Here is a 42,745-nt window from a genome sequence, read left to right as displayed (position 1 = left end):
CCCTCCCCCGTGTTCGTCCACACCCCCCCGGGGGGGGGGTGTGGGGGCGCCCCCCCGCCCCGCCCCCCCCCACCCCCCCCCGCGTCGGCCCGCCCCCCCCCCCCCCCCCCCCCCGAGGGGGGTGCTTCGCGCATCCGCCGGTGCTTAGCCGATGCACTTCGGACCTCACCTGCTCCTCGCCGCCCTCGAAGGCCTCGTTACCTCCGCCGTGCTGGCGCTGACGGCGCTTGGGTTGTCGCTGGTGTTCGGCGTCATGCGCGTCGTCAATGTCGCGCATGGCGAGTTCTTCATGCTGGGCGCGGTGCTTGCCTGGGCGATCTCTACGGCGATATCCGGCCATCCGGCGCTCGGCTTCCTGGCCGCCCTGGTGCTGGCGCCATTGATCGTCGGCCTGATCGCGCTGGCCGCCGAACGGCTGGTGCTGCGCCGGCTCAACTACAATCCGGAAGCCACCATCGTCGCCACCATCGGCATGCTCTACATCATCCAGCAATTGGCGCTGACCTTCTACGGCCCGGAGGCGCGGCCGGTCGAGCCGCCGTTCAGCTACCGCATCCTCCTGCCATGGTTCGGCTATTCCGGCTACAAGCTGTCGATCATCGCCGCGTCGGCGCTGCTGCTGATCGCGACCTGGCTGGTGCTGACGCGCACGAAAATCGGCCTCGTCATGCGCGCTACGCAATATGACAGCGAGACGGCGCAGGCCTTCGGCATCCCGGTGACCAGAGTCTATGCCGGCGTTTTCGCGCTCGGCGCCATGCTGGCGGCTGTGGCCGCCGTGCTGATCGTGCCGATCAGCCAGGCGCATTATCTGATGGGGCAGGACCCGCTGCTGCTCTCGTTCATCGTCGTCATCATCGGCGGCCTCGGCTCGTTGCGCGGCACGGTACTCGCCGCGGTGCTTATCGGCCTGTCCGACGGCATTATCTCGGTGTTCTTCTCGCCGACGCTGGCCAAGATCATAGCCACCTTGCTTGTCGCCATGGTGCTGGTGTTCCGGCCGCAGGGCCTGTTCGGGACAGCATCGCGATGAAGGATGCTTCGCCGGCAAAGCCATATGCGCTGCACCTCGGCGTCATCGCCCTGCTTTTCGGGCTTAGTTTTGTCCTGCCGGAATATCATCACGGCCTGCTCGCCCGCATTATGGTGCTGGCGGTCTTCGCCATGGGCTACAATCTGCTGTTCGGCTATGTCGGGCTGCTCAGCCTCGGCCATGCCATGTTCTTTTCAGCTGGGCTCTACGGCGCCGGCCTTGCCGTCATCCATCTCGGCTGGAGCGTGCCGGCCGCCTTCGCAGCCGGGCTTGCCTGCGGCGCCCTGCTTGCGCTGGTGATCGGGCTGCTGGCGCTGCGCACCTCCGGCGTCGCCTTCATGATCGTCACCATGATGTTCGCTCAGGTATTTTATCTCCTCATTCTTTATTTCGCCGCCTGGACCGGCGGCGACCAGGGCTTGGTGGTGCCGCAGCCGATGCGGGTCCTTGTCTTGGGCAGCACGTCATTCGACCTCACCAACCCGACCGTGCGCTATATGAGTGCGCTGGCACTGTTCTCGATCGTGCTGCTCATAATCCTGGCGATAGTCCGCTCCGGCTATGGCCGTGTGCTGGTCGCCATCCGCGAGAACGAGGAGCGGACCAAGATGCTCGGCTACGACACGTTCTCCAGCAAGCTTGCCGCCGTCGTCATCTCCGGCAGCATCTGCGCGGCTTCCGGCGCCGCCTATGCGCTGCTGTTCGGCTATGTCGGCTCGAGCTTCGCTTCGGTGCAGTATTCCATCCTGCCGCTGCTCTGGGTGCTGCTAGGCGGTGCCGCCACCACGCTCGGTCCGCTGATCGGCACGCTGTTCATGTATTATGTCATCGACATCGCCAGCGGCTACACCTCGGCCTATCTGCTGATCGTCGGCATAGCGCTCATCCTGCTGGTGCTGTTCTTCCCGAGAGGCATTCTCGGCAGCATCCGCCAGCGCTGGCTCGGGTGGTTGCCATGATGCCGCTGCTTACCACCAAAGGCTTGTCGCGCAGTTTCGGCGGCTTGCGCGCCGTCGACGGCGTCGACTTCGCGCTGATGCCGGGCGAGATCCGCGCCATCATCGGCCCCAACGGTGCCGGCAAGACCACCTTCGTCAGCTTGGTCAGCGGCCGCATCCAGCCCTCGTCGGGCATGATCGTCTTCGACGGCGCCGACATCACCAGCCTGCCTGCTTACGCCAGGGTTCGCCTTGGCATCGCCTACACGTTCCAGATCACCAGCGTCTTTGCCAATCTCAGCGCCTACGACAATGTTGCCCTGCCGGTGCAGCGCACGCTGACCGACGGCCGCTCGAAGGGCGCGGTTCACACCGGCGTCATGGCGGCTCTCGAGCGCACCGGCCTTGCCGACCGGGCGCAAATGCCGGCCGGGCAATTGTCCTACGGTCACCAGCGGCTGCTGGAAGTGGCAATGGGACTGGCACTGAAGCCGCGGCTGCTGATCCTCGACGAACCGACGCAAGGGTTGGCCGATAGCGAGATCGACAATTTCATCGAGCTGGTGCGCGAGATCGCCGATAGTGCCACCGTGCTTTTGATCGAGCACAACATGCCGGTGGTCATGCAACTCGCCGACCGCATCACCGTCTTCAACGCCGGCCGGATCTTGGCTGAAGGCACGCCCGAGGAGATCCGCGCCAATGCCGCGGTGCAGGACGCCTATCTGGGGACCACCCATGGCTGAGGTCCAGTCCAAGGCTCAGTCCAAGGCCCAGTCCAAGGCGTTGGCCATATCCGGGCTCGATTGCTTCTATGGCGAAGTCCAGGTGCTCTATGGCTTGGATCTTGTGTTGAACGAGGGCGAGGTGCTCTGCCTGTTCGGCCGCAACGGCGCCGGCAAGACGACGACGCTGAAGGCGATCATGGGCCTGGTGCCGGCAAGCGCCGGCTCGATCCGGCTCGAAGGCCGGGAATTGACCGGTCTGCCGGCACATGAGGTGCCCAAGGCTGGCGTCGCCTACGTGCCGCAGGGCCGGCGGCTGTTCGCCGAGATGACCGTGGCGGAAAACATCGAGATCGGCCTGATGGCCCGCAACAAGGGCAAGGCGACGCGCGAGAACGTGCTCGATCTTTTCCCGCTGCTGCGCCAACGCCTCAGGCAGCGTTCCGGCACGCTGTCCGGCGGCGAGCAGCAGATGCTGGCCATGGCCCGCGCCCTGTGTCTGGAACCGCAGGTGCTCCTGCTCGATGAACCGACCGAAGGGCTGATGCCGTCGATGATCGCCAAGATCCGTGAAACCGTGTCGAAACTGCGAGCGCTCGGCGTGTCGACAATTCTTGTCGAGCAGCGCGTCGATGCCGTGCTCTCGGTCGCAGACCGCGTTTGCTTCATCGAAAACGGCCGCAACCGCGAGACGGTCGATGTCGAGGAACTGCGTGCCGATCCCTCGGCGGTCCGTCGCTATGTCGGCGTCGGCTGATCAGGCAAAAAACAGCAGGCCGGCGAGCAGGAAAGTCGGGATCAGCACGGCGCCCGACCACGCCATATAGCCAAAGAAGCTCGGCATCTTGATGCCGCGATGCCTGGCAATGGCGTAGACCATGAAATTCGGCGCGTTGCCGACGTAGGTGTTGGCGCCCATGAACACCGCGCCTGCCGAGATCGCCGCCAGCGTCGAGGCGAGCTCGGTCATCAGATGCTGCGCATCGCCGCCGGCCAGTTCGAAGAACACCAGATAGGTCGGCGCATTGTCGAGGAAGGATGACAGCGCCCCGGTCAGCCAGAAATACGCGAGATTGTCGGGCGCGCCGGTCGGCGAACTGACCAGCAGCACCAACGGCGCCAGCGCGCCATCGAGGCCGGCCCGCAATATGGCGACGACCGGAACGATGCAGATGAAGATGCTGGCGAACAGCTTCGCCACCTCGGCGATCGGCCCCCAGCTGAAGGCGTTTGCGCCGCGAAACTCCTTCGGCGAGACGACAAGCGACATGAAGGCCAGTATCAGGATGACGGCGTCGCGCACCAGATTCTGCAGCTCGAGGCTGACGCCCTGAAAAGCGAAACTCACTCCCGGCTTCCAGGCAGCAGAAATCAGGATCGCGGCGATTACACCGGCCAGCAGCGGGATGTTGGCCAGGCCGCGGATGCGCACCTTGCTGTCGGGCGTCGGATCCTTGATCTTCGGCGCGCCTTCCTCCCGATGATGCATGATGATGTCGATCGCCAGGAAAACCACCAGCACCACGCCGGCGACGAACAGCGTCTCGGGCAACAGGTGAACTGTCGTCCAGAAGAAATCGACGCCGCGCAGAAAGCCGACGAACAGCGGCGGATCGCCGAGCGGCGTCAGCGAGCCGCCGATGTTGGACACCAGGAAGATGAAGAAGATGACGACATGGGCGTTGAAGCGCCGGTTATCGTTGGCGCGGATGAGCGGCCGGATCAGGATCATCGAGGCGCCGGTTGTGCCGATGATCGAGGCAAGCACCGCCCCGCCCAGCAACAGCCCGGCATTGACCAGCGGCGTGCCGTGTATGTTGCCGGCAACGAAGATGCCGCCCGAAATGGTGAACAGCGCAAACAACAGGATGATGAACGACATGTATTCGGTGAGCAGCGCATGCAGCACCGCCTGCGTGGCCGACGGGATGCCGAAGGCGATTGCCAGCGGCCCGGTCACCAATGCCGCCCAGAAGGCAGCGATCTTGCCGTAATGGTGCTCCCAGGCATGATGGAACAGCAGCGGGCCGGTCGCGATGCAAAGCAACAGCCCGGCAAACGGCAACACCCACCACAGCGACATGGCGGCGCCCGGCAATTCGTGCGCTTCGGCCGCGAGAACCGCTCCTGGAGAAAGGATTGCGGCAGTAAGTGCAGCACTTGCCGTCAACGCCGCAAACCGCATGAAGCCCCTCAAAAGTCCGTCAGGTTCGGCTGGATGACGTTCAAATCAGTGCCACGCCGGCATCGCGCATCCGGCCCAGCATCGTCTCCATGGAGCCGTTGAGATCGATGCCGCGGCAGGCGTCGAGCCGCACTGATGTCGCAAAGCCGAGCTTGACCGCGTCGAGTGCCGAAAAGGCGACGCAGAAATCCGTCGCCAGGCCGACCAGGGTCAGCGTATCGATATTTCGCTCCCGGAGATAGCCGACAAGGCCGGTCGGCGTCGTCCGGTCGTTCTCGAAGAATGCCGAATAGCTGTCGATTGCAGGACGGAACCCCTTGCGGATCACCAGCTCGGCCTTGCTCCAGGCCAAGCCGGAATGGAAGTCCGAACCAAGGCTGCCCTGGATGCAGTGATCAGGCCACAGCGTCTGCTCGCCATAAGGCATGTCGATCGTTTCGAACGGTCGCTTGCCGGGGTGGCTGGAGGCAAAGCTCGAATGGCCGGCAGGGTGCCAGTCCTGCGTCAGCAGGACGTGCTCGGTCCGCCGGATCAGATCATTGACCAACGGCACGATTTCGTCGCCACCGGCCACTTCCAGGGCGCCACCTGGGCAGAAATCGTTCTGCAGGTCGATAATGACAAGCGCTTCGTCGGCCATGGAGCCTCCTTATTTTCTTCGTCCTGAGCTTAGGCTCCAATGAAAACGCGACCGGACGCAGAAACTTGACCAGATGGCCGGCTGCGTCAACCTCTCACGGCATAACAAATGCGTTCCGGGCGCACCGGTGCCAACAGCCGTGCAAACTCTGGCTTTGACAATTCCTGCCGGCTTGATATCATTTGCATACGAATGAATTTCCTGCCTTGAATGCTCGGGAAAGTCTTTCGGCAGGATCCCCTCTCGGGAAGCCCATTCTGGGAAGGCAAAGCGTGATCCGTTACGCAAAACCCACCACGGTCGACGACGCCCTCGCGTTGCTGGGCGAAGGGCAATGGCGCATCCTTGCCGGTGGTACCGATTTCTATCCGGCTCAAGGCAGCAAGCCTTTCCGCGACAATATCCTCGACATCAATGGCTTGGCGGCATTGCGCGGCATTGCCGAAGCCGAGAACCATTGGCTCATTGGCGCCCGCACCGCCTGGACCGATCTCATCCGCCATCCGCTGCCGGCGGCCTTCGATGCGCTGAAGCAGGCGGCGCGGGAAGTCGGCTCGGTGCAGATCCAGAACGTTGCCTCGATTGCCGGCAATCTCTGCAATGCCTCGCCGGCCGCCGACGGTGTGCCGGCGCTGCTGGTGCTCGATGCCGAAGTCGAACTGCGTTCCTCGGTCGCGACCCGGCATCTGCCCCTTGCAAAGTTCATCCTCGGCAATCGTCGCACGGCTCTGCAGTCCGGCGAAATGGTGACGGCAATCCGTATTCCCAAACCTGCGACCGCCGGCGGCTCCGCCTTCGTGAAACTCGGCGCGCGGCGTTATCTCGTCATCTCCATCGCCATGGCCGCCGCACGCCTGGCCGTCGAAGATGGTATCGTCAGGAACGCGGCCGTCGCCGTCGGGTCCTGCTCGGTCGTCGCCAGGCGCCTGGCGAGTGTCGAGGCGGCACTGCGCGGCCTGCCCGTCGGCCCCGCGCTGGCCAGTGCGATCCAATCCGCGCCGATGGACGAGCTGTCGCCGATCGGCGACGTGCGCGGCAGCGCCGAATATCGGCTGGATGCGGCGCGCGAGATCGTTGCCCGTGCTGTGCTTGGTGCGGTGGGCGCAGTCCCTGGGGAAAGGGCGGCGGCCTGATGGGGATGGAGCGCGCCGACATCGCCTTCGAGGTCAACGGCGCCGCCGTTAGCGTTTGCGTGCCGCCGGTGCGGCGGCTGTCCGCGGTGTTGCGCGACGAGCTGCGGCTGACCGGCACCAAGATCGGTTGTGATGCCGGCGATTGCGGCGCCTGCACGGTGCTGGTCGACGGCGAGCCGGTCTGCGCCTGCCTGATGCCCGCGGCTTCCGCCTCGGGCACCGTGGTGACGACCGTCGAAGGTCTCGGCAATGGCAGGCTGTCGGCACTGCAGGCCTCGTTCCTCAGCCATGGCGCAGCACAGTGCGGCGCCTGCACGCCCGGCCTGCTGGTCGCCGCAACGGCACTCCTGGACAGGACGCCTTACCCGAGCGAGGCTGAAACGCAGGATGCGCTCGGCGGTGTACTCTGCCGCTGCACCGGCTACCGCAAGATCGTCGCGGCGGTGATGGATGCCTGGCGCCACGACGGCGGTCTCGATCAGCGCATGCCATCCTCTGGCCATGCCGTCGGCTCCTCCCCGATCCGCCTCGATGGCGTGCCGAAAGTCACTGGCGGCGAAAAATTCGGCGGCGATTCCTTCCCCGCCGATGCGCTGTCCGTGCTGGTGGTCCGCTCACCGCACTATCATGCCGCCTTCAGCTTCGGCGATCTCGGCAGCTGGGTGAAATCCCGTCCCGGCATTGCCGGCGTCTTCACCGCCGCCGACATTCCGGGAAAGAATTGTTTCGGCGTCATCGCGCCCTTCGCCGACCAGCCGGCGCTGGCCGAAGGGGTTTCGCGCTTTCGCGGCGAGGCGGTGGCGCTGGTTGCCGGCGAACGCGAGGCTATCCTCGATCTCGACCTAGCCGATTTCCCTGTCAGTTGGACCGAGTTGCCGCATTTTCTGGAAACTGGCGAAGCGCAGGCCGGCGGCGCGTCGCTGGTCCATGAAAACCGGCCCGCGAACCTGCTCACCTCCGGCTTTGTCGAGCGTGGCGACCCCGAAGCCGCGCTTGCCGGTGCGGCTTTCGTCGTTTCTGGCGCCATCGACACCTCCTATGTCGAGCACGCCTATATCGAACCGGAAGCCGGCTATGCCTTCATGGACGGCGACACGCTGGTCGTCGTCGCCTGCACGCAGGCGCCCTATATGGACCGTGACGACACGGCAAAAGTGCTCGGCCTTACCCCGGAAAAGGTGCGCATCGTGCCGACCGCGACCGGCGGCGGCTTCGGCTCGAAGCTCGACGTCTCGCTGCAACCGCTCATCGGCCTCGTCGCCATGAAAACCGGCCGACCGGCGGCGCTCGCCTACAGCCGCACCGAATCGATGATCTCGACCACCAAGCGCCATCCAGCCCTGATGAGAGCGAGCATCGGCGCCAATGCCGACGGCCGTGTCACCGGCATGGTCTTCGCCGGCGATTTCAACACCGGCGCCTATGCCAGCTGGGGGCCGACGGTCGCCAGCCGCGTGCCGGTGCACGCCTCCGGCCCCTATGCTACGCCGAACTATCGCGCCGAAGGCCGTGCCATCCACACCAACGGCCCGATTGCCGGCGCCTTTCGCGGTTTCGGCGTGCCGCAGGCGACGATCATGCAGGAGACCCTTTATGACGAGCTGGCCGACAAGCTCGGCATGGATCGGCTCGACTTTCGCCTGAAGAACTGCCTTCGGAACGGATCCGAAACAGTTACCGGGCAGCGGCTTGAGTCGGGCGTCGGCATCGCCGACTGCCTGGAGGCCCTCCGTTCACATTGGCAGCGTGCCGTTCGCGATGCCGAAGCGTTCAATGCCGGTAGCGGCATCAAAAAACGCGGCGTCGGCATCGCTTCTTGCTGGTACGGCTGCGGCAACACCTCGCTGCCCAATCCGTCGACGATCAAGGTCGGCATCTCGATATCGGGCGAAGTCGTCCTGCATCAGGGGGCGGTCGATATCGGGCAAGGCTCCAACACCGTCATCGCGCAGATCTGCGCCGACGCGTTGGGTCTGCCATTGGAGATGTTGCGGCTGAAAGGCGCCGATACGGCGATCACCCCCGATGCCGGCAAGACCTCGGCCTCGCGCCAGACTTTCGTCACCGGCAAGGCCGCCGAAAAGGCCGGCCGCGCCTTGCGCGAGGAGATCTTGCGTTTCGCCAATGTCTCGCAAAAGGCGGCGATTGCGCTGGACGGCACAAGCCTGAGCATCAGGGAAGGCGAAGCGACGCGCCGCATCGATCTTTCCTCGCTGAAGGCAGACGCCGAAGGTTTTGTCTTCCGGGCCGAGGAAAGCTACGACCCGCCGACGCAGCCGCTCGATGCAAAAGGTCAGGGCAAGCCTTACGCCGTCTATGGTTATGGCGCTCAGATCGCCGAACTGGAGGTCGACCTCAAGCTCGGCACCGTGAAGCTGGTAAAAATCACCGCCGCCCACGATGTCGGCAAGGCCATCAATCCCTTGCTTGCCGAGGGCCAGATTGAGGGTGGCATCGCCCAGGGCATCGGCATGGCGCTGATGGAAGAGTATATCCCCGGCCGCACCGAAAACCTGCACGACTATCTGATCCCGACGATCGGCGACGTGCCGCCGATCGAGACCATCCTGATAGAAGTTCCGGATCCGGAAGGACCGTTCGGAGCCAAGGGCTTGGGCGAGCATGTGCTGATCCCGACGGCGCCGGCGATCCTCAACGCCATCCGCCATGCAACAGGTGTGCTGGTCACCAAAATTCCGGCGACGCCGACCCGCATCCGCGCCGCCATCCTCGACAAGGAGGCGCGCCGATGAGCGAGCTTGCCGAACGTTTCGAGACACATGATCCCGGCGAGAAGCTGGTGGCCGAGAAGATCCGCTGCGATGCCTGTCCGGTCATGTGCTACATCGCCGATGGCCGCACCGGCGCCTGCGATCGCTACGGCAATGTTGGCGGCAGGATCGTGCGGATGGATCCGCTGACCATCCTCGACCACGCGGCCGAGACCGGCGCCGCAATCGTACCCTTTGCCGAGGAAGGCGAGGCATGGGACGGCGAACTGGTCAACACCGGCCGCCGCTTCGTCACCGCCATCGGCGCCGGCACCACCTATCCCGATTACAAGCCGGCGCCTTTCATCGTCAGCCAGGAGGTCGAGGGCGTCGATCTGGTCACCGTCGTCACCGAGGGCATCTTCTCCTATTGCGGCGTCAAGGTGAAGATCGACACCGATCGTCATATCGGCCCCGAAACGGCGACGGTCCGTGCCCAAGGCGAGGCGATCGGCCATGTCACCACCGGCGAATACGGCTCGCAGATGCTGTCGCTGGGCGGCGTACATCATTTGACCGGCGGCTCGAAGGCTGAAGGGCGCGCCACCTGTGACGCCATGCTCGCCCTGTGCAACCGCAAACCGGTCGAACTCGTCATCGACGGCGGCGCCACCGTCATCGTCGAAGCCGGCAAGCCGCCGGTCATCGACGGCAAGCTCGAACAGCGCATGCGCGTCGGCTGCGGTTCGGCCACCATAGGCATGTTCGCGACCCAATGGCGCGGCCTTGTTGACGAGGTGGTGGTGGTCGATGACCACATCACCGGCGTCGTCTCCGAGCATCAGGCCGGCAAGGTGCTTGGCTGGCAGGATACCGGCATCAAGATCATCGGCCGCCGTTCGACGCCGGGCCGTTATTTCAAGGTGTCGGAGCCCGGCCTCGGCTGGGGCGGCACCAGTATTTCCGACCCGCTGTCGATCCTTGGTGAATGGAACGCCAAAAAGGGTGCGCGCCCCGGCATGTCGCTGCTGATGGTCTCGACCACCGGCGAGCAATTCGCCTATTACGAGCTCGACGACGAATTGAAGCCTGTGCAGAAACCGTTCCCGGAGCGGCTGCGGAAGTCGGTTGAACTGATTGAGGACAATTGCGAGCCGGCGCTCTGCACCGTGCTTTTCGTCGGCGGCGCCGGCGGGTCGCTGCGCGCCGGCGTCACCGAGAACCCGGTCAATCTGACCCGCTCGGTGCAGGGCCTCAAGACCTATGTGACGGTCGGCGGCGCGCCGGTCTATGTCTGGCCGGGCGGCGGCATCACGCTGATGGTCGACGTCACCCGCGTGCCGGAAGGCGCCTTCGGCTATGTGCCAACGCCGGCGCTGGTGGCGCCGATCGAGTTCACCATGCGCCGCGACGATTATGTCAGGCTTGGCGGCTACGAAGCCGAAATCCGCAGCGTCGACGATATCCTGGCCAAGGGCGGCGAATATCTCAATCCGCGCCGCGGCACGGCCGCACCCCTTGACAATCCCTGGCCGCCGCTGGCTCAGTTGCGTCGCGCGGCCGCAAACGGGGCTGGGCGATGAACGGCCCGCAGGCGCATTGGCTCGAGGACGCCCGGAGGCTTCACCTCAATCATGGGCCGATCGACCTGATCGTCGAGGCCTTCGGCGAGGCGAGTGAATGCAGCGCCGCATATCATCAGGCAGTGGCGCGCTTCCAGACAATCCTGGTTGAACTGGTCGAAGAGTTGCCCGAACTGCGGCGCCCGGCCAGCTCGCGGTCACGTGCTTTCGCTGGCCCGACGGCGCGCCGCATGGAAGCGGCGGTCGTTCCGCTAGCGAAACAATTCATCACGCCGATGGCGGCCGTCGCCGGCTCGGTAGCCGACGAAGTGCTCGGGGCCCTGCTTGCCGGCCGCCGGCTCGAGCGCGCCTATGTCAATAATGGCGGCGACAGCGCGATCCATCTCGGCAACGGGCAGTCGATGACGCTTGCCATTGCCGGGACAGGTCATGGGTTGGCAGATCGTCTCACGATCCGCGCCGAAGACGGGATCCGCGGCGTCGCGACCAGCGGCTGGCGCGGCCGCTCCTTTTCGCTCGGCATCGCCGACGCGGTCACGGTGCTGGCGCGGACGGGTGCTGAAGCCGATGCCGCCGCGACCTTGATCGCCAACGCCGTCGACCTGCCCGGTCATCCAGCCGTTAGGCGCGTACGGGCGCGCGATCTCGCGCCTGACAGCGATCTCGGCGACCGTTTGGTGACGCAGGGCGTGGGGCCGCTTTCCGCCGCTGAAATCGCTATTGCACTGGAAGGTGGATTTGCCGTTGCCGAGGAGTTTCGGCGGCGCGGCCTGATTGCCGCCGCGGCGCTTTTCCTCGGCGGTCAGGCGCGCATCGCAGGTCCGATGGGGCTCGCCAATAAAGCTTTAGAGAGGGAAATTGCTCATGCCTGAGTTTCCGATCCGCAAGATCGCCGTGCTGACCGAAGAGATTTTTCACGAGGGCGGGCCGGTGGCGAAGGTGCCGCGGCGCCGCGCCGCGGCTATGGCTGTGGTCAAGAACCCGTTCGCCGGCCGTTACGTCGAGGAACTGCAGAGCGCCATGGAGGATTTGAAGCCGCTCGGGCTGCTGCTCTCGGACAGGCTTATTGCCGCATTGGGCGGCGACGTGAAACAGATCGACGGTTACGGCAAGGGCGCCATCGTCGGCATGGCGGGCGAGCTGGAGCATGGCGCGCTGTGGCATGTGCCGGGCGGCTATGCCATGCGCGAGCGGCTCGGCGACGCCAAGGCGATCGTGCCGTCGGCAAAGAAGGTCGGCGCTTTCGGTGCGCGGCTCGATGTGCCGCTCGGCCACATCAACGCCGCCTATGTGCGCAGCCATTTCGATGCCATGGAAATCGGCATCAGCGATGGCCCGCGTCCCGACGAGATCCTGTTCTGCCTCGCAATGACCTGCGGCCCGCGTGTGCACGACCGCATGGGCGGGCTGGCGGCCAAGGATATCAAGGCATGGGACGGGCTGCGGTGAGCGCCGAAGACAATCTGCTCAAGCTGGTCGAGGCCGAGGAACCTGACGAGAACGACTATCGCTTGCAGGAGCAGGTCGGCTTCATCCTGCGCAAGGCGCATCAGCGCCATGTCTCGATCTTCGCCGCACACATCGCCGATCTGACGCCGCCGCAATTTGCCGCTTTGGCCAAATTGCGCGATGTTGGCGAGACCTCGCAGAACCAGCTTGGCAGCCTGATCGCCATGGATGCGGCGACCGTGAAGGGCGTCATCGACCGGCTGAAAGCGCGTGGCTTTGTCGAACTTAGCAAACACGAAGTCGACAAACGGCGCCTGCTGGTCAATCTGACGGCCGAGGGTCGCGACGCGATCGAGCGGCTGATCCCGCTTGCCCGCGAGATCACGCAGGAAACGCTGGCGCCGCTTTCCGCCAAGGAGGCGGCCATTTTCATGAAGCTGCTGGCCAAGCTGGCTTAATCTGCTGCCTGCCGGCGTTTGATTGTTGTTCCTGCCGGGCGCTGAACGCCCGGCAGGAAGGCCTCGTCTCAGAGGCCGTTGTCCTTCAGTATCTGGGCGGCATTTTCCTTGGTGATCTTCTGCGTCGGCAGGGTGATGGTCTTTTCCACCTTCTCCCCGTTCAGGAACTTGATCGCCTGCCGCAGCCCTTCGGCGCCCGGCGTCACATAAGTGAACGTCGCCGTCAGTTCGCCATTGGCGACCAGCTGCACGCCTTCATTGGGCAGGCCGTCGATGCCGATGAACTTGATGTCCTTCTCACGTCCGACGTCCTTGGCGGCAAGATAGGCACCATAGGCCATCGGATCATTATGGCCGTAGACAAGATCGATCTTCTCGTTGTTGCGCAACGCGGTCGCCATGATGTTGTAGGCCTGGTCCTGCTTCCAGTCGCCCGACTGCTGGTCGAGCAGATATTTTATGCCCGGCTCCTTGTCGGTGAATTCATGGAAGCCGTCATGGCGATCGTGTGCCGGCTGGGTGCCCATGCCGCCCCAGATCTCGACGACGTTGCCGGCGGCCTTGCCCTTGCCCCCAAGCAGCTCGACGGCATATTCACCGGCAGCCCGGCCGATCAGCTTGTTGTCGCCACCGACGAACTGCGTGTAGTCATTGGTTTCGACGTTGCGGTCGAGCACGAAGACCGGGATCTTCGCATCGATCGCCTGCTGCACGACACCGGTCAGACCGGCGGATTCTTTCGGCGATACCAAGAGCGCATCGACCTCCTGACGGATCAGGTTCTCGACGTCGGCCACCTGCTTCTCGGTCTTGTCCTCGCCGTCGGTGATGATCAGTTCGACTTCCGGATGCTTGGCCGCTTCGGCCAGGATGTCCTTGTTGAACTGAGCCCGCCAGGGTTCGATGGTCGTCACCTGCGAGAAGCCGATCTTCCACTTCTTGTCCTGCGCATGGGCGCCGCCGGCAAGCATGGCGGTCGTGGTCAGGAGTGCCGCTGTCAGCCCGGCGAGCTTCAACAATTCACGTCGTTTCATTTCTTGTTTCCTCCAATATTCAGAGACGCGGTCTCTTGCGACGGCCGCTTTGCCGCGGCCGTTTCCTTGTGCGCTTGCCCACCGGGCAGCCGCAGATAGAAGAGAAGATCACCGGCATTGCGCTCCTGTACGAGCACGGTACCGATGATGATCATCCCCTTCAGCACCAGCTGAAGGTTCGAATTGATGTTGTGCAGCTGCAGGATGTTGGAGAGCAGCCCGAAGATCAGCACGCCGCAGAACGTCCCGGTGAGGCTGCCGCGTCCGCCCATCAGGCTGGTGCCGCCGATGACCACGGCGGCAATCGCGTCGAGCTCCAGGCCGGCGCCGGCGTCCGGCTTGCCTTGCCGGTACTGCGCGACATAGAGCACCGCCGCGATGCCGGCCAGCAGCCCTGACACGGCATAGGTGGCGATCTTCACGCGGCCTGCGGCGATGCCCGACAGCCGCGCCGCCTCCTCATTGCCGCCGATTGCATAGACATAGCGGCCGAACGGGGTGAAGCGCAGCACGGCGCCGTAGATCAGGATGGCGCCGAGGAAGAACAGGCCCGGCATCGGGATCACGCCGAATACCAGCGAGCGCAGCATTTCGAAATCGGCCGTGGCGTTCGAGCCGGTATAGACCGGCAGCACCGCATTGTTCTGGCCGGCTGTCAGCCGGGCGATGCCGAGCGCAGTAACCATCATCGCCAGCGTCACGATGAAGGGCTGCAGCCGCCCCGCGACGATGATGAAGCCGTTGAGCGCGCCGAACAGCAGGCCGACGCAAGGCGCCACCAGCAGCACGCCGAGCACGCCGAATTTTGAGCCTACCTGCGGCAGCAGGAACCACAGCACCAGACTGCACAGGATCACCCCGACAATGCCGGGCGTCACCAGCCCGCGAACGCTGTCCAGCCTGATGTCGTGCGTCGCCTGCGCGCCGGCACGGGATTTTTCGACGTTCAGCAGGATGAAACGAGTGACGAGAATGCCGAGGCAAAGGGCTGCCACGGCAACTGTCGGCACCCCAAGCACCACCGCCGGCGTCACGCCGGGGACCGTCAGCAGCATGGCACAGACCACCGTACAGATCGCCATCAGCGAGCCGACGGAAAGGTCGATACCGCCGGTAATGATCACGGCCGTCATGCCGGTGGCAATCAGGCCCGTGGTCGACACCTGGCGCAGCACGTCGAGCAGGTTGCCGTAGGACAGGAAAATGTTGTTGCCCTTGGAGCTGATCGGCGAGCCGAGCACGCCGATCAGGAAGATGGCGATCAGGCCCCAATAGAGCTTCGTCCGGGACAGGATATGCAAAATGCTCATGCGGCAGGCCTCGTCATCGTCCGTCGCGGCGCCGCAAGCCGCATGATGGCCTCCTCGCTGGCTTGCGCGCGGGACAGGATTCCCGTCTGGCGGCCGTCGGCCATGACCAGGATACGGTCGGAAAGATGCAGCAGCTCCGGCAATTCCGAGCTGATGACCGCGATCGCCAGCCCGTCTCGCGCCAGCTTGACGATGAGATCGTAGATTTCCCGCTTGGCGCCGACATCGATGCCGCGCGTCGGCTCGTCGAGCAGCAGCACCCGCGGCCTCGTCGCCAGCCATTTGCCAATGACGACCTTCTGCTGGTTGCCACCGGACAGCGTGCCGGCCGGCTGCTCGACGGTCTCGCAGCGAATGCCGAGCGCCTTGACGGCGTCCCGTGCCAGCCCTTGCTCACCAGCCAGCGAGCGCAGGCCGAACCGCGCCAGCGCACCGACCAGCGGCAGCGCGACATTGTCGGTGATCGAGGCCTCGAGATGCAGGCCTTGCGTCTTGCGGTCTTCCGTGACCAGGGCGATGCCGAGCCGGCGCGCATCGCGCGGCGAACGGATTTCTACCACCTCGCCATCGAGCCTGATCTCACCGCCGGCACGTCCGCCGCTGGACCCGAAGATGGTTTCCAGGATTTCGGTCCGGCCCGAGCCCAGCAGCCCGCCGATACCCAGGATTTCACCTGCGGCAAGATCGAAACTGACGCCGTCGAGCACGGTGCGCCAGCCATGGCGATTGGGCTTCGACAGCGACAGCTCGCTTACGGAAAGGACGGTGTTGACGCCGGGGATGCGGTGCTCCTGGGAGGAAGCAAGCAGGTTTCGCCCGACCATCGCCGAAATTATGGCGTCTTCGTCGAGCTGGTCCATCGCCCGCGTCAGGACGTGGCGTCCATCGCGGAGCACGGTGACCCGGCTGGCCAGATGCATGACTTCGTCGATGCGGTGCGAAATGTAGACGATCGCCACGCCGCTGTCGGCGAGCTGGCGGATGATGCGGAACAGCCGCTGGCATTCGGCTGGCGAAAGCGCCGAGGTCGGCTCGTCCATGATCAGAATGCGTGCCGACATCGACAGCGCCTTGGCGATCTCGACCAGTTGCTGTTCGCCGACGCGCAAGGCACCGACGCGCGCATCCGGATCGAGCTCGATGCCGAGCCTTTGCAGCAGCGCGCCGGCAGCGCGGCTGCTCGCCTTGCGGTCGACGATCAGCCCGGCGATCAGCTTCTCGCGGCCGAGAAAGATATTGTCGGCGACGCTGAGTTCGGGGACGAGATTCAGCTCCTGGTGGATGATGGCGATGCCGGCGCGCTCGGCTTCGCGGACGCCGGCAAAGCGCACCGCATCGCCATCGATACTGACCGTTCCGTTATAGTCCGTATAGACGCCGGACAGGATCTTCATCAGCGTCGACTTGCCGGCGCCGTTCTCGCCCATCAGCGCATGGACCTCGCCGCGCCGCAGTTCGAAATCGACATCGACAAGCGCGGCGATGCCACCGAAGGACTTGGAGATGTGCTCGGCGCTCAGCACGATAGCCGAGCCGTCCGCCATAACGCCTTGCGCAGGGATGGAATTGCCGTGCTGCATCACAAGGACGGCCTCCCTCCGCCGTCACCGAACACCTCAAACGCTAATCTAAACGTTTCGATCATGTCAAGGCAATATCTGGAGTCCGAGATTGATCCATTTCAATTCTTGCACAAAATCGTAAGATTCCGTACGTATTGCTGCCGTGGAGTGGTGAAACGTTTCGAAAATGACAGTGTCAGGACGAAAAAAGCAGCGCAAGTTCACTGCTCCGACCATGCTTCACGTGGCCGAGGCCGCGCGTGTTTCCGTGGCCACCGTATCGGCGCTGATCAACGGCACCGCGACCGTCAGCCCCGAGCTCAGCCAGCGCATCGAACAGGCGATCCGCGACATCGGCTATAAGCGCAACGCCATCGCCCGCAGCCTGAAGATGGGCACCACACGCACCATCGGGCTCACCGTCCCCCACATCACCAATCCGTTCTTCACCGACGTGGTTTCGGTCATCCAGCAGGCTTTCGACAGGGCCGGCTACGCCGTCATGCTGTGCTGCACCGACGAGCACCTGAACACGCAGGACGACCAGATCAGATTGCTGCTCGACCGCATGGTCGACGGACTGATCGTCGCGCGTGTCGGCGACGGCGCGATCCTCAAACGGATTGTCGACGACGCCAATGTGCCGGTCGTGCTGCTCGACCGTGTTTGCCAGGGTGTCGATACCGATGCCGTCGTTCTCGACAATCAGCGCGCGGTGTTCGACGCCATCACCTACCTGATCGATCTCGGCCATCGGCGCATCGGCTACATCTCCGGCTCTTTCGATATCTCGCCGATGCACGACCGCATGGCGGGATACCGCGAGGCCCTCCAGGCCGCCGGCCTGCCGGCCGAGCCCGAGCTCGTCCGCTTCGGCAACTTCCATGAAGTCGACGGCTACAACGCCACCATGCAGCTGCTTTCGCTGCACGACCGGCCGAGCGCCATCTTTTCGGCCAACAACCCGATGGTGATCGGCACGATGAAGGCCATTCGCGATATCGGCCTGTCCTGTCCGGAGGATATTTCGGTCGCCTGCTTCGACGACTTTCCGTGGTCGGATGTGTTCCGGCCGCAATTGACCACGGTCGCACAGCCGGTGCAGGCGATTGGCGAACAGGCGGCCAATCTGCTGCTCGACCGGCTCGCCGGAAACAGGGATGCGCCGCCGCGCAAGCTGACGCTCAAGGGACGCCTGATGATCCGCAATTCATGCCGTCCGCTAGGTGCGACTGCGCAGAGCGTCAGCGCGTAGGGCTCTGTTCAGAAACTTTGCAATGCCGGACGGACCAGCGCTCCCTCTGTCCTGCCGACCCGGGCATTCGCAGCCACTACGGGCGTTCGTCGTTCGAAAACCGAGCAATTGAAGGACGCGGCGCCGATCGAGCCAAGTGCCCAACGATCAGCCAGCCGACAGTCAGGAAAATCTTGGCAATCGAAGCGTGTCGGATTAGGAATATGACGAGATGCGGCTGATCGTTCACACGGGCGCCGGCTTGAGTCATGCGCGTGAAATCGATCCTAATCGGGCTGGTTCTTGCTGGGATGACCGTATTCTTCGGCTGCACTACCGGCGGCGCATTAAAGACTTTCCCCTCGGCCTATGGCGGCCTCACCGACGCCGGTTTTCGCGTTCCGCCGGTTCCGATCTACAAGGTTGACCCAAAGTTCCATCGGCAGACAGTACCTTATGCGACTGAAGAGGCGCCGGGCACCATCATTGTCGATACAGGAGCGAAGTTCCTCTACTACGTGTTGGGAGACGGTCAGGCGCTGCGCTACGGAATCGGCGTTGGCAAGGCGGGCTTCGAGTGGCATGGCACCGCTCACGTTGCGAGGAAGCGCGAATGGCCGGATTGGAGCGCGCCGTCTGCGATGATCGTGCGCGAGCAGAAGCGAGGCCGCATCATACCGGCCCATATGGAGGGCGGACTCATGAACCCGCTCGGGGCGCGGGCGCTCTATCAACGAGAAAGGTGACACTGGATATCGCCTGCACGGTAGCCCTGAATGGTGGTCCATCGGCAAAGCTGTGTCGGCGGGCTGCATTCGCCTCATGAACCAGGACATCATCGATCTCTATGACCGCGCCACAATCGGCACCAAGGTGATCGTCATTTAATGGACGCCGCGTTTCCCGCAAACGGACGAGCATGAGGATCGAAAACCTCCGCGTAAAGCGCGCGAAATGTTCGCTGTGTCTTCGCACACCTGTTCGCGAGGTTCCCTGCCCAAGGCCGGCCTCGCCCGCAACTGTGGCAAGTGGCGAACCAACTCTCAGGCAGCTTCCGACAGCGATTTGTGAGCGTCGGCCAGGATCTCGAACGAGCGCACCCGCGCCGCATGGTCGAAAATCTGCGCTGTGACCATCAGCTCGTCCGCGCCGGTGCGGCGCACGAAGGCCTCGATGCCTTGCCTGACCATTTCGGGAGAGCCGACGACGGCGCAGGAAAGCGCTTGGCCGAGCATGGTCTTGGCCATTGGATCGAGGTCGCGCTCATATCCTTCGACTGGCGGCGGCAATCGGCCGGGCCGGCCGGTGCGCAGATTGACGAAGGCCTGCTGCAGCGAGGTGAACAGCAGCCGCGCCTCGGCATCGGAAGGAGCGGCGAAGACATTGAGGCCGAGCATCACGTAGGGCCTGTCGAGCTGCTCCGAAGGCTGGAAACGCGAGCGGTAGATCTCCAGCGCATGGTCGAGCTCGGCCGGCGCAAAATGCGAAGCGAAGGCGTAGGGCAGGCCGAGCATGGCGGCAAGCTGCGCGCCGTAGAGGCTGGAACCGAGAATCCAGATCGGCACCTTTTCGCCCTCGCCGGGCACCGCGCGGATGCGTTGGCCGTCTTCGGCCGGCTGGAAGTAACCCATCAGCTCGACGACGTCCTGCGGGAAATTGTCGGCGCCAGCATCGAGGTTGCGGCGCAGCGCCCGTGCCGTGGCCATGTCGGTGCCGGGCGCCCGCCCGAGGCCGAGATCGATGCGACCGGGATGCAGAGCGTTGAGCGTGCCGAATTGCTCGGCGATGACCAGCGGCGAATGATTGGGCAGCATGATGCCGCCGGCGCCGACGCGTATCGTCTTGGTGCCGCCGGCCACATGGGCAATGACCACCGAGGTGGCGGCGCTGGCGATGCCCGGCATGTTGTGATGCTCAGCCAGCCAGTAGCGCTTATATCCCAGCCGCTCGGCATGGCGGGCGAGATCGAGCGAATTGGCGAGTGACTGCGAAGCGTTGCTGCCTTCGACGATCGGCGACAGGTCGAGAACGGAAAGAGCGGTCATCGGCGCGGGGTTTCCTGTGGGCCGAACGGATGTAGGAAGCCGTTGCCGAGGCGGCAAATTCAAAATGTTGATTGAGCACTGCAGGCACAACGGACGTGCCACCGATGCAAGGTCGTGATCCGCCCCAATCGGGGGACGTTTTTGACCTTAAGCCGCTACTTTTTCGCCTCGTGAATTTCTTCGTCCTCGATCACCGCCGTATGCTGCGCCGCGAGGAAATTGCCGACATGACTGAGGCCGTCGAAATGATCGCAGAACACCTTGATGACGACCAGCAGCGGCACCGCCAGCAAGGCGCCGACGAAACCCCACAGCCACGACCAGAAGGCGATGGCGATGAGGATCGCCACAGCGTTGATCTCGAGACGGCGGCCGACCACCGTCGGCGTCACGAACTGGCCTTCGACGACATCGCACATAAGGACGAAGGCCGGCGCCAGCAGCGCATAGGAAATCGTGTCGAAGCTGATCAGCGCGATGATCGTGACCAGCGTGATGGTGGTCAGCGCCCCGATATAAGGCAGGAAATTGAGCAGAGCCGCTGCCGCGCCCCAGACCTGCGCGTTGGGCACGCCGAGCGCCCAAAGGCCGAGCCCGATGACAATGCCGAGACATGTATTGATGACCGTGACGGTAAGCAGATAATGCGAGATTTCACGTTCGACGTCGTAGACGACGCGCAGCGCCCGCTTCTTTTCGCTGAGACTGGGGAAGGACTGGACGATCTTTTCATAGAACATCGTGCCCGAGGCGAGCAGGAACAGCGACAGGACGAAGACGATGGTAACGCTGACGCCAGCCGACAGCACATTGCCGGCCGCCTGCGAGAGAATACCGGATGGCGCCATCGCCACCCTCTGAACGCCCGGCTCCTGGGAAGTCTGTGTCAGGCCCTCGATCTGGCGCGAAATCTCCACGATCCGTTCGAACGGACGGCGCAATTGTGCCAGACGTTCGGTAAGCTGCTGGCCGATCGTGGAGGTGTTGTTGATGAGGTCGATGACCGGGCCGCTGAGCAGATATCCCGCGACGGCGACGAGGCAGAACGAAAGCAGCACCAGCAGTGTCGCCGAAATGACATCGGGCATGCCATGCTTGCGCAGGAAGCGAACGATCGGCGTCAGCGTCAGCGCCAGCAGGAAAGCCAGAATGACCGGCATGAAGAAGGCGCGGGCGAAGTAAAGCGCGTAGATCGCCATAAGGATGAAGATGCCGACGAGCAGCGAACGCATCAGATGCGCATCCGCCCGTGCCTCGACGCGCGGATCCGGGCTTTCGGCAGCGCTTGCGCCCGAAGCGGCGGGTTCGGCTTTCATTCTGACCCTCGGCGGCACACCGCGATTGGTGCAGACCGTTGGCGAAAACGCCTCTGTCGCTTCAAGGTTCCGTTAGCCGGCGTCACCGGCAAGGCCGCCTCGCGGCCTTGCCAATGAATCAGGTGACTGGGAATCAGGCAACCGGTGCCGCCACGGCGGGAACGGCCCTCGCAGTTTCCCGGCGCACGATCGGCGCCACCTTGGTGCCGTAGAGTTCGATGGCCTTCATCACCTTGGCGTGCGGCATGGTGCCGATCGCCATTTGCAGCAGGAAGCGGTCGTTGCCGAATATCCTGTGCTGGGCAATGATCTTCTCGGCCACCTGTTCTGGATTGCCGACGAACAGCGCGCCGTTTGGGCCGCGCGATTGGTCGAAATGCGCCCGCGATGTCGGCCCCCAGCCGCGCTCGCGGCCGATACGGTTCATCACCTCGGCCTGCGGCCCGTAAAAATCGTCGGCTGCCTGGTCCGTGCTGTCGGCGATGAAGCCGTGCACGTTGAGACTGGTGGCAAGGCTTGCCGGATCGTTGCCGGCGCGTCTGGCTGCATCCCTGTAGATGTCGAACAGCGGTGCGAACCGCGCCGGCTCCCCGCCGATGATCGCCAGCGCCAGCGGCAGCCCGAGCACGCCGGCGCGAGCGACGGATTGCGGTGTTCCACCGACGGCGATCCAGATCGGCAATTTGTCCTGCAAGGGCCGGGGATAGACGCCGCGATCATTGATCGGAGCGCGCAGACTGCCCGACCAGGTCACCCTGACATGATCGCGGATGGCGAGCAGCAGGTCGAGCTTCTCGGCAAAGAGCTCGTCATAATCTTCGAGATTGTAGCCGAACAGCGGAAACGACTCGATGAACGAGCCGCGCCCGGCCATGATCTCCGCCCGGCCGCCGGACAGAAGGTCGAGGGTGGCAAACTGCTGGAAGACGCGCACCGGATCGTCGGACGACAGCACGGTCACAGCGCTGGTCAGCCTTATGCGCCTGGTTCGTTCGGCCCCCGCCGCCAGTGCCACCGCCGGAGCGGAGGCAGCGTAGTCGGGACGGTGGTGCTCGCCGAGACCAAAGACGTCCACCCCGACCTGGTCGGCGAGCTCGATCTCCTCGATCAAATTGCGCAGCCGCTCGTGCGCACCGATCGCACAGGGACCCGGTTCCGGGCTTACGTCGGCGAAAGTGTAGAGACCGAGTTCCATAGTGTGTCATCCCAGCGTTTGTCCTGGCGCTGCAGGTAGCGATCAGTCCGCCGCCCCGCCAGATGCCTAGATGGTGAACAGTGCGGGTGCCTTTCAGCCGAATTCAATCGAAATGGCGTCTCCCGGCTGCAACAGATCAGAATTTCATGGCTGGCATACCGTTTTGGCGCTTGAACTCTCGGTTTTCACGCGTATGTAAGCCTCGCAAATTGACTTCAGGGAAGTGGACTTGGCTATCTATAGGGAAAAAGACGTTTTCGAGCGGCGCAATGCCGCGAACGAGGCAAAGAAGGCGCTTCTGGAGCGCTTCAAGGCAAAGCCGGCGGCAGATGATCCAGCGGTGCTGGCACGACAGGCCGAGCGCAAGGCGATCCTCGAGGCCCGCGCGATACGCGAGGCCGAAAAGGCCAGGCTGAAGCAGGAAAAGCTGGCGCGCGAAGCGGCCGAAAAGGCCGAGCGCGAGGCAGCCGCCGAAGCGGCACGCATCGCCGCCGAAGAGGCCGCACAGGCCGAAGCGAAGATCCGGGAAGCTGAAGAGAACGAGCGCATCGCCCGTTTTCTTGCCGACGAGGCCGAACGCAAGGCCAAGCGTGACGCACGCTATGCCGCGCGCAAGCAGCGCACCGGCAGGACGCCGCCCGGCTTCTCCGCGCGATAACGCCTCCGGCACTGATTCAAGCCATCGGAACGCTCCGTTTCGATGGCTTTCGGCCGATTTCTTGAATGCGTGAAATCTGTCTTCGCCGCATCGATAGGGGATGCGCGCGAGCTTAATGAACAATCATGCCGGCCGCGTTTGCGGCCGGTCGAAATAAGCCGAAACGGCCCTACTTGTCCTTCAGCTTCATCGCCTTCACCGGCGGTGCCTTCAGGGCCGGCGCCGGAGCGGGTTTCTTCGCGTCCTTCTTCGGCTTGCGGGCTTCCTTGCCTGCCTTCATCGCACCCTTAGCCATGATTCGTTCCTCCAGTTGATGTCTGGCGAAGTGAAACAAGAGAACGCGCTCGACTGCAAGAGGCCGCTGCCGTGCAGTCGCCCTGGCCGATGGCTGTCAACCGGTTTCTAATTCCCTCGTAAACCGCAGCGGTCCGTGCCAAGGTCTTCTTCGCACTGCAGCATCAGCCCTCGCGTTTCGCCGGCTGATGATCAGGCAGGCCGGTCAGGGACGACAATGCGGATCCACATCGGTTGCCAGATGAGCTTCGACTTCCCGCAGGAAACACCGCTGATCGCGATGCTAAATGTCCATTATTCGCGCGCATCCGATCTTGAGCGGCCGGACTTCCTGACGTCGAACCCGCCGGTGCCGATCGAGAGCTACCGCGACAGTTTCGGCAATTGGTGCAACCGTCTCGTTGCGCCGGCCGGGCGCTTTGCCTTCGGCACCGACGCGGTCATCCGCGACCCCGGCTCCTTCGAGACGCGCGAGCTGACGGCGTGGCAGCACGAGGTGCGCGATCTGCCGTCGGAGACGCTGCTGTTCCTGCTGCCCAGCCGTTATTGCGAGAGCGACGTGCTGTCGAATGAAGCGTGGCGGCTGTTCGGCAGCACCCCGCTCGGCATTCCGCGCGTCCAGGCGGTCTGCGACTTCGTCCATAACCACATCGTCTTCAACTATTTCAATGCACGGCCGACGCGCACCGCCGCCGAGGCCTATCGCGAGCAGAGTGGTGTGTGCCGCGACTTTGCTCACCTCGCTGTTGCCTTCTGCCGCGCCCTGAATATTCCAACCCGCTACTGCACCGGCTATATCAGTGACATCGGCCTGCCAAAGCCGTGGTCGGACATGGATTTCGCCGCCTGGATGGAGGTCTATCTCGGCGGCCGCTGGCACGCGTTCGACCCGCGCAACAACGCGCCGCGCATCGGCCGCATCCTGATTGCTTCCGGGCGCGATGCCGCTGATGTGCCGCTGACCCACATTTTCGGGCCGGGCGCGCTGGCTGGCTTCAAGGTCTGGACGGACGAGGTCGTCGAATAGCCCCGCGCCGCCCTTTTGGATAACTGACCTCGTGAACAACTCGGCGCTTCAGGCGTTGTGAGAGCTGTGGAGCGTGGGCGGGCGCTCCGCCAATCTCGGTGCATCAACCAAGGCAGCACACCGTGGCGGCGCATGGCGGGTCGAAAAAAGTGATCTATGCGGCGCTCGCCGGAAATCTTGCGATCGCACTGACCAAATTCGCCGCTGCCTTGTTCACGGGCAGCTCGGCAATGCTCTCGGAAGGCGTCCACTCGCTCGTCGATACCGGCAATGGCAGCCTGCTGCTTTACGGCATGCACCGCGCCGCGCGCCCGGCCGACCGTACGCATCCGCTCGGCCATGGCCGCGAGCTGTACTTCTGGAGCTTCATCGTTGCGCTCCTCGTTTTTGCACTGGGCGCCGGCATATCGTTCTACGAAGGCGTGACGCACATCATGACGCCGGAGCCGATTGCCAACGCCAAGGTGAACTACGCTGTCCTTGGCCTTTCCTTTCTCTTCGAAGGCACCTCTTGGCTGGTGGCGCTGAAGGAGTTCCGCCACCAAAAAGGCAGCCACGGCTGGCTCGAGGCGGTGCAGCTCAGCAAGGATCCGAGCGTCTACACCGTACTCTTCGAGGACAGCGCGGCACTTCTCGGCCTCGTTGTCGCCTTCGCCGGCATATCGGCGGCGGAACTGCTGGACATGCCGAAGCTCGACGGCGCCGCGTCGATCGGCATCGCGCTGATCCTGGGCGCAACCGCGATCTTCCTGGCGCGCGAAAGCAAAAGCCTGCTGCTCGGCGAGCCGGCTTCGCCCGAGGTGCAAATGAAAGTATTGGACATCGTCCAGCAGGACCCGGCGGTGCAGCGGGCGAATGGCGCGCTGACGCTGCATATGGGTCCGCAGGAGATCGTCGCCGCTCTGAGCATCGAGTTCGAGGACCACTTGTCGGCGCCCGAGATAGAGACCTGCGTCGAACGCCTTGAGACGCGGCTGAAAGCGGAGATGCCGGAGGTGACGCGGCTGTTCGTCAAGCCTCAGACCACCGGCACCTGGGAACGCCGGAGCAAGGCCTTGGCGGGGGCATCCGGACAAGAACCGGCCTAAGGAAAATGGCTTGAGGAAATCGATGCGCCGTCGGGCAGTCCCGGCTATGATCGCAGGCAAAAGCTCGGGAGGAACGAAGATGAAAATCGACGGCGGGTGTCATTGCGGCGCCATCACTTACGAGGCCGAGGTTGATCCGGAAAAGACCACCATTTGTCACTGCATCGATTGTCAGAAGCTAACCGGAACGGCCTTTCGCGTCACCGTGCCGACGTCCGAGGACAATTACAGGATCACCAAGGGCAAGCCGAAAATCTACATCAAGACCGGTTCGAGCGGCGCCAAGCGCGCCCAGGCGTTTTGCGGTGAGTGTGGCTCGCATCTCTACGCCACGTCGGCGGGCGAGGGACCGAAGGTTTACGGCATCAGGGTCGGCACGGCACGGCAGCGCGAGCAACTGGTGCCGAGAAAGCAGATCTGGCATCGCTCGGCGCTGCATTGGCTGCCGGAATTCGAAGGCACCACCATCATCGAGGAGCAGTAGCGCCAGACCGGGGCGAAGCGCTCGCCTCCGGTTCCGGCGTAGCTCTCAATCGTCGCCTTCGACGACCCTTAGCCTCAATTGCCCGGTTTTCGAATCGGCGACACGCGCGCTGCTTTCCGCTTTTGCTCCGCTGCCATTCGAACCAGCGGTATCCTCCGCCGGCTGCACGCCAAACTCCAGCGCCTCGATCTTTTGTCCGCGCCGGGTCACCTTCGATGTCGAGACAAGGATGTCCTCGATATCCTTGGCCGATTGACCGAAATGCGTCTGCAATTTGCGCACCCGCTCGTCGAGCCGGGAAACATCTTCCATCAGCCGGATGACTTCGCCCTGGATCAGGTGCGCCTGCTCGCGCATGCGTGCATCCTTGAGGATTGCCTGGATGACCTGGATCGACAGCATCAAAAGCGATGGCGAAACGATGACGATCCGCGATCGATGCGCCTTTTGGACAACGGCCTCGAAATTCTCATGGATTTCGGCGAACACCGATTCCGAGGGCACGAACATGAAGGCGGTGTCCTGCGTCTCGCCCTGGATCAGGTATTTTTCGGAAATATCCCGGACATGCACCTCGATGTCGCGGCGGAAAGCCTGTGCGGCGGACTTCTGCAGGTCGGCGCCTTCGGCGGCACGGATGGCGTTCCACGCCTCGAGCGGAAACTTTGCGTCGATGGCAAGTGACGGCGCGCCGTTCGGCATCTTCACCAGGCAGTCGGGCCGGCTGCCATTCGACAAGGTCGCCTGGAATTCATAGGCGCCGTGCGGCAATCCGTCGGCGACGATGGCCTCCATGCGCGACTGGCCGAAGGCGCCGCGCGTCTGCTTGTTGGAAAGGATCGCCTGCAATTGCACGACCTGGCCGGCCAGCGACTGGATATTGCCTTGCGCGATATCGATAACCGCCAGCCGTTCCTGCAGCTTGGCGAGGCTCTCATGCGTCGATCTCGTCTGCTCGGTCATGGTCTGGCCCAGGCGGCCGGTCATGGCATCGAGGCGCTGGCCGATCGACTGGGTCAGTTCCGCCTGGCGCGCCCCGAACACTTCGGCGATGGCGCCCATGCGGCCCTGCATTTCCGCCTGGCTTGCCAAGATGCCGGCCATCCGCAGCTCGGCGTCACGGGCGTGGTCGGCGGCTTCGGCGGCCGCCACTGCACGCGCCTTGGCCGATCGCCAGAGCGCAACGACGAGCGCCACGAACAGTCCAAGGAATAGCATTGCGCCGAAACCCAGGGCTTGGCCGAGCGTGAGCATGGTGGCGCCGAGGCGGGCGACAGGTTCGGACAGGATGGTGGCCAGATCGTTCATGCCGACAGCATAGATGATTCGGTCTGCCGGCACAGATCAAAACGTGAACGACCCGAAGCCGTCCCGGTTGACGCTTTTCCTGCGAGGTCTTAGGTGAGACGCCATGTCGATCAAGCCTCTTATCATCCTCCCCGATCCCGTCCTGCGCCAGGTTTCAAAACCGGTCGAGCGTGTCGATGGCGATTTGCGCAAACTGGCCGGCGACATGCTGGACACCATGTATGACGCGCCCGGCATCGGCCTCGCAGCGATCCAGGTCGGCGAACCCTTGCGCATGCTGGTGATCGACCTCGCCAAGGAGGACGAGACGCCGGCACCGCACGTCTTCATCAATCCCGAAATCCTCGAAAGCGCCGACCAGCGTTCGGTCTACGAGGAAGGCTGCCTGTCGATCCCTGACTACTACGCCGAGGTCGAGCGTCCGGCGGCGGTGCGGGTGAAATATCTCGATCGCGACGGCAAGCTGCAGGAGATCGAGGCCGAGGGGCTGATGGCGACCTGCCTGCAGCACGAGATCGACCATCTCAACGGCGTGCTGTTCATCGACCACATCTCAAAACTGAAGCGCGACATGGTGGTCAAGAAGTTCAAAAAGCTCGCCAGGGACAAGGCGCCGGGCAAGATGGTGGGGTAGGGGTCGACGAATGCCCCTGCGTGTCATCTTCATGGGTACGCCCGAATTTTCCGTGCCGACGCTGCGGGCGATTGCCGGGGCCGGGCACGGGTTGACCGCCGTCTATACGCAGCCGCCGCGCGCCGGCGGCCGGCGCGGGCTCGAGCTGACGCCGTCGCCGGTGCAGCGCGAGGCGGATCAGTTGGGCGTCGAGGTGCGGACGCCGGTGTCGCTGAAGGGCGAGGCGGAGCAGGAGGCGTTCCGCGCCTTGCGCGCCGATGTCGCCGTGGTCGTCGCCTACGGGCTGCTTCTGCCCAAACCCATTCTCGAGGCGCCGCGGCTCGGTTGCCTCAATGGCCACGCATCGTTGTTGCCGCGCTGGCGCGGCGCTGCCCCTATCCAGCGCGCCATCATGGCCGGCGATACCGAAACGGGCATGATGGTGATGCGGATGGAGGAAGGCCTCGACACCGGGCCGGTGGCAATGGTTGAAAAATGTCCGATTGGACCCGACATGACGGCCGGCGATCTGCACGACCGGCTGATGGTCCTCGGTGCTGCGCTGATGGTGCAAGCGCTGGAACGGCTGGAACGAAATACGCTGACATTTACCACACAGGCGGAGGTGGGGGTGACCTACGCCAAGAAAATCGATAAATCGGAGACTCGCATAGACTGGCTGCGACCTGCCGGCGACGTGCACAACCAGATTCGCGGCTTGTCGCCCTTTCCCGGTGCATGGTGCGAGGCCGAAATCGGCGGCCGTGTAGAACGGCTGAAACTGCTTCGCTCGACGCTCTCGCAAGGCGCCGGCGAACCGGGAGGAATTCTCGATGACCGGCTGACGGTCGCCTGCGGGTCAGGCGCGATCAGGCTGGTCGAAGTTCAACGTGCGGGCGCAAGGCCCATTGCCGCGCAGGAGTTTCTGCGCGGGGCCAAGCTCGAAAAAGGAATGAAATTGTCATGAGCATGATGTCCATACGCGCGGCGACGCCGCGGGACCGCGAGGCGATCCGCCTTGTCGAAGAACACGCATTCGGCCAGCAGACGGAGGCCGGACTGGTCGACGCGCTGGTCACCGGCGGTGATGCCGTCGTCGAACTGGTGGCGGACGAAGACGGGCAAGTGGTCGGGCATATCCTGTTTTCACGGCTGTTCGTGCAGAATGGCGGCAAGAGCTTCCCGGCGGTGGCTTTGGCTCCTTTGGCGGTCGAGCCGTCGTTCCACGGCACCGGCATCGGCGGTGCGCTGGTCCGCGAGGCGCATATCCGCCTGAAGGCTGCTGGCGAGACGCTCGCCGTGGTGCTCGGCGATCCAGCTTACTATGGACGTTTCGGTTACAGCCGCGCCCGTGCAGCGAAATTCGAGAGCGAGTACCAAAGCGAGGCTTTGCAGGCGCTTGCCTGGGGCGAGGCGCCGGAGACCGGCAGGCTGGTCTACGCCTCGGCCTTCGGCTCAGCCCTCGCCGCCTGATTTCGCTTCGATCCGGGAATGCCGCGTTTTCGCCTCGACATCGAATATGACGGCAGTCTCTTCGCCGGCTGGCAGCGCCAGGCCAACCAGCCTTCGGTGCAGCAGGCGATCGAGCAGGCGATCGAGAAGTTCTGTGGTGAGCAGGTTTCGCTGCGCGCCGCCGGCCGCACCGATGCCGGCGTCCATGCGACCGCTCAGGTGGCGCATGTCGATCTGATCAAGGCATGGCCCGGCGACAAGGTGCGCGACGCCGTCAACGCGCATCTGCAAGCGGCCAAGGCGCGCATCGCCGTCCTGAAGGCCGCCGCCGTGCCGGATAGCTTCGATGCGCGTTTCTCGGCGATCGGCCGCCATTACCTCTACCGCATCGTCAATCGCCGCGCGCCGGCGGCGCTCGACAAGGGCAAGATCTGGTGGGTACCGAAGCAGCTCGATGCCGGTGCCATGCACGAAGCGGCAAAGGTGCTGCTTGGCCGGCATGATTTCACCACCTTCCGCTCGACCCAGTGCCAAGCCTCCAGCCCGGTCCGCACGCTCGACCGGCTGGATGTCAGCCGGGCGGGCGATTTCATTGAGGTCCGCGCTTCGGCGCGCTCATTCCTGCACAACCAGGTGCGCTCTATGGTCGGCTCGCTCAAACGCGTCGGCGAAGGCGGCTGGACTGTTGCCGACCTCAAGGCGGCGCTTGAGGCGCGCGACCGTGCGGCCTGCGGTCAGGTGGCGCCGCCCGACGGGCTGTTTCTCGTCGGCGTCGATTATCCGACGCCTGGCTGATCCGGAACGCTGATCCCGAGCAGCGCCTGCAGTCCGAACAGGACGATCAGCGACGCCACGAACATGCCGGCAAAAACGGCGCTGCCGACCGCCGCACCCCTGCCGATCGCAACGTTGGTCATCCGCCAGGTCAAGACCATCGACAGCGCGAACAACAGCAGCGACACGAGTCCGGAGACTTCGTTGGCCGACGTCAGGAAAAGCCGGATCAACGCCGATGGCAGCATCATCCAGGCGATGATCGCCGAGGCCCAGTTGCTGGCCACGACATAATGGACGAAACGGCCGCCGACGCCGACCCGCGGCGCCACCAAGGCGAGGCCTATGAGCGGCAGCACCCAGGCGCCGATATCGACGGTGGCCAGGCGGATCAACATGCTGAAACGGCCGACGAATGCGTTGGGGTCGCCGATCTCGTTGGCAATACCGACCCAGCCGACGATCAGTGCCGGCGCCGCGACGACGATGGCAAAAAAGGAGTTCCAGAATCCGTCCGCCGAAAGGTCGAGCAGGCGAAATCCGTCGGCCTTGCCGAGCATCAGCCGCCAGGCACCGGCAAGCGAAGCGTAGGTTTCATCCGCTGAAAGCATCACTAGGATATGTCCTGCGCAAACCAGTCTTCAACGAAGCGCAGATAAATCTGCGTCAGCGTCTCAAGGTCGGCAATCGCCACGCGTTCGTCGACCATGTGCATGGTCTTGCCGACAAGGCCAAATTCGACCACCGGACAATAATCCTTGATGAAGCGGGCATCGGAGGTGCCGCCGGAGGTGGAGAGCGCCGGCTTCCTGCCGGTCACCGCCTTGATCGAGCCGTAAAGCGTCTCGATCAACCTGTCGTCGCGTGTCAGAAAAACGTGGCTCGGTCCGTCGCGCCAAGCGATCTCGTAGTCGACCGGCGTCGTCTTGCCGGCGCGGTATTTCTTGCGTTTCGCCGCCCGGTCGAGGCGGTTGTGGATCTCGGCCTGGATCGTCTCGGCGGTCCATGTGTCGTTGAAGCGAATATTGAAGGTAGCCGCCGCCTTCGCCGGGATGACGTTGGTGGCAGGATTGCCGACATCGATGGAGGTCACCTCAAGATTGGTCGGCTGGAAATCCCCTGTTCCGTTGTCGAAGACGGGGTGAAGCAAGGCGTCGACCAGCGTCACCAGGCCGCGCACCGGGTTGTCGGCCAGCTGCGGATAGGCGGCGTGGCCCTGGCGGCCGTTGACGACGACCGTGCCCGATAGCGAGCCGCGCCGGCCGATCTTGATCATATCGCCGAGCGCGTCGGGATTGGTCGGCTCGCCGACGATCGCAGCATGCCATTTCTCGCCTTTGCCGGCCGCCCATTCGAGCAGTTTCGTCGTGCCGTTGATCGCCGGACCTTCCTCATCGCCGGTTATCAGCAGCGAGACCGACCCCTTCGGGCCGCCCTTCTGCGCGATGTGTCGCGCTACCGCCGCGACGAAACAAGCGATGCCGCCCTTCATGTCGACGGCGCCGCGGCCGAACATCTCGCCATTTGCGATGTCGGCGGCAAAGGGCGGGTGCGTCCAGGCTGTTTCATCGCCCACCGGCACGACATCGGTATGGCCGGCAAACATCAGATGCGGGCCGTTGCCGGAACGCCGCGCGTAAAGGTTCTCTATGTCAGGTGTGCCGGATTCGGAAAACACCGGGCGCTCGACGGCAAAGCCGAGCGGCTTCAACATTTCTTCCAGCGCGCTCAGCGCACCGCCTTCGGCGGGCGTCACGGAAGCGCAGCGGATGAGAGCAGCCAGATTTCTGGTCGGATCGGTAGGCAGCGTCATGGGCAAAGCGATAGTCGAAAGCGCAGGGACTGTCACGGCCAGACATAAGGGCCAGACATGCCGCCGACATTATGGTTTTCATGTCGTATGATTGCGGCAAGGCCTCTCGACCAGGGCAGGGCCATCGCATGATCACGCATGGCAAGACAATCGTAATCGCCGGTGCCGGCAGTATCGGCTGCTACGCCGGCGGCTGCCAGATACTTGCCGGGCGACAAATGGTTCTGCTGGCGGCCGGGCATCGAGAAGGCGCTGCAAGTAGCGGTCAAGAGCGGCGCGACGCAAGGCATGGCCGGCCGGGCAGGAGAGAAGCGGATCGCCTTGCCTGTCGCCGCCGTCAGATGGTAGCCCGCACAGGTGCCCAGTAACGGCCCTTGCCGGTGCGCTTGGCTTCGTAGAGCGCATGGTCGGAACAGGTGAGCAGGATTTCCGGATCGCCGCCGTCGGCGGGTGCGAAGGCGCTGCCGACGCTCAAGCCGACATGGATGGCGGAACCGACCCCGAGGTCGAAAGGCACCGAGACCTTTTCGATGGCCCGCTTTGCCAGGTAGGTGGCCTCGATCTCCGAGGTTGCGGGCAAAAGGATGACAAATTCATCGCCGCCAATGCGGAAGACCATGTCCCCCGGACGGAAGCCGCGCTTCAATCGTTCGGCCACCTTGCACAGCAGCACGTCGCCGACGGCGTGGCCAAAACGGTCGTTGACCTGTTTGAAACCGTCGAGATCCATGCTGAGCACTGCAAACGGCTTGCCGCCATTGGCGGCCGGCGCCGCAAGCTCGCGGCACATGTCGCGCAATTTCTCCTGCAGGAAGATGCGGTTTGGCAGGCCGGTCAGCGCGTCCTTGATGGCCAGGTCGCGATTGTCCAGTTCGGCGCGGATCATGCGGGCATTGATTGCGTGGTTCTGAAGCAGCACGATGATGACGCCAGCCACATAGAACGGCGTTTGAATTCCGACGATCGGCATTCCGGGCGCCGCAGAAAACAATGCACCGACCACGTAAGGCAGGCTTACGGCCAACATGACGAATATGGCGAAGCGCGGGGTCGCCGCATTGCGTGACGACACCACGCCGACGACGCCTGCGACATTCAAGGCGGCAAGTACGGAAAGCGCCATATTCCCGCTGGCAACACAGCCATAGCAGCCGAGGCCGAAGACGACCGACCAGACGCCGCTGGCTGCCATCAGGCCCGCCAGCGGCCCTTTGGAGCCGCGCGTGCGGGCCTGTTCGCATTCCCGCATCAACAGAACGCGGACGGTGAAAAGCATCAGGTCGGCGGTAATCCAGGCGTAGGGCCACCAATCCCCGGTGGCGAGAGCGGCGCTGACCGCAACCAACAGAACGCTGATGGTGCCGAACAGGACTGCGAATTTGCGGTCGAAGGTGGTGTCGAGAAGCCGCGCGCGGACAGCTTCCGGTTCCAATTTCATTGGCGAAGAGAACCAGGCAAACAGGCGAGCGCCGGCGCTCCACGTTTTGCGCGGCTCCTTGGTGATCAGGGATAGGTCGCTTGCCAGTCGAGCGCTCCGTGCCGGTCGACACAGTCTTCGCCGGCATGCTGGGCCAGGGTGATTAACATTCGCTTAGAGCATCTGGCGCAAAACCGGGCTTTCGGAACTCCGCGCTCTGTCGCTCTAGCGGATCTGCCGCCGGGTCGCCGGTTTTAGCTTGCCGGCCCCGGTCGTCTGCGGACTGCAGGCCGACGCGGCGGACCCGGCTCGGGATCGGTCTTCGCCGCACGTGCCGGCTGCCCATGAGGGGTTTCGATCAGCGTGATCTTCTGCCAGATCTTTCGCGAGAGGTTCGAAGCCAGGTTCTCGATGTCGTTGACGCCGTCGATGACCACGGCGTCATTCACCGATTGCGCGAACAGCGCGGCGATCTTGCCGGTGATCGACAGCATTTCGGAGCAGTAGTCGAGATAGCGGGCAAGGTCGGCGGCGTTGGTGATGCGGGCTGGCGAATGCGCAGTCGGCTTGAAACTGGGTGAAAGTGCGGCCGGATCCTTGGTCAGCTGGTGCATGTCGATGACATGGATCAGCGAACGCAACCCGTGGAGCTGGCGAAACACCCGCTTGCGCTTGATCCGCTCCTCGGAGCGAATCAGGGCCAGGAAGCCCAGCACCGCGAGGATGATCACGTTGAGGGAGGCTTCGATTCCTTGCACCGACTGGAAGGCATCGTGGTTTCCCGAGATGCGGCCGAGCGGCAGGATTGTGCCGACGAACAGGAACATCAGCGCTCCGGCGACGAAGGCGGCGATGATGAGGCCGCGCAGCCACCAGATCGGCGCCTCCAGCGCCTTGGCTGCCTTTGCCAGATCGCGCGACAGCGACACCAGCTCGGCGGCGACGCCACGCAAGCCTGCATCGGGAAAGCGCTCGGCGACGCGCCCTTCCAGCCGTTCGGCGGTTTCGAGGATCAGTTTCGGATCAAGCGAGCGGTAGCGCATGACGAAATGTCCGATCGGCGCTCAGGGTTCAGCCGGGGCATTGGTGCGCTTGCCGTAGCGGTTGGGGCCGGGTTGCCCTGGAAACAGGCAAAGCACGAGGAAAGCGATGATCGAGACAACCGGCACGAAAAGCACCAGCGCCGCAACGCCCGGCTTGTCGAGGTCGTGCAACCGCTTGACCGCCAGCACCACGTTCGACCAAAGCGAGGCAATGAAGGCGATGAAGAAAATAAACGACCACATGTTGCTCTCGGTGGTGCCTTCCGGCACCAGCGTGAAACGGTAGAGCGGGAAGGCCTGTACGATGGCCACCAGCAATCCTCCAAGAAAATAGGCCGCGCGGCTGACGCGGCCCGAAGCTTTGAAGAAAAGCCAGATGAGGTCTGATCTATCAGGCAAGCGAATTCCGTCCGTATTCGTTGAGAAAGATCAAGCGCGCAGCAATTCGTTGATCGATGTCTTGGAACGGGTTCTGGCGTCGACCCGCTTGACGATGACGGCGCAGTAGAGGCTGGGGCCGGGCTCGTTGTTTGGAAAAGGCTTGCCGGGCAGCGAGCCGGCGACGACGACGGAATTAGGCGGCACCTCGCCGTAGAAGATCTCGCCGGTGGCGCGGTCGACGATCTTGGTCGACTGGCCGATGAAGACGCCCATGCCGAGCACCGAGCCTTCGCGCACAATGCAGCCTTCGACCACTTCGGAACGGGCGCCGATGAAACAGTTGTCCTCGATGATGGTGGGACCCGCCTGCATCGGCTCCAGCACACCGCCGATGCCGACACCGCCCGACAGATGCACATTCTTGCCGATCTGGGCGCAGGAGCCGACCGAAGCCCAGGTGTCGACCATGGTGCCGCTGTCGACATAGGCGCCGACATTGACGAAGGACGGCATCAGCACGGCGCCCGGCGCGACATAGGCGGAGCGGCGCACGATCGACGACGGCACGGCGCGGAAGCCGGCCTTCTCGAAATCGACGGCGCTCCAGCCGTCGAACTTCGAGGGCACCTTGTCCCACCAAACCGCCTGACCGGGACCACCCTTGATGATCTCCATCGGGTTGAGCCGGAAGGACAGCAGCACCGCTTTTTTCAGCCACTGGTTGACGTGCCATTTGCCGTCGGCCTGCCGCTCGGCGACGCGGGCGACGCCCCGGTCGAGCAGGTCGAGCGCCGATTGGATGGCCTCGCGCGTCTCGCCGCGGGTTGCGGTCGAAATCGTGTCGCGTTCCTCGAAGGCGTTCTCGATGATCTCCTCGAGGCTCGCGAGATCGTGCTTCGACATGAATTCGCTCCATTACCAAGCTGTTAAGGGCCGGCGCCTTAACCTGTTTGAAAGTCGCGCGGACCCTATGTGAAGGCTTGGGGAGGGTCAATCGCGGCAGCGTCACGGGACGGCGCAAGTGAATGATTGGACGGGTAAAGCAAATATGACTCCCATGGAAAAGGCGGGATGGACGCCGCTGCCGCATTCGGACGAGGATCTGGAGCGGTCGAGAAGCGTGCCGGACACGCCGCAAACGCGCGCGGAGACATATCGGCTGGCCTGGAACGACCCCGATTTCATGACGCGGCGCGAGTTGCGCGCGGTCAGGCTGCAGCTCGAACTGCTGAAACCGGAGATGATCCTGGCCGAGCGCGGCATCCAATCGACCGTCATCCTGTTCGGCGGCGCCCGCATTCCCGAGCCCGGCGGCGAAGCCTGGGCGGCCAAGAACGAGACGCAGAAGAAGAACCTCGAGCAAAACAGCAAATATTACGAGGAGGCGCGCAAATTCGCCCGCCTCTGCTCACAGCAGTCGGCCACCTCGTACTATCGCGAATTCGTCGTGGTGACCGGCGGCGGGCCGGGCGTCATGGAGGCCGGCAATCGTGGCGCCGACGATGTTGGCGCGCCGTCGATCGGTCTCAACATCGTGCTGCCGCACGAGCAGGCGCCAAACGCCTACGTGACGCCGGAACTCTGCTTCAACTTCCACTATTTCGCGGTCCGCAAGATGCATTTTGTCATGCGTGCCAAGGCCGTTGCGGTATTTCCCGGCGGCTTCGGCACGATGGACGAGTTCTTCGAAACGCTGACCCTGATCCAGACCGGCCGCATGGAACGCGTGCCGGTCATTCTGTTCGGCAAGGCTTTCTGGGAAAGGGCAATCGACCTCGATTTCCTCGCCGAGCAAGGCACGATCACTCCCGGCGACCAGGATATCATCGATTTTGTCGAGACCGCCGACGAGGCCTGGGGGATCGTCAGCCGCTTCTATAAACTTTGACAAGCAAGCAGGACTTGAAGCGCGCAGGCTGCCTCAAGCAGGGACTTCGACGATCGCCGTGAGAAAGCCGGCGAGATCGTCGGTGACGAAGTCCACATCATCCTCGTTGGCCGGGTCGCGTTCCCAAATTTCCGAGAAGGTCGGCTCGAAATTGCGCGGCACCACCAGCACCGTGGTCATGCCCAGCGATTTCGGTACCGACAGGTTGCGGGCGAGATCTTCGAACATCACCGCATTTTGCCCGGTAACGGCATGGAGTTCGGCAAATCTCTCATAGGATTGCCGCGCCGGCTTGGGGTTCAGTCCGGCTGCGACGATATCGAAAATATCGTCGAAATGCTCGAGAATGCCCAGCTGCCGCGCGGTGCGTTCGGCATGCCGGCGATCGCCATTGGTGAAGATGAATTTACGGCCGGGAAGCTGGCGAATGGCGGTGCCGAGGACGGGATCGGGCACCAGCCAAGAATAATCGATGTCGTGCACTTTCTCGAGAAAATCGTCGGGGTCGATGCCGTGGCGCGTCATCAATCCGTTCAGTGTCGTGCCGTATTCGCGGTAGAGCTCCTTTTGCAGCTTGCGTGCTTCCTCGCGCGGCAGCGTCAGCAATTCTCCGACGTAGGCGGTCATCTTCACATCGATCTGCGAGAACAGATTCGAATGGTGCGGGTAAAGCGTGTTGTCGAGATCGAACACCCAGTCGGTGACATGGGCAAAGCGGGCGGGGTCGGGAAGTGTGGTCATACCGTCCTTATGGCACGAAACGATCTTTCTAACAGGAGGTTTATCCACAACCTATGCGCGCCAAGAGTGGTGAAAATGGCGAAACGATTAACATTTTAAGCATCGCCGAAAGGTGGCATTCAGCGCTTGCTGACACCAAGACGGAGCAGTGGGAGCCAGCGATGAATCACATATTTCTAAAGTCTGCCGCCATCGCTTTCGCCTCCGTCGCCGCCTCGCTTCTGCTGACGCTGATCGTTGTGCCGGCGATGGGATTTTCGATCAATCGCACCATCTGGCTGGCATCCACCCTGTGCCCACTCGTTCTGGCCTGGGGCGCCGGCGCCTATGCATTCTGGCAAAGCGAAAGGGTGAAGAACGCGCACCGCGACCTTGCTCGCAATCATGCCCAGCTTGCAGCCGCGCACCGGCGCCTGGCGGACAAGGCGAGCCGCGACGACATGACCGGCATGCTCAACCGCGAAAGTTTCTTTGCCGCCCTCGACGGCTCTCGGCGTAAGTCCGATCGCGGGGCATTGCTGATCGTCGATGCCGACCATTTCAAGACCATCAACGACAGCTACGGCCATCTGATCGGCGACGATGCGCTGCTCCTGATCGCAAAGGCGATAGAGCGTGGCGTGCGCAGCGGCGACGTGCTTGGGCGCATCGGCGGCGAGGAATTCTGCGCCCTTCTGATTGGTGCCACCGAACACGAGGCCAGGCGCGTCGCCGATCGCATCCGCCGTGAGGTCGAGCGTATCCGTTTCCGGCCCGTCGACGAACGAACGGTTCCGCTGACAGTCAGTATTGGCGGCATCACCTGCGGCAGGGACGCCGCAGTGTCGGAGCTGATGCGCGCCGCCGACCAGCGGCTTTACGAGGCCAAGCATCGCGGCCGCAATCTGTCGATCATCGACCGCGATATTTCCGAAGCCGCCTGAGTTCGGCCCTGAGCCTTCCGCTGGGAGAGTTCCACCCTGTCTGCATTCAACCGCGCCGTGGCCAGACTGTCAAAATCCGAGTATGGCGATGCGGAACAGCAGGGCGGCGGCCGCCAGTGCGACCAGAGCGATGCCAAGGCCAATGGGAGAGCCCCAGCCATACCACTCCATCGCCAGCTTGGCGTATTTGAACTCCTCAGCCGGTGTGAGTGAGCCGCGCGTCGGGGTCTGATTCATTTTTCACTCCCTGCAGGCTGCGATAGGCCTTGCCTTGTGCCCGATGCAGCACATTACTATAATAGCCATAATGTTAGGCGGATTGATAGTTAGATGATCGAAATAAATTCGTCAAGCATGAATCGGGCAGACATGAAGACCGCTATCAGCCTTGCCATTATGGGCTGGCAGGACGCGACGCAGGCTTATGACGACGCAGTGGGCGATAGGCTTGGGCTGAGCATGGCGGAACGCCATTGCTTGGCGCTGCTCTATGGCGGCCCGCGATCGGCTGGCGAGGTCGCGGCCGCAACAGGGTTGACGCCGGCTGCGGTCACCGCGCTGATCGACCGGCTGGAAGCGCGCGGCCTGCTGACACGAACGCGCAGCCTCGAGGACAGGCGCAAGGTGGTCATAGAGGCGACGGAACTCACGCGAGAACTATCGACGCGCTATTATGGCGCGATCGCGCAGGAGGGGGAAAAGGTGATCGCCACATTCAGCGACATTGAACTCGCCACGATCCTGCGCTTCGTCACGGCATCCCTCGACCTTCAGCGCGACCAACTGGCCCGGCTGAAGGCCGAGGCGTTGAAAACAACCGACACCCTATAGGCTCGCCGGGTCGAGCGCTGGCTCGCCTTTGCGGCGCGCCACGATCGCCGCAAGATCGGCGGTCTCGAAAGCATCACGCAGGGCGTCGAACGACGGCAGCACGAAATAGGCACGCTGGAACTTGTCGATCTCGTAGCCGGTGCGCATTACGGTTTCCAAGTCGAAGGGAACATGGTGCGCCTCGCCGCCTTCGACCGCGAACTGAAGCTCTGTGAAGGATGACATCAGCCCAGCGCCGAAAGCCTTCAGCGGCTGGCCCGGCTCGCGTATCAGGCCGTATTCGACGGTGTACCAGTAAAGCCTGGTGATCATCTCGTCGCCGCCGAGCGCAATCACGCTATCGGCCTTCTTGCCATACATCTGCATGAAGTCGGCAAAGACCGGCTGCGTCAGGATCGGCACGTGACCGAAGAAATCGTGGAACATGTCGGGCTCGACAATGTAGTCGAGCTCCTTTTGGGTTCGCAGCCAGTTGGTGACCGGGAAGCGGCGGTTGGCGAGATGGTCGAAGAACGGCTGGGCGGGGATGAGCCCCGGCACGGCGACGATCTCCCAGCCGGTGAACTTGCGCAGCTTCTCGCTGACCGCACCGAAATCCGGGATCTTGTCGAGAAGGCCGAGTGCCGCGACGCCGTCGAGGTAGGAGTGGTGGGCCAGCTTCCTGGTCAGCTTCGTCTGGCGGTCGCACAGCGTGCGCCACACCGCCTGTTCTTCGTCGCTATAATTGTAGCCCTGCGCCACGGTGAAATCGGCACGGCAGACGGAATAATCGCCGCGAAGGCCTCGCGCCGCGCATTCGCGGGCATAGTCGGCAACGTTCATTGTCATGGCTTGCTCTCCCTGGAAATCATGACCAGCGAACTGCCGGAAATTCTAGCCGGATCACGCGAGGCAAATCAGCTTTGATGGTGGCTCAAATGCAGGGTTGGAGGTAAAAGACTCCACGATCGAGCTTTGGGAGAGTGAAAATGCCTCAATTTGACGAATTCGAGATCAAGATGCTCGACATCCTGCAGCGCGACGGGCGCAAGCCGGTATCGGAATTGGCGCAGCAGATCGGCCTGTCGACGACACCTTGCGCGCGGCGCTTCGAGGCTCTTCAGCAGGCGGGCATCATAAAAGGCTTCGCCGCGATACTCAGCCGCCGCGCCGTCGGTCTGATGGTCGAAGTGTTCATCCAGGTGCGCCTCGTGACCCACAGCGACGGCTCGCCCGAAACCTTTATCGCCGCCGTGCAGCGCATGGACGAGGTGTCGTCGTGCTGGACGATGACTGGAGACTACGATTTCCTGCTGCATGTCATGGTGCCGTCGGTCGACGAACTCAATGCCTTCGTCATGCACCGGCTGATGCGGCTCGAAGGCGTGCGCGACGTCCACACGCAGCTTGTGCTGCAGAACATCAAGGGACCCGGCCATGTGCCGCTGGCACATCTCAGACGATAGGCATTTCTGCGGAAAAGCTGCACACAAACTGCTGAAGCGAGCCAATCTCCGGAACTAGATCGCCGACTACGACATGCGGACCGCCATCGCATAAGGCCCGCCATGAAAATCGTCCTGATCAACCCGCCGCATACCGCCATCGGCAGCCGTGTGCCGGACGACCATCTGCCGCCGCTCGGTTTGCTGGCACTGGGCGGTCCGCTGATCGACGCGGGACATCAAGTGCGGCTTGTGGACGCCGAATTCGGGCCGATGGCGCTTGCCATGCTGGTCCGGGACGCCTTGAGCGACCATCCCGACTGCATTCTGATCGGCCATTCCGGCTCGACCTCTGCGCATCCGACAGCCCTGCTGATCGCCGGCATGGTCAAGGACATCCAGCCGGCGACAATCCTGATCTATGGCGGCGTGTTTCCGACCTATCATTGGCGCGACATACTGGCTGAAACGAATGTTTTCGACTTTATCGTGCGCGGCGAGGGCGAGGCGACCATCGTCGCGCTGGTCGAAGCGCTTGAGAAACGCAAGCCGCTGTCGGATGTGGCGGGCATCGCCTTTCCTGACGATTTGCGCCGGCCCTTTGCAACCCGGCCGGCAAGAACGATCACCAACCTCGACGACTACCGCATCGGCTGGGAACTGATCGACTTCAGTCGTTACAGCTATTGGGGAGGCAAGCGCGCGGTGGTCATGCAGTTCTCGCGAGGCTGTCCGCATCTGTGCAACTATTGCGGCCAGCGCGGCTTCTGGACGCGCTGGCGGCACCGCGACCCCATGAAATTCGCGCGGGAGATTGCCTGGCTATACCGCGAGCATGGTGTCGAGCTGATCAACCTTGCCGACGAGAACCCGACGTCTTCCAAAAAAGCCTGGCGCGCCTTTCTCGACGCGATGATCGCCGAGAATGTGCCGGTGCTGATCGTCGGCTCCACCCGCGCCGATGACATCGTCCGCGACGCCGACAGCCTGCATCTCTATCGCAAGGCCGGCGTCATCCGCTGGCCGCTTGGCATGGAAAATACCGACCAGCAGACGCTTGCATTGATTCGCAAGGGCGGCAGCACCTCATCCGACCGCGAGGCGATACGGCTGCTGCGCCTCAACGGCATCTTGTCGATGGCGACCTGGGTGGCCGGTTTCGAGGACGAAAGCTTGCGCGACCTCTGGCGCGGCTTCCGCCAACTGATCGCTTATGACCCTGACCAGATCCAGGCACTCTACGTGACGCCGCATCGCTGGACGCCGTTCTTCAGGATTGCCAGGGACCGCAAGGTGATCCAGCTGGACGCCCGCCTGTGGGACTACAAGCATCAGGTGCTGCAGATGACCCGCCTCAAGCCGTGGATGTTGTTCTTCGCCGTCAAGCTGATCGAACTGGCGGTGCAGTCGCGGCCCAAGGCGTTGGCGCGTATCCTGTTCCACAAGGATCCGGAGCAACGGCATTCGATGCGCTGGTACACCAAAATGGGCCGCCGCGTCTGGTTCCGCGAAGTCTGGGGCTTTCTGGTTCGCGACCGCCGCCTGAAACATGGCCCGACGCTCGCCGAATTCTGGGGCTCGCCGCAAGACGAGGAAGAGGAATCGATGGTTGTCGAACGCCTGCCGCGTCAGTCCGTGACCGCTATTTCGCCAAACGCTTGAGCCCCTCAGACACCCGGCCTCACGGCACGATTAGCGTGCCGGCGCCGTGTTCGGTGAACAGCTCGAGCAGCACCGCATGCGGCGTCTTGCCGTTAAGGATGACGACGCCTGCGACGCCCCGCTCGATTGCCTCGATGCAGGTCTCGACTTTGGGGATCATGCCGCCCGAGACCGTGCCGTCCTTGATCAGGGCCTTGGCCTCGGCCACCGTCAGCTCGTCGATCAGCTTCTTGTCCTTGTCGAGCACGCCGGGCACGTCGGTAAGGAACAGCAGGCGCGTCGCCTGGCAGGCGCCGGCGATGGCGCCGGCAAAAGTGTCGGCGTTGATGTTGTAGGTATGGCCGTCGCGGCCGGGCGCTACCGGCGCCAGCAC

Annotated in this window: 45 protein-coding genes and 1 pseudogene (1 of these 46 only partly in view); 25 read left to right on the top strand and 21 right to left on the bottom strand. The window is 63.5% G+C overall.

All coding sequences use genetic code 11. The features are described from left to right. Window positions 1–151 precede the first annotated feature (151 nt). Genes NKH83_RS26610 through NKH83_RS26595 form a run of 4 tightly spaced genes read left to right on the top strand, consistent with a single transcriptional unit; the run spans window position 152 to window position 3,453 of the window. Window positions 152–1,033 carry a branched-chain amino acid ABC transporter permease gene (locus NKH83_RS26610; RefSeq protein ID WP_352808110.1) on the top strand — a complete coding sequence of 294 codons (882 nt, stop codon included), beginning with the start codon at window positions 152–154 and terminating at the stop codon, window positions 1,031–1,033. Continuing rightward, window positions 1,030–1,992 (top strand): branched-chain amino acid ABC transporter permease, encoded by a 963-nt coding sequence (locus NKH83_RS26605; protein WP_352808109.1) that lies wholly within the window; start codon window positions 1,030–1,032, stop codon window positions 1,990–1,992. Before NKH83_RS26610 ends, NKH83_RS26605 begins: the two co-directional genes overlap by 4 nt. Then, window positions 1,989–2,717, top strand: coding sequence for an ABC transporter ATP-binding protein (locus NKH83_RS26600; RefSeq protein ID WP_352808108.1), 729 nt, complete (start codon window positions 1,989–1,991; stop codon window positions 2,715–2,717). Before NKH83_RS26605 ends, NKH83_RS26600 begins: the two co-directional genes overlap by 4 nt. Further along, entirely contained in the window at window positions 2,710–3,453 is a 744-nt protein-coding gene (locus tag NKH83_RS26595; protein WP_352800869.1) for an ABC transporter ATP-binding protein, read from the top strand. Before NKH83_RS26600 ends, NKH83_RS26595 begins: the two co-directional genes overlap by 8 nt. On the opposite strand, the gene NKH83_RS26590 is transcribed toward NKH83_RS26595, so the two are convergent. Both NKH83_RS26590 and pncA read right to left on the bottom strand, forming a co-directional pair. Next, complete coding sequence (locus NKH83_RS26590) at window positions 3,454–4,881, bottom strand: sodium:proton antiporter (RefSeq protein ID WP_352808107.1); 1,428 nt, start codon at window positions 4,879–4,881, stop codon at window positions 3,454–3,456. 40 nt (window positions 4,882–4,921) lie between these two features. Then, window positions 4,922–5,521: a bifunctional nicotinamidase/pyrazinamidase gene (pncA, locus tag NKH83_RS26585; protein WP_352808106.1), complete on the bottom strand. Its 600-nt coding sequence runs from the start codon at window positions 5,519–5,521 to the stop codon at window positions 4,922–4,924. Window positions 5,522–5,793: 272 nt separating this feature from the next. Here pncA and NKH83_RS26580 point away from each other — a divergent pair, with 272 nt between their 5' ends. Genes NKH83_RS26580 through NKH83_RS26555 form a run of 6 tightly spaced genes read left to right on the top strand, consistent with a single transcriptional unit; the run spans window position 5,794 to window position 12,855 of the window. Beyond that, window positions 5,794–6,654: an FAD binding domain-containing protein gene (locus tag NKH83_RS26580; protein ID WP_352808105.1), complete on the top strand. Its 861-nt coding sequence runs from the start codon at window positions 5,794–5,796 to the stop codon at window positions 6,652–6,654. Next, on the top strand, window positions 6,654–9,407 hold the full coding sequence (locus tag NKH83_RS26575) for a molybdopterin-dependent oxidoreductase (RefSeq protein WP_352808104.1): 2,754 nt from the start codon (window positions 6,654–6,656) through the stop codon (window positions 9,405–9,407). Before NKH83_RS26580 ends, NKH83_RS26575 begins: the two co-directional genes overlap by 1 nt. Continuing rightward, on the top strand, window positions 9,404–10,948 hold the full coding sequence (locus NKH83_RS26570; RefSeq protein WP_352647835.1) for a 6-hydroxynicotinate reductase: 1,545 nt from the start codon (window positions 9,404–9,406) through the stop codon (window positions 10,946–10,948). The genes NKH83_RS26575 and NKH83_RS26570 overlap by 4 nt, the downstream gene beginning before the upstream one ends. Next, window positions 10,945–11,820, top strand: a complete 876-nt coding sequence (locus NKH83_RS26565; protein WP_352808103.1) for a UPF0280 family protein — start codon at window positions 10,945–10,947, stop codon at window positions 11,818–11,820. The genes NKH83_RS26570 and NKH83_RS26565 overlap by 4 nt, the downstream gene beginning before the upstream one ends. Beyond that, entirely contained in the window at window positions 11,813–12,397 is a 585-nt protein-coding gene (locus NKH83_RS26560) for an amino acid synthesis family protein (RefSeq protein WP_352467809.1), read from the top strand. Before NKH83_RS26565 ends, NKH83_RS26560 begins: the two co-directional genes overlap by 8 nt. Further along, on the top strand, window positions 12,394–12,855 hold the full coding sequence (locus NKH83_RS26555; protein ID WP_023718174.1) for a MarR family winged helix-turn-helix transcriptional regulator: 462 nt from the start codon (window positions 12,394–12,396) through the stop codon (window positions 12,853–12,855). Before NKH83_RS26560 ends, NKH83_RS26555 begins: the two co-directional genes overlap by 4 nt. Before the next feature lie 68 nt (window positions 12,856–12,923). Here the strand turns inward: NKH83_RS26555 and NKH83_RS26550 are convergent, their stop codons facing one another. From NKH83_RS26550 to NKH83_RS26540, 3 genes are read right to left on the bottom strand one after another with little or no spacing between them, the layout of a single operon-like run. Further along, window positions 12,924–13,889, bottom strand: coding sequence for a substrate-binding domain-containing protein (locus NKH83_RS26550; protein WP_254815861.1), 966 nt, complete (start codon window positions 13,887–13,889; stop codon window positions 12,924–12,926). After that, window positions 13,886–15,199, bottom strand: coding sequence for an ABC transporter permease (locus NKH83_RS26545; protein ID WP_352477019.1), 1,314 nt, complete (start codon window positions 15,197–15,199; stop codon window positions 13,886–13,888). Before NKH83_RS26545 ends, NKH83_RS26550 begins: the two co-directional genes overlap by 4 nt. After that, the gene (locus NKH83_RS26540; RefSeq protein WP_352808102.1) at window positions 15,196–16,779 is read right to left on the bottom strand and encodes a sugar ABC transporter ATP-binding protein; all 1,584 of its coding nucleotides are present in this window, start codon (window positions 16,777–16,779) and stop codon (window positions 15,196–15,198) included. Before NKH83_RS26540 ends, NKH83_RS26545 begins: the two co-directional genes overlap by 4 nt. 217 nt (window positions 16,780–16,996) lie before the next feature. Between NKH83_RS26540 and NKH83_RS26535 the strand changes: the two genes are divergently transcribed. Next, entirely contained in the window at window positions 16,997–18,016 is a 1,020-nt protein-coding gene (locus NKH83_RS26535) for a LacI family DNA-binding transcriptional regulator (protein WP_254815864.1), read from the top strand. Between the two features lie 248 nt (window positions 18,017–18,264). Further along, window positions 18,265–18,883 (top strand): annotated as a pseudogene (locus tag NKH83_RS26530) (L,D-transpeptidase). Between the two features lie 155 nt (window positions 18,884–19,038). Here NKH83_RS26530 and NKH83_RS26525 read toward each other — a convergent pair. From NKH83_RS26525 to NKH83_RS26515, 3 genes are all read right to left on the bottom strand, one after another. Then, window positions 19,039–20,040 carry an LLM class flavin-dependent oxidoreductase gene (locus NKH83_RS26525; protein ID WP_352808101.1) on the bottom strand — a complete coding sequence of 334 codons (1,002 nt, stop codon included), beginning with the start codon at window positions 20,038–20,040 and terminating at the stop codon, window positions 19,039–19,041. A 155-nt stretch (window positions 20,041–20,195) separates the two neighbouring features. Next, window positions 20,196–21,356 (bottom strand): AI-2E family transporter, encoded by a 1,161-nt coding sequence (locus NKH83_RS26520; RefSeq protein WP_352477022.1) that lies wholly within the window; start codon window positions 21,354–21,356, stop codon window positions 20,196–20,198. 133 nt (window positions 21,357–21,489) lie between these two features. Next, window positions 21,490–22,551, bottom strand: coding sequence for an LLM class flavin-dependent oxidoreductase (locus tag NKH83_RS26515; RefSeq protein WP_352808100.1), 1,062 nt, complete (start codon window positions 22,549–22,551; stop codon window positions 21,490–21,492). A gap of 229 nt (window positions 22,552–22,780) precedes the next feature. Here NKH83_RS26515 and NKH83_RS26510 point away from each other — a divergent pair, with 229 nt between their 5' ends. Continuing rightward, on the top strand, window positions 22,781–23,209 hold the full coding sequence (locus tag NKH83_RS26510; protein ID WP_023718183.1) for a DUF6481 family protein: 429 nt from the start codon (window positions 22,781–22,783) through the stop codon (window positions 23,207–23,209). A gap of 169 nt (window positions 23,210–23,378) precedes the next feature. Here NKH83_RS26510 and NKH83_RS26505 read toward each other — a convergent pair whose 3' ends face one another. Beyond that, the gene (locus tag NKH83_RS26505) at window positions 23,379–23,504 is read right to left on the bottom strand and encodes a hypothetical protein (protein WP_013528464.1); all 126 of its coding nucleotides are present in this window, start codon (window positions 23,502–23,504) and stop codon (window positions 23,379–23,381) included. A gap of 216 nt (window positions 23,505–23,720) precedes the next feature. On the opposite strand from NKH83_RS26505, the gene NKH83_RS26500 reads away from it, so the two are divergent. From NKH83_RS26500 to NKH83_RS26490, 3 genes are all read left to right on the top strand, one after another. After that, window positions 23,721–24,530, top strand: coding sequence for a transglutaminase-like domain-containing protein (locus tag NKH83_RS26500; RefSeq protein WP_254815869.1), 810 nt, complete (start codon window positions 23,721–23,723; stop codon window positions 24,528–24,530). A gap of 122 nt (window positions 24,531–24,652) precedes the next feature. Beyond that, on the top strand, window positions 24,653–25,618 hold the full coding sequence (locus tag NKH83_RS26495) for a cation diffusion facilitator family transporter (RefSeq protein ID WP_352477025.1): 966 nt from the start codon (window positions 24,653–24,655) through the stop codon (window positions 25,616–25,618). 79 nt (window positions 25,619–25,697) lie between these two features. Then, the gene (locus tag NKH83_RS26490; protein ID WP_352477026.1) at window positions 25,698–26,102 is read left to right on the top strand and encodes a GFA family protein; all 405 of its coding nucleotides are present in this window, start codon (window positions 25,698–25,700) and stop codon (window positions 26,100–26,102) included. Window positions 26,103–26,147: 45 nt separating this feature from the next. On the opposite strand, the gene NKH83_RS26485 is transcribed toward NKH83_RS26490, so the two are convergent. Continuing rightward, entirely contained in the window at window positions 26,148–27,410 is a 1,263-nt protein-coding gene (locus NKH83_RS26485; protein ID WP_352808099.1) for a DNA recombination protein RmuC, read from the bottom strand. A 103-nt stretch (window positions 27,411–27,513) separates the two neighbouring features. Between NKH83_RS26485 and def the strand changes: the two genes are divergently transcribed. From def to truA, 4 genes are read left to right on the top strand one after another with little or no spacing between them, the layout of a single operon-like run. Next, complete coding sequence (def, locus tag NKH83_RS26480; protein WP_352800851.1) at window positions 27,514–28,044, top strand: peptide deformylase; 531 nt, start codon at window positions 27,514–27,516, stop codon at window positions 28,042–28,044. 16 nt (window positions 28,045–28,060) lie between these two features. Beyond that, window positions 28,061–28,990 (top strand): methionyl-tRNA formyltransferase, encoded by a 930-nt coding sequence (gene fmt, locus NKH83_RS26475; protein WP_352808112.1) that lies wholly within the window; start codon window positions 28,061–28,063, stop codon window positions 28,988–28,990. Beyond that, entirely contained in the window at window positions 28,987–29,496 is a 510-nt protein-coding gene (locus tag NKH83_RS26470) for a GNAT family N-acetyltransferase (RefSeq protein ID WP_254815873.1), read from the top strand. The genes fmt and NKH83_RS26470 overlap by 4 nt, the downstream gene beginning before the upstream one ends. 18 nt (window positions 29,497–29,514) lie before the next feature. Further along, window positions 29,515–30,270: a tRNA pseudouridine(38-40) synthase TruA gene (gene truA, locus NKH83_RS26465; RefSeq protein WP_352808098.1), complete on the top strand. Its 756-nt coding sequence runs from the start codon at window positions 29,515–29,517 to the stop codon at window positions 30,268–30,270. On the opposite strand, the gene NKH83_RS26460 is transcribed toward truA, so the two are convergent. The 7 genes from NKH83_RS26460 to dapD all read right to left on the bottom strand — a co-directional run bounded on the left by NKH83_RS26460 (window position 30,252) and on the right by dapD (window position 35,806). Further along, entirely contained in the window at window positions 30,252–30,860 is a 609-nt protein-coding gene (locus NKH83_RS26460) for a transporter (protein ID WP_254815875.1), read from the bottom strand. The genes truA and NKH83_RS26460 overlap by 19 nt on opposite strands. 2 nt (window positions 30,861–30,862) lie before the next feature. Next, the gene (dapE, locus tag NKH83_RS26455) at window positions 30,863–32,062 is read right to left on the bottom strand and encodes a succinyl-diaminopimelate desuccinylase (RefSeq protein ID WP_352808097.1); all 1,200 of its coding nucleotides are present in this window, start codon (window positions 32,060–32,062) and stop codon (window positions 30,863–30,865) included. 32 nt (window positions 32,063–32,094) lie between these two features. Further along, a complete protein-coding gene (locus tag NKH83_RS26450) occupies window positions 32,095–32,331 on the bottom strand; it encodes a hypothetical protein (RefSeq protein ID WP_352701001.1) in 237 nt (78 codons plus the stop codon). Window positions 32,332–32,399: 68 nt separating this feature from the next. After that, the gene (locus NKH83_RS26445; protein WP_352808096.1) at window positions 32,400–33,500 is read right to left on the bottom strand and encodes a GGDEF domain-containing protein; all 1,101 of its coding nucleotides are present in this window, start codon (window positions 33,498–33,500) and stop codon (window positions 32,400–32,402) included. Window positions 33,501–33,733: 233 nt separating this feature from the next. Beyond that, entirely contained in the window at window positions 33,734–34,522 is a 789-nt protein-coding gene (locus NKH83_RS26440) for a hypothetical protein (RefSeq protein ID WP_352506027.1), read from the bottom strand. Between the two features lie 21 nt (window positions 34,523–34,543). Then, entirely contained in the window at window positions 34,544–34,921 is a 378-nt protein-coding gene (locus NKH83_RS26435) for a DUF805 domain-containing protein (protein ID WP_352477034.1), read from the bottom strand. A gap of 30 nt (window positions 34,922–34,951) precedes the next feature. Then, window positions 34,952–35,806, bottom strand: coding sequence for a 2,3,4,5-tetrahydropyridine-2,6-dicarboxylate N-succinyltransferase (gene dapD / locus NKH83_RS26430; protein WP_352477035.1), 855 nt, complete (start codon window positions 35,804–35,806; stop codon window positions 34,952–34,954). A gap of 145 nt (window positions 35,807–35,951) precedes the next feature. On the opposite strand from dapD, the gene NKH83_RS26425 reads away from it, so the two are divergent. Next, window positions 35,952–36,791, top strand: coding sequence for an LOG family protein (locus NKH83_RS26425; RefSeq protein ID WP_352477036.1), 840 nt, complete (start codon window positions 35,952–35,954; stop codon window positions 36,789–36,791). Between the two features lie 33 nt (window positions 36,792–36,824). On the opposite strand, the gene NKH83_RS26420 is transcribed toward NKH83_RS26425, so the two are convergent. After that, window positions 36,825–37,532, bottom strand: coding sequence for a pyrimidine 5'-nucleotidase (locus tag NKH83_RS26420; protein WP_352477037.1), 708 nt, complete (start codon window positions 37,530–37,532; stop codon window positions 36,825–36,827). A 161-nt stretch (window positions 37,533–37,693) separates the two neighbouring features. Here NKH83_RS26420 and NKH83_RS26415 point away from each other — a divergent pair, with 161 nt between their 5' ends. Then, a complete protein-coding gene (locus tag NKH83_RS26415) occupies window positions 37,694–38,455 on the top strand; it encodes a GGDEF domain-containing protein (protein WP_352477038.1) in 762 nt (253 codons plus the stop codon). Window positions 38,456–38,524: 69 nt separating this feature from the next. On the opposite strand, the gene NKH83_RS26410 is transcribed toward NKH83_RS26415, so the two are convergent. Beyond that, window positions 38,525–38,692 (bottom strand): hypothetical protein, encoded by a 168-nt coding sequence (locus tag NKH83_RS26410; RefSeq protein WP_352477039.1) that lies wholly within the window; start codon window positions 38,690–38,692, stop codon window positions 38,525–38,527. A 93-nt stretch (window positions 38,693–38,785) separates the two neighbouring features. Here NKH83_RS26410 and NKH83_RS26405 point away from each other — a divergent pair, with 93 nt between their 5' ends. Further along, window positions 38,786–39,286, top strand: a complete 501-nt coding sequence (locus NKH83_RS26405) for a MarR family winged helix-turn-helix transcriptional regulator (protein WP_352808095.1) — start codon at window positions 38,786–38,788, stop codon at window positions 39,284–39,286. Here the strand turns inward: NKH83_RS26405 and phhA are convergent. After that, window positions 39,281–40,114: a phenylalanine 4-monooxygenase gene (gene phhA / locus NKH83_RS26400; RefSeq protein WP_254815886.1), complete on the bottom strand. Its 834-nt coding sequence runs from the start codon at window positions 40,112–40,114 to the stop codon at window positions 39,281–39,283. The genes NKH83_RS26405 and phhA overlap by 6 nt on opposite strands. A gap of 140 nt (window positions 40,115–40,254) precedes the next feature. Here phhA and NKH83_RS26395 point away from each other — a divergent pair, with 140 nt between their 5' ends. Next, the gene (locus NKH83_RS26395; protein WP_352477043.1) at window positions 40,255–40,731 is read left to right on the top strand and encodes an Lrp/AsnC family transcriptional regulator; all 477 of its coding nucleotides are present in this window, start codon (window positions 40,255–40,257) and stop codon (window positions 40,729–40,731) included. 102 nt (window positions 40,732–40,833) lie between these two features. After that, window positions 40,834–42,372, top strand: coding sequence for a magnesium-protoporphyrin IX monomethyl ester anaerobic oxidative cyclase (gene bchE / locus NKH83_RS26390; protein ID WP_352808094.1), 1,539 nt, complete (start codon window positions 40,834–40,836; stop codon window positions 42,370–42,372). Between the two features lie 19 nt (window positions 42,373–42,391). Here bchE and argB read toward each other — a convergent pair whose 3' ends face one another. Next, on the bottom strand, window positions 42,392–42,745 hold the 3' portion of the coding sequence (gene argB, locus NKH83_RS26385) for an acetylglutamate kinase (protein ID WP_023677482.1). The gene runs 540 nt beyond the window's last position; the window shows 354 of its 894 coding nt (coding positions 541–894); its start codon lies beyond the right edge, outside the window — the gene reads right to left on this strand; its stop codon occupies window positions 42,392–42,394.

Source organism: Mesorhizobium sp. M0909, assembly GCF_040319515.1.
In the GTDB taxonomy this organism is placed as follows: Bacteria; Pseudomonadota; Alphaproteobacteria; order Rhizobiales; family Rhizobiaceae; genus Mesorhizobium.
Note: the sequence above shows the minus strand (reverse complement) of the source record. Positions and strands in the feature narration are given on the sequence as shown.

Bases quoted from the DNA above. Each gene is read 5' to 3' on its own strand.
- NKH83_RS26610 (WP_352808110.1), top strand. From the start codon at position 152: ATGCACTTCGGACCTCACCTGCTCCTCGCCGCCCTCGAAGGCCTCGTT.
- NKH83_RS26605 (WP_352808109.1), top strand. From the start codon at position 1,030: ATGAAGGATGCTTCGCCGGCAAAGCCATATGCGCTGCACCTCGGCGTC.
- NKH83_RS26600 (WP_352808108.1), top strand. From the start codon at position 1,989: ATGATGCCGCTGCTTACCACCAAAGGCTTGTCGCGCAGTTTCGGCGGC.
- NKH83_RS26595 (WP_352800869.1), top strand. From the start codon at position 2,710: ATGGCTGAGGTCCAGTCCAAGGCTCAGTCCAAGGCCCAGTCCAAGGCG.
- NKH83_RS26590 (WP_352808107.1), bottom strand. From the start codon at position 4,881: ATGCGGTTTGCGGCGTTGACGGCAAGTGCTGCACTTACTGCCGCAATC.
- pncA (WP_352808106.1), bottom strand. From the start codon at position 5,521: ATGGCCGACGAAGCGCTTGTCATTATCGACCTGCAGAACGATTTCTGC.
- NKH83_RS26575 (WP_352808104.1), top strand. From the start codon at position 6,654: ATGGGGATGGAGCGCGCCGACATCGCCTTCGAGGTCAACGGCGCCGCC.
- NKH83_RS26570 (WP_352647835.1), top strand. From the start codon at position 9,404: ATGAGCGAGCTTGCCGAACGTTTCGAGACACATGATCCCGGCGAGAAG.
- NKH83_RS26565 (WP_352808103.1), top strand. From the start codon at position 10,945: ATGAACGGCCCGCAGGCGCATTGGCTCGAGGACGCCCGGAGGCTTCAC.
- NKH83_RS26560 (WP_352467809.1), top strand. From the start codon at position 11,813: ATGCCTGAGTTTCCGATCCGCAAGATCGCCGTGCTGACCGAAGAGATT.
- NKH83_RS26550 (WP_254815861.1), bottom strand. From the start codon at position 13,889: ATGAAACGACGTGAATTGTTGAAGCTCGCCGGGCTGACAGCGGCACTC.
- NKH83_RS26545 (WP_352477019.1), bottom strand. From the start codon at position 15,199: ATGAGCATTTTGCATATCCTGTCCCGGACGAAGCTCTATTGGGGCCTG.
- NKH83_RS26540 (WP_352808102.1), bottom strand. From the start codon at position 16,779: ATGCAGCACGGCAATTCCATCCCTGCGCAAGGCGTTATGGCGGACGGC.
- NKH83_RS26535 (WP_254815864.1), top strand. From the start codon at position 16,997: ATGCTTCACGTGGCCGAGGCCGCGCGTGTTTCCGTGGCCACCGTATCG.
- NKH83_RS26525 (WP_352808101.1), bottom strand. From the start codon at position 20,040: ATGACCGCTCTTTCCGTTCTCGACCTGTCGCCGATCGTCGAAGGCAGC.
- NKH83_RS26520 (WP_352477022.1), bottom strand. From the start codon at position 21,356: ATGAAAGCCGAACCCGCCGCTTCGGGCGCAAGCGCTGCCGAAAGCCCG.
- NKH83_RS26515 (WP_352808100.1), bottom strand. From the start codon at position 22,551: ATGGAACTCGGTCTCTACACTTTCGCCGACGTAAGCCCGGAACCGGGT.
- NKH83_RS26505 (WP_013528464.1), bottom strand. From the start codon at position 23,504: ATGGCTAAGGGTGCGATGAAGGCAGGCAAGGAAGCCCGCAAGCCGAAG.
- NKH83_RS26500 (WP_254815869.1), top strand. From the start codon at position 23,721: ATGCGGATCCACATCGGTTGCCAGATGAGCTTCGACTTCCCGCAGGAA.
- NKH83_RS26490 (WP_352477026.1), top strand. From the start codon at position 25,698: ATGAAAATCGACGGCGGGTGTCATTGCGGCGCCATCACTTACGAGGCC.
- NKH83_RS26485 (WP_352808099.1), bottom strand. From the start codon at position 27,410: ATGAACGATCTGGCCACCATCCTGTCCGAACCTGTCGCCCGCCTCGGC.
- def (WP_352800851.1), top strand. From the start codon at position 27,514: ATGTCGATCAAGCCTCTTATCATCCTCCCCGATCCCGTCCTGCGCCAG.
- NKH83_RS26470 (WP_254815873.1), top strand. From the start codon at position 28,987: ATGAGCATGATGTCCATACGCGCGGCGACGCCGCGGGACCGCGAGGCG.
- truA (WP_352808098.1), top strand. From the start codon at position 29,515: ATGCCGCGTTTTCGCCTCGACATCGAATATGACGGCAGTCTCTTCGCC.
- NKH83_RS26460 (WP_254815875.1), bottom strand. From the start codon at position 30,860: ATGCTTTCAGCGGATGAAACCTACGCTTCGCTTGCCGGTGCCTGGCGG.
- dapE (WP_352808097.1), bottom strand. From the start codon at position 32,062: ATGACGCTGCCTACCGATCCGACCAGAAATCTGGCTGCTCTCATCCGC.
- NKH83_RS26445 (WP_352808096.1), bottom strand. From the start codon at position 33,500: ATGAAATTGGAACCGGAAGCTGTCCGCGCGCGGCTTCTCGACACCACC.
- NKH83_RS26440 (WP_352506027.1), bottom strand. From the start codon at position 34,522: ATGCGCTACCGCTCGCTTGATCCGAAACTGATCCTCGAAACCGCCGAA.
- dapD (WP_352477035.1), bottom strand. From the start codon at position 35,806: ATGTCGAAGCACGATCTCGCGAGCCTCGAGGAGATCATCGAGAACGCC.
- NKH83_RS26425 (WP_352477036.1), top strand. From the start codon at position 35,952: ATGACTCCCATGGAAAAGGCGGGATGGACGCCGCTGCCGCATTCGGAC.
- NKH83_RS26420 (WP_352477037.1), bottom strand. From the start codon at position 37,532: ATGACCACACTTCCCGACCCCGCCCGCTTTGCCCATGTCACCGACTGG.
- NKH83_RS26415 (WP_352477038.1), top strand. From the start codon at position 37,694: ATGAATCACATATTTCTAAAGTCTGCCGCCATCGCTTTCGCCTCCGTC.
- NKH83_RS26410 (WP_352477039.1), bottom strand. From the start codon at position 38,692: ATGAATCAGACCCCGACGCGCGGCTCACTCACACCGGCTGAGGAGTTC.
- NKH83_RS26405 (WP_352808095.1), top strand. From the start codon at position 38,786: ATGATCGAAATAAATTCGTCAAGCATGAATCGGGCAGACATGAAGACC.
- phhA (WP_254815886.1), bottom strand. From the start codon at position 40,114: ATGACAATGAACGTTGCCGACTATGCCCGCGAATGCGCGGCGCGAGGC.
- NKH83_RS26395 (WP_352477043.1), top strand. From the start codon at position 40,255: ATGCCTCAATTTGACGAATTCGAGATCAAGATGCTCGACATCCTGCAG.
- bchE (WP_352808094.1), top strand. From the start codon at position 40,834: ATGAAAATCGTCCTGATCAACCCGCCGCATACCGCCATCGGCAGCCGT.